The organism is Streptomyces sp. NPDC024687, from assembly GCF_055559055.1.
Genome location: NZ_JBVHLJ010000003.1, coordinates 57672 through 113297 on the forward strand (window position 1 = coordinate 57672; position 55626 = coordinate 113297).

Sequence of the window (55626 nt, forward strand, 5' to 3'; positions counted from 1 at the left end):
CGCCTGCACCGCGAGGAGGGCCGCACGATGGTCTTCATCACGCACGACCTCAGCGAGGCGCTGAAACTCGGCGACCGCATCGCCCTGATGCGGGACGGCAAGGTCGTCCAGCTGGGCACCCCGGAGGAGATCGTCGGCTCCCCGGCCGACGGCTACGTCCGCGAGTTCGTCCGGGACGTCCCGCGCGAACAGGTCATGACGGTCCGCCGGGCCATGAAGCCCGGCGACTGCGCGGGCCCGACCCACCCGGGCGCGCTGGCCCCGAACGCCGTGGTCGCCGACGCCATCAAGGTGGTCGCCGAGAGCGGCCGGCCGGCGTGCGTCGTGGAGAACGGACGCTGCCTGGGCGTCGTCGACCACGAGCGTCTCATCGACGTCGTGGCCGGAACGGAGCTCCGCAAGGAGGCCGTCTGATGGCGACCGTCACCGCGTCCACGCCCCGCGCGCTGCCCACCGGTCTGCTCAAGCACCGCGCCGTCCACAAGATCCTGCTCATCGCCCTCGCCGCCGCCGTCCTCGTCCCCCTCGCCAACGCCCGCTGGGCCAGCGGCAGTTGGCCGGCCGCCCTCACCGTCGACCTCACCAAGCCGCTCGGCAGCACCAGCGACTGGATCATCGACAACCGCGACAGCCACCCGCTGTTCCTCTACTTCTTCGGCTACATCAGCAACGCGGTCGTGATCTCCGTACGCGCCGTGTACCTCGTCCTGCTCGGCGCGGGCTGGGCCGGCGTCACCGCGCTCGGCGCCCTCGTGGCCTGGCGGGTCGCCGGCGTCCGGCTGGCCCTGGGCACGGCGGCGGCGTTCCTCGCCTGCGGTGTGCTCGGCATGTGGGTCCCCACCATGCAGACCCTCGCCCTGATGGTCGTCGCCGTGCTCGCCTCGGTCGTCGTCGGCGTCCTGCTGGGGCTCGCCGCCGGACTGTCCCCCCGCATGGACAAGATCCTGCGCCCGGTCCTGGACACCATGCAGGTCATGCCCGCCTACGCCTACCTCCTCCCGGTGGTCCTGGTCTTCGGCATGGGCGTGCCCGCCGCCGTCCTCGCCACCGTCGTCTACGCCGCCCCGCCCATGGCCCGCCTCACCGCGCTCGGCCTGCAGGGCGCGGACAAGGAGGTCCTGGAGGCGGTCGAGTCACTCGGCACCACCGCCCGCCAGCGGCTGCTGACCGCCCGTATCCCGCTGGCCCGCAAGGAACTCCTCCTCGGCCTCAACCAGACCATCATGATGGCGCTGTCCATGGCCGTCATCGCCTCCGTGATCGGCGCCGCCGGTCTCGGTGACCGCGTCTATCAGGCGCTGGCCTCGGTCGACGTGGGCGCCGCCCTCGCGGCCGGCATCCCGATCGTGCTGCTGGCCGTCGTCCTCGACCGGGTCACCGGTGCGGCGGGCGCGGCGGACGACACCGAACGACAGGGACGCGCGGGATGGGCGTACGCCCTCGCCGGGACCGTCGTCGTGGCCGTCGCCGGGCGGCTGCTGGGCCGTCTCGACTGGCCCGACGCCTGGACCCTGAACATCGCCGAGCCCGTCAACCGGGCCGTCGACTGGATGACGGACCACCTCTACTCCGGTGTCCCCGTCATCGGCGGCACCGCCGACTGGGCTGGCCACTTCACCACCTGGGTCCTCGACCCGGTCCGTAACGGCCTCCAGGGGCTGCCCTGGTGGTCCGTCCTGCTCATCGTCGCCACCCTGGCGTGGCTGATCGGCACCTGGCGCACCGCGCTCACCGCGGTCCTCGCCATGGCCGCGATCGGTGTCCTCGGCGTGTGGGCACCGGCGCTGGACACCCTCTCGCAGGTCCTCGCGGCCGTCGCCGTCACCCTCGTCCTGGGCTTCGCGACCGCCGTCGCGGCGGCCCGCAGCGACCGCGTCGAACGCCTGCTCCGGCCCGTCCTGGACGTCTTCCAGACCATGCCGCAGTTCGTGTACCTGATCCCGGTCGTCGCGCTGTTCGGCGTGGGCCGCGCGCCCGCCGCCGCGGCGGCCGTCGTCTACGCCCTGCCCGCCGTCGTCCGCATCACCACGCAGGGCCTGCGCCAGGTCGACCCGGCCGCGATGGAGTCCTCGCACTCGCTCGGCGCGACCAGCTGGCAGCAGCTGCGACAGGTCCAGCTCCCGCTCGCCCGGCCCGCGTTGCTGCTCGCCGTCAACCAGGGCGTGGTCCTCGTCCTCGCCGTCGTCGTCATCGGCGGTCTGGTCGGTGGCGGCGCGCTCGGCTACGACACCGTCTTCGGCCTGGCCCAGGGCGACCTGGCGACCGGCCTGGTCGCGGGAGCCGCCATCGTCTGCCTCGGCCTGATGCTCGACCGGGTCACCCAGCCGACCGAACGCCGCACGGGGAAGGGAGCCTGACATGCGACTTCGTACGATCGCCGCGATGAGCTCGCTGGTGCTGCTCACCGGCTGCGGTGCCGCCGACATGACCAAGCAGGCCTCGCCCTTCGCCAACGCCCAGGGCGCCAAGAGCCTGACCCTGTCCGTGCAGTCCTGGGTCGGCGCGCAGGCCAACGTGGCCGTCGCCCAGTACCTGTTGGAGCACAAGCTCGGCTACCGCGTCGACACCGTCCAGGTCGACGAGGTCCCCGCCTGGGACGCGCTCAGCCAGGGCCGGGTCGACGCCATCCTGGAGGACTGGGGCCACCCCGAGCAGGAACAGCGGTACGTCAAGGACAAGAAGACGATCACGCCGGGCGGCGGACTCGGCGTGACCGGGCACATCGGCTGGTACGTCCCGACGTACTTCGCCAAGCAGCACCCGGACGTCACCAACTGGAAGAACCTCAACAAGTACGCCTCGCAGCTGCGCACCGCGGAGAGCGGCGGCAAGGGCCAGCTGATGGACGGCTCCCCGTCCTACGTCACCAACGACAAGGCGCTGGTGAAGAACCTGGACCTGGACTACCAGGTGGTGTTCGCCGGTTCGGAGGCCGCGCAGATCACCCAGATGAAACAGTTCGCCAAGGAGAAGAAGCCCTTCCTCACCTACTGGTACGCCCCCCAGTGGCTGTTCGAGAAGGTCCCGATGACCGAGGTGAAGCTGCCCCCCTACAAGGAGGGCTGCGACGCGGACCCGGCGAAGATCACCTGCGCCTATCCGCACACCCCGCTCCAGAAGTACCTCAACACGGACTTCGCCAAGTCCGGCGGCAGGGCGGCGGCCTTCCTCAAGAAGTTCAAGTGGACGACCGAGGACCAGAACCAGGTCTCCCTGATGATCGCCGACCAGAAGCTGACACCGGAGGACGCGGCGAAGAAGTGGGTGGACAGCCACCCGTCCACGTGGAAGGCGTGGCTGTCCTGAACGCGGCTACTTCTGGAGACTGTCGGCGATCTCCCGCAACTGCCGGGCCGCCCTGCGCTGGAGCCCCGGCCCGAACGTGACGCGAGTGGCCCCGAGTTCACCGAGTTCGGTGGGCGAGGGGCCCTCGCCGTCCAGCCGCCCGAACACGTTGAGCGGCCCCTGGATCCCGGACCGCAGCAACGGCAGTACGTCGACCGGGGCGCCGATCGGATAGACGCAGTCGGCGCCCGCGGCGACATACAGTGCGGCCCGCTCGACGGCCCGCTCGGGATCGCCGTCGCCGTAGGCGAACGTGTCCACGCGGGCGTTGACGAACAGCTGGTCACCGGCCGCGTACCGCACTTCGGCGAGCCAGTCGGCGTGCCGGCGCGGGTCCTTGAGGGTTCCTTTCTCGGAGTCCTCCAGGTTGCAGCCCACGGCCCCCGCCTCCAGCAGCCGCCCCACCAGCTCCCCCGGGGCCAGCCCGTACCCGCCCTCGACGTCCGCCGACACGGGGATGTCCACGGCCCCGCAGACGCGCGCCACCGCGGCGAACATCTCGTCGGCCGGCGTCGACCCGTCCTCGTGGCCGAGCGCGGCCGCGATCCCCGCGCTGGGCGTGGCGAGCGCCGGGAACCCGGCCTCCTCGCACACCCGGGCGCTGACCGCGTCCCAGGGACCGGGCAGGACGAGGGGGTCGCCCGGGAGGCGGCTGCGGTGCAGCGTGCGAAAGACGTCCACCTTGCTCATGGCCGGTACCCCCCGGGCGGGATCCGGCGGGCGACCATCACCCGGTTCCAGTTGTTGATGGCGACGATCAGAGCGATGAGGTGGGCGAGTCGGCCGTCGTCGAAGTGCTTGGCGGCGTCGGCGTACACGCCGTCCGGCACGAAACCGTCCGTCAGGACCGTCACCGCCTCCGTCAGCGCGAGCGCGGCCCGCTCCCGCTCGTCGAAGACGCCCTCCGCCTCCTCCCACGCGGCGAGCAGTTCCAACTGGCGCTCACTCACTCCGAGTTCGCGGGCGATCGCCAGATGCATGTCCAGGCAGAACGCGCAGTGGTTGAGCTGCGAGGCCCGGATGACGACCAGTTCGGCGAGGGCCGGGTCGCCGAGTCCCTGTTTCGCGGTGGCGCTGAGCGCGGACAGGGCCCGGCCGACCTCGCGGTCGAGGACGTCCGTACGGCTCACTGGTGCTGCCCCGCCTCGTAGTGGCCCGGGACCATACGGCACGTCACACCGAACCGGTTCCACGCGTTGATCACCGTGATCGCGGCGATCAGCTGGGCCAGCTCCGCCTCCTCGAAGTGCTTGGCCGCGTGCTCGTACACCTCGTCCGGCACGTAGCCGTCGGTGAGGACGGTGACGGCGTCGGTCAGTTCGAGGGCCGCGATCTCCTTCTCCGTGTAGAAGTGCTTGGACTCCTCCCATGCCCCGAGCTGGATGATCCGCTCGACGCTCTCGCCGGCCGCGAGGGCGTCCTTGGAGTGCATGTCCAGGCAGAACGCGCAGTGGTTGAGCTGCGAGGCACGGATCTTCACCAGCTCGAGCAGCCGGGAGTCGAGGCCGCGCCGGGCGGCCGTGTCGAGGCGGAGCATCGCCTTGTAGACCTCGGGGGCGTGCTGGGCCCAGGACAGGCGGGGCGGGTGTTCGGGGCTGTACCGGACGGTTTCCTCTGTGGTCATGTCTCGACCCTAGGAGCCGGGCAGCCCAAGGGTATGGTCCACTTTCATGGCGAAACCCCGGGCCACTTTCGGCATCGACCTGCATCTGGAACCCACCGGAGGGGGCGTCCGGAGGGGCCTCACCGACGCCCTGCGCGAGGCCGTCCGCACCGGCCGCCTCGCCCCCGGCACCCGACTGCCGTCCTCCCGCGCCCTCGCCGCTGACCTGGGCATCGCCCGCAACACCGTCGCCGACGCCTATGCCGACCTGGTCGCCGAGGGCTGGCTCACCGCCCGCCAGGGCTCGGGCACCCACGTCTCGCAGCGAACGGTGGTCCCGCCCACCGGCCCCGCACCCCGCCCCCGCGAACCCGGGCGCCCCACCCACAACCTCGTCCCCGGCACCCCCGACCTCGCCTCCTTCCCGCGCGCCGAGTGGCTCAAGGCCGCCCGCCGCGCCCTCGCCACCGCCCCCTACCAGGCCCTCGACTACGGAAACCCGCGCGGCCGCATCGAATTGCGCACCGCCCTCGCCGAGTACCTCGCCCGCGCCCGCGGGGTACGCGCCGACCCCGAACACATCCTGGTCTGCGCCGGTATCTCGCACGGGCTGCGCCTCCTAGGCGCAGTGCTGCAGGCCCGGGGCGCCCGCACGGTCGCCGTCGAGTCGTACGGCCTCGACGTGCACTGGAACCTGCTCGCGGCCGCCGGACTGCGGACCGTGCCGCTGCCGTTCGACGAACGCGGCACTGACCCGGGGGAGTTGAGCGACCAGGACGCGGTGCTGCTCACCCCCGCCCACCAGTTCCCGATGGGCGGCACCCTGCACCGCGACCGCCGCTCGGCCGTCGTCGAGTGGGCGCGCCGCACCGGCGGCCTGGTCGTCGAGGACGACTACGACGGCGAGTTCCGCTACGACCGCCAGCCCGTCGGCGCCCTCCAGGGCCTGGACCCCGACCATGTCGTCCACGCGGGCACGGCCAGCAAGTCCCTCGCCCCCGGCCTCCGACTGGGCTGGCTGGTGCTGCCGCCCGGCCTCATGGAGGAGGTGCTGACCGCCAAGGGCGGCATCGACTCCTGCGGCTCCCTCGACCAGCTGACCCTCGCCGAGTTCCTGACCTCCGGCGCCTACGACCGTCATGTGCGCGCCGCCCGACTGCGCTACCGGCGCCGCCGAGACGCCCTCGTCGCCGAACTCGCGCGGCGCGCCCCGAAGGTCCACGCCACCGGGATCGCGGCCGGTCTGCACGTGGTGCTGCGGCTCCCACCGGGCACCGAGCAGGCGGCGCTGCGGGCAGCGGCCTGGCAGGGCCTCGCGGTCCACGGCCTGCACCGCTACCAGCACCCCGAGGCCGGCGTCGAGCGGCGCGACGCGCTCGTCGTGGGCTATGGAACACCGCCGGACCACGCCTGGTCGGGAGCGCTGGAGGCGCTGTGCGCGGTACTGCCCGAATAGCGCCGCCCATTTCAGCTGTTCCTCATTCCGGAATACGGTCGCATGGATATAGTCGCCCCATGAACAACAGTGCATCCATATCCCGTGTGGCCCTGAAGAAAATCACCCCCGACGTGTCGGCGGCGATGGGCTCCCTGCACGCCGCCGCCGTTTCCGCGGCCCATGACGCCAAGGTCGAACCGGAACTCCTGGAACTGATCCGGATCCGCGCCTCGCAGATCAACGGCTGTGCGTTCTGCCTCGACATGCACACGAAGGACGCCCGTGCGGCGGGCGAGACCGAGCAGCGCGTCTACGCCCTGAACGCCTGGCGGGAGACCCCCTTCTTCACCGCACGCGAGCGCGCCGCACTGGCATTGACCGAGGCCGTGACCCTGGTGCACGACGGTCGGGTGCCGGACGCGGTCTACGCCGAGGCCGCGGAGGTCTTCGACGAGACGCAGATCGCGGCGCTGATCTGGGCGGCGACCGTCATCAACGCGTACAACCGGATCGCCATTGCCACGCGCATGGTGCCGGGGGGTTACCAGCCGACGCCGAAGAATTGAATTCGGGCACCTTTGAATGCGCCGGACCGTTTATGGTCCGGCGCATTTTCCGGTAGGGAATTCACCTGCTCGGCAGCGGCTCCATGAGGCTGTCCAGCCACGCCCGCCATTCCGGGGCGCGCCGCGCCGGTGCCGCCTGCAACGGCCCTCCGATCCATTCCGTCACCGGCCGGATTCCGTGCAGGGCGTTCACCAGCCACACCTCACGGCCGTCCAGCCCGGCCACGGTCCGTTCGCGGTGGGCGACGGGGATGCCCTCGCGCCGGGCCCGCTCCTGGACGAGCGTGACGGTCACCCCGGGCAGGACCGGCAGCCGGGGTGGCGGCAGACACAGGATGTCGTCCTCCCACCACAGGACGCTGGCGGTGGCCGCCTCCAGCACGGAGCCGGAGGGCGCGACCAGCACCGCCTCGTCCGCCCCCTGGCCGGACGCCCGCTCGCGCACCCGGGCGAGGGCGCCGAGGTCCGGTCCCTTGCGGCGGGGCACGGTCCGTGGATCGTCCTGGCCCGTCGCCCAGACCCTGACGCCGGTCCCGAGCGGGGGAGCGTGTCGCAGCAGCAGCCGCAACTCCAGGGAACCTGCGGCGAGTTCGACGCGGGGGAACCACTCGCCCGTACGGGGCAGCGCGTCGGTCATGTCCCGCCAGAACTCCAGCATCCGGCGCAGCGGCGGCCCGCCCGCCTCGCCGCAGGTCCGCAGGAACCGCTCCCGATGGCGTTCGAGCCCGCGCACCCTGCCGTCCCGCACCAGCCACGAGTCCGCGACGAGCAGGGGTGTCGTCGGCTCCGCGGCAGGGGTCAGCCCGCGGGCCGGTGACCACGCCGACAGCCCCTCCACGACGACCGGTTGTGTCACAGCCGCTCCTTCCTCAGTACTTGCGGCCGGCGTTCACCGGCGCTCCGTGCCGTGGCCCGTACGGCGCGTGCTCCAGCCACGAGCCGCACCAGGGCAGCACCGGCGCGAGCGCGGCGGCCGCCCGCTGACGGGCCCGGACGATCCGGCGCCGGGGCCGCAGATGGTCCAGCGCGGCCCCGGCGGCGGCACTGTTGAACAGCGCCGCGGACCGCCGTACATCGGCGAAGGCCTCGATCGTCCCGCCCGCGATGGCCTCCGCCGCGGTCGCCGCGTCCGCGATGCCGCTGTTCATGCCCCGCGCCCCGAACGGCGGGAAGAGATGCGCGGCCTCCCCGACGAGCAGCACCCGCCGGTGCGGATCGGTGAACGAGGCGGCCACCTTGCGCAGGAAGCGGTACGTCGACACCCACAGGATCCGCTCGCCGTACCCCTCGCCCACCACTGCCGGAAGCCATCGCCGTACGGCCTCCTCGGTCCCGAACTCCGCCTCCAGGTCGTCGTCCCGGCACTGCAGGTCGACCTGGAAGCCCCCGGTGAACGGCACCCGCATCACACTGCGCCAGCCGGCACCCGGATGCTCGTAGTGGAAGATCCGCTCGGGCGGCGGCTCGGCACCGGGGATGTGGGCCACGTCGACGACCACATGGAAGCCCTCGCCCTGCTCGCCTTCCATGGCGATGCCCAGGGCGCCCCGCACGGCGGACCGGGCACCGTCGGCGGCGACGGCGTACGCGCAACTCCACTCCCGGCCGTCGGAGCAGCTCAGCCGGACCCCGGTCGCCGTCGTGCTCACGTCCAGCACCCGTGCGTCCCACACGAACTCCACCCCCGCCCGCTCACACGCGGCCCGCAGGAAGCGCTCGGTGTCCACCTGGCGCAGGCTGGTGAAGGGCGCCGGGCCCTCCTTCGGCGGATAGGTGCGGGAGTACACCTCGCGCCCCCGGTAGAGGGTCCTCCGGGTACGCCAGGTCTGCCCGTACGCGGTGATCTCACCGGCCAGTCCCGGAGACATCCCGTCGAGCAGCGCAAGCGTCTCGCGGTGGACGAACAGGGCCCGGCTGCCCGGGCGTTCACGGTCCTTCGGCTCCGCCTCCAGCAGTACGGCCTCCTGCCCGCGTGCCCGCAGCGCGAGTGCCGCCGACAGACCCACGGGTCCGGCTCCGACCACCACGACCGGGGTCACGCGCGTGCACCCTCCGCGAGCATCCGGGTGATCTCGACCCGCTTCACCTTCCAGGTCGCGGTCATCGGCAGCTCCTCGAACCGCCACTGCCGCGGCTCGGCCATCGCCGGCAGATCGGCCGTCGCCTCCCGCCAGCGCCCGAGGTCCAGCGGCCGCTCCCCGCGCACGCACACCACCGGCACCGGCTCCCGGTCCGCCCCCGGCACGATGACGACCTCCCGGAGCTCCTCCAGGCGCTCCATCAGGGTGTCCTCGACCTCCAGATTGCTGTGCACGGAGTCGATCCGGTCGATCTCCCGGTCGATCAGGTGCAGGGTGCCGAGGCGGGTGCGGTAGCCCAGGTCGCCCATCTCCCACCAGCCGTCGTTGAGTTGACGGTCGTAGCGGTCCTGCATGCCGAGGTAGGTGAGGATGCGGCCCCTGGTACGGGCCTCGATCCGGCCGCTGGTCCCGGCGGGGACGCGCTCGCCGCCGGGGCCCGTCACGCGCACGCGGGTGAAGCCGGGTATGCCGATCCCGACCCGCCGGCCGTCCGCGCGTGCGGCACTGCGCCGGGTGAAGCACTGGAAGGCGACCGGACCCGTCTCGCTCTGCCCGTACAGCTGGATCAGCCAGGGTGAACGGCGCTTCGAGGCGTCCAGCAGCTGCCGTACCGTGCGCGGGTGGATCGCGTCGAACGTCGAGCCGTAGGACCGCACGCGCGACAGCGGGGCACCGGGCGCGTCGGCCAACTCCTCCCACAGCACGAACGTGTTGGGGTGGGTCTCCACGATGCCGGGCCGGTGCCTGGTCAGGAGCGGTCCCACGGCGGCCGGGTCCGGGTCGGTGATCAGCACCAGCGGGCTGCCGAAGTGCAGCAGGACGCCGAGCAGATGGTAGAAGCGCGAGTGCACGAACGACATGTGCAGGGCCGCGGTCTCCCCGCGCGTCGGCCAGCCCATCGCCTTCTGCGGTACGAGCCGGTTCCACATGGTGTTCGCGCAGTGCACGGCGAGCTTGGGCAGGCCGGTGGTGCCGGAGCTGTGGGTGATCAGTGCCGGTTCGCGGGGATGGAGGCGTACGGGTGGCGGAGGCTCGGCGCCGGCGTACTTCTCCAGGGGCTCGGCGCCCGGCGCGTCGTCCACGGCGAGGACCTGCCGCACCCGGAGGCCGACCCCTTGCAGCGGCCCTTCCAGCTTGGCCCGGTCGGTGACCAGCCACGGCTGCCTGAGCCGCTCGATCAGCTCCCCGACCACCTCACCGGCCAGCCCGGGGGAGAGCAGCACCGGCACCGCGCCGATACGGGAGACCGCGCAGGTCAGCAGCACGATGTCGACGTTGTCCGTCTTGTGTACGACCACCTGCTCCGACGGCCGCACCCCCGCCTCCCACAGGCGCCCGGACAGCTCCTCGACGACCTCCGCCAACGCCGGGTAGGTCAGATCGACACCGAGTGCGGGATGGGTGTCCAGCGGCCGGTCCAGGGTCACGAAGACGGCGCCGTGCCGGTCGGCCGCCCGGCGGAACACCGGGCCCAGGTAGAAACCCCGGTCGGTGAAGGGGGGTTGCTGCTCTCGCATGGGGCCGTTCCTCTCTGCGGTGCGGCTGCGGTGCTCGTGCGGTGTTGGTGGGTCCTGCAGGGCGTCCTTGCCGTGGTCGGTCACCAGGCGCCCCGGCGGACCAGGTGGCGGCGGAGCTTGCCGGTCGGGGTGCGGGGGAGCGACGGGACGAGGCTCACGCTCCTGGGCACCTTGAAGGCGGCGAGCTGTGCGCGGGCCAGGCCGAGGAGGTCCTCCTGGAGACTCCCGTCGGGGACCGGGGCGACCGGGACGACGAACGCCCGCAGCCGGCCGACCCCCCTCCCGTCGACGACGGCGACGACCGCGACCTCCTTCACCGCCGGGTGGGTGCGCAGGACGGCCTCGACCTCCAGCGGGGAGACGGTGATGCCGCCGACCATCTCCATGTCGTCGGCGCGGCCCAGGTGCCGGTAGGTGCCGTCGACTTCGCGGACAGCCCGGTCACGGGTGGCCAGCCAGCCGCCGACCAGGGTGCGTTCGGTCTCCTCGGGCCGGTTGAGATAGCCGGGGGTCACCGTCGGGCCGCGCACCCACAGCTCGCCCTCCGCGCCGTCCGGGACCGCGTGGCCGTTGCGGTCGCGCAGCTCCACTTCGAAGCCGGGCACGGGGCGGCCGACGCTCCCCGGGCGGTGGTGGCCGAAGCTGTTGGCGCAGAAGGCGTGACCGGCCTCGGTGGAGCCGATCTGCTCCAGCACCGGCGCACCGAGCAGCTCGGTGACCTGTCGGCCGAGCCCCTCCGGCAGGCCCTCGCCGGCCGACACCGCGGCCCGCACCGACGCGAAGCAGGCCTCGTGCCCGCTGCCCCGGTCGGCCACCAGCGCGGCGTACGCGGACGGCACGGAGTACAGCAGGGTCACCCGGTGCCGGGCGACCAGCTCGTCCACGGCGGCCGGGGTCGGGCGCCCGTCCACGAGTACGGCGGAGGAGCCGGAGAAGAGCGGGAAGACGAAGGCGTTGCCGAAGCCGTAGGCGAAGTACAGCTTCGACACCGACAGGGTGACGTCGTCCTGCCCGACCCGCAGCAGCCGCCGGCCGATGAGGTCGTGGTACGCCTTCGGGTCGCCGTGCGTGTGCACGACCCCCTTGGGACGGCCCGTGGTGCCCGACGTGTACTGGACGTACAACGGCGTGTGCGCGTCGACCGGATGGGCGGGGGCCGACTCGGCGGAGGCGCTGAGCGCGAGCAGCTGGTCGGCACCGAGCCGGGTCCGCCCGGCGAACCGGTCCTCCAGGCCCGGCCCCGTCACACACAGCGCGGCGTCGGCGTCCGCGGCCATGAACGCGTGGTCGGCTCCGGGGAGCTCGGGGTTGACGAGGACGGCGACGGCCCCGAGGCGCGCGACCGCGAGGAAGGCCGTCACCCAGGCGATCCCGTCCGGCAACGCCAGCACCACCCGGTCACCCGGCCCGGTGCCGTGACCGGCGAGCACGGTGGCCGCCCGTGCCGCGAGCGCGTGCACCTCGCCGTGGGTCCAGGCCCGGTGGCCCTGATGGAAGGCGGGCCGGTCCAGCCAGCCGCGCCGCTCGGCGAGATCGGCGAGCTGGGCGGCGAGATTGCCGGGGGCTTCGAAGCCGGCCGAGGGCAGCACGAACTGCGCAGTCGTCATCGGACCGGCTCCTCGGTGGCCGTGTGCCCTCCGCGGGCGTCGGCACGGACGGCTGTGTGCCGCCGCTGCTCCGGCGTCCGCTCCGCGGTGTGCAGGTGCAGCGCCTTCATCTGCGCCGCCGTCTTCAGCAGCATCTCGTCGTACTCGGCGACCGGATCGGAGTCGAGGACGATCGCGCCTCCGGCACCCAGCTGCATCCGCCCGTCGGCGAACACGGCCGTACGGATGACGACGTTGAGATCCGCGCCCCCGCTGCACCCCAGATAGCCGAGGGCGCCGGAGTAGACCCCGCGGGCCTCGGTCTCCAGGGAGTCGATGATCTCCATCGTGCGCAGCTTCGGCGCCCCGGTCATCGAGCCACCGGGGAAACAGGCCCGCACGCACTCCACCGCGCCGGTCCCCGCCCGCAGCCGCCCCTCCACGGTGGACACGAGCTGATGCACGGTCGCGTACGTCTCCGTGGCCATCAGCCGGGTCACCCGCACCGACCCGGTCCGGCACACCCGCCCCAGGTCGTTGCGGAGCAGGTCGACGATCATCAGGTTCTCGGCGCGTGTCTTGGCGTCCGACGCCAGTGCGTCCCGCAGCCGGGCGTCCTCCTCCGGCCCCGTCCCGCGCGGTGCGGTGCCCTTGATGGGCCGGGCCTCGGCGATCCCGTCCCGGGTGATCCGCAGGAACCGCTCGGGAGACGAACTCGCCACGTCCACGTCCCCGAACCGCAGGAACGCCGCGTAGGGGGCCGGGTTGACCCGGCGAAGCACGCGGTAGAACGCGTACGCGTCCGCCGGAGCGGGTAACCGGGCCGCGTTCGTCAGACAGACCTCGTAGCTCGTGCCCGCCCGCAGCTCGCGTCCGCAGGACTCGATGTCGGCGAGATACGTCGCCCGGTCCCGCACCAGCCAGGGTTCGGCGGCGCCGAGACCGGGGTCGAGGTCTGGGTCGGCGGGGCCGGTGGGCGTCGGCAGGGCGGGTGCCTCCGTCGGGTCCGGCTCGGTGGCGACGAAGGTCAGCTGGGCCAGCGTGCTCTCCAGCCAGTCCTCGGCCTCCCGCGTGGCCTGTGGAGTGTCCTCGGCCAGGCAGACCGCGTAGGTGAACCTCTTGAGATGGTCCACGGCGATCAACCGGTCGGCGAACAGCCAGCACGCGTCCGGGACGTCGGAGGTGTGCCGGTTCGGTGAGCCGCAGTCGGCCTTCGTCTCGTAGCCGAAGTAGCCGACATAGCCGCCGGTGAAGTCGAAGGGCAGCCCGGCGCCGTCCACCCGGCGGCTCGTCAACTGCCGGCCGAGATAGTCGAAGACACTCGCCGCGACCTTCCTCGTCGGCCGCCCGGCCCGCTCGATCTCGCACTTTCCGCTCTCGACGTCGTACCGGACGAACTCCGCGAGCGGACCGCTGTCGTCACCGAAGAACGAGAACCGCGACCGCCCGTCCTCGACCAGCGCACTGTCCAGCCAGAAGGCCCGCTTCGACGCCGCGTACATCCGGGTGAAGGCGGCATCGGTGTCGACCGCGCCGGCGATGCGCCGCGTGTGCAGACGGTAGGCGGGCGCGGTCTGCCGGGGGCGCGGGACGATCCGCGAAGGCCGGGGGATCACCGCATCGGGGGGAGGCACCGCGGTGTTCTTCGTGCGCGGTCTGCGTGCCCGTTCCGCCGTGAGATTACGGAAGTTGACGAGCATGCGGTGGCCGTAGTCGGTGAGTACGGACTCCGGATGGAACTGCACGCCCCACACCGGTCGGCTGCGGTGCCTGAGCCCCATCAGCACGCCGTCCTCGGCCCACGCGGTGGCCTCCAGTGCCTGCGGGAGCGGCTCGGACACGGCCAGCGAGTGGTAGCGGACCGCGGTGAAGTCCTGCGGCAGCCCCCGGAACAGGTCCCGTCCGTCGTGCCGGACCGTCGACAGATGACCGTGCCGCGGCTCCGGGGCGGGTCCCACCAGGCCCCCCTCGCCGAGCGCGATGCCCTGGTGTCCCAGACAGACGCCCAGTACGGGGATCGACGCCTCGGCGAGCACGGCGGCGCTCAGTCCGAAGTCGCGCGGCTCGGCCGGGTGCCCGGGCCCTGGCGAGACCACGACATTGTCGAATCCCGCGAGACAGGCCCCCAGATCGGGAAGCGCGCCGACCGCGTCATTGAGGACGACGACCGGTTCCTCGCCGTTGACCTCGGCGACCAGCTGGAACAGGTTGTACGTGTACGAGTCGTAATTGTCGATGAGCAGGGTCTTCACCCGCCCACCTCCCTCGGTTCGTGCCGGACCTATGCGGTCCGTCTTTTGTGCCGTCCGCGAAGGGCCTGGAGCGGCGGATACAGCCATTTCCTGAGGAAACGCTGAAGCCGGGGCATGAGAATCCAGGTGACGAGAGCCGTCACACACAGGCACAACAGCAGAGTGCGGACAAGCGGATTGAGTCCGCCGAGATAAGGAAGAACGATCAGATTGAACAGGAGCACCGGCGGGAAAACCGCGCTCATGTTCACGAACCACAGTTTCCATTTCGCCGGCGGGGTGGGCGCCTTCGGGGTGGTGGTCTGTGATTCGAACCACATCTTGGAGCCCCGCACGCTCCTGCGCTCCGTCTGCCGGGCAATGCCCGCCGCCCGGTGGTCCCACTGGGTCCGGACGGGGGAGTCCTCCCAGGCCCGGGCCGTTCCCTCGCTGGCGAAGCGATAGACCACATGCCACTCCGCCTCTTGGTCGACAAGGACGCCACCTCCAAGAAAGCCCGGCTGCTGCGCACTCGCGGCCAGCATGGCCCACCCCCAGGAATGGAAGTCGGCCTCACGGCCCGGCACCACGTGATAGGCCACGGTGACGGTGACGGGATTACTGCTCACACCGTCGTATACGCAGGGCCTTCACAGCACGTTCAAATCTTCAACGAAGCTTTTTCGGCTGTCCGGATCGTGACTCTTTATCGGGCTTGGTGACCCTTTACGGAATTCGGGAAGGGGAATGCGGGACGGAATGCTCCGGGGCCTCTCCGAACCTGGCCAGCGCCAACGCCCCCGCGACGGCCACCGCGAAACCCAGCACCGCCACCCACGTCAGCCCCTCCCGCGTACGGTCCCCGAGCCACACCACCCCCACCAGCGCCGGCCCGATCGTCTCCCCGATCACTATCCCGGCGGTCGCCGTGGTCACCGACCCCCGCTGCAGCGCCGAGGTCAGCGACAGAAAGGCCGCACCACCACCGACGAGGAGCGCGTACGTCGCCGGGTTGGCCAGCAGCGCCGACGGCGCGAGCGAGTCGATCAGGCGTACCGCCACCTCGACCACCCCGAACCCGAACCCGGCACCCAGCCCGAGCGCCAACGCCCGCCCCCGGTCCGGCAGGCGCCCACCCAGCAGTGCCAGGGCCAGCACCGCCAGGGCCGTCCCGAGCAGCGCGTACTTCAAGGCCGCAGGGCCGCCCCGGTCGCCCTCCGTCCCGGACGCGATCCCCAGCAGCGCCATCCCCGCGCACACCACCCCGACCGCCCCCCACTCGGCCCCGCTCAGCCGAACCCGCAGCAGCCGCGCCGACACCACCGCGGTCACCGCGAGACTCGACGCGAGCGCCGCGCCGACCGCGTAGATCGGGACCGACCGCAACGCGGCGATCTGCAACAGGAAGCCCACCCCGTCCAGGGCCAGCCCCGCCAGATACCGCCACTGCCGCACCGCCCGCAGGAACAGCGTGACCGCGAACGCCGTCCCCTCGCCGTCACCGCCGCCCGCGTCCGCCGCACGCGCCGCCATCGCCTGCAGCACGGTGGCCGTGCCGAAGCAGACCGCGGCACCCAGAGCACACACCATTCCGAAGAGCACAAAGGGACCTTAGGGGAGGTGAGGAGAGGCGGGCTGCCTCGGGGCAGGCTCCTGCCGATCTCTAAGCTGTACGCCGGACACGCACACACCAGGCCCACGGCCTGACCGAGGGGGAGACACGGACATGGCGGACGCACGCCGGCAACTTCGCTCGGGCACGGTCGCACTCGGCGGTGTGGGACTGCTCGCCATGGCCCTGACCGCCTGCTCCTCCGACCCAGACAAGCGCTGCGTCGACCGGGACAGCTACACCCTCGGCAAGGGCTACCGGGTCGTCGCCGACAAGAACTGCAAGTCCACCACCTCGGTCAACGGCTCCTACTACTACGGCGGCAAGAAGAAGGGCAGCTGGGTCTCGGACGGCTCCTTCACCAAGAAGTCCGGCAAGGGCTCCGGAAGTTCGACAGGCAGCGGCGGCAGTGGGAGCGGGGGCAGCGGGGTCGACCGCGGCGGCTTCGGCAGCGGAGGCAGTGGCGACAGCGGCGGCGACGGCGGCACCGGCAAGGGCAGCTCCGGCGGCTGACGGCCGAACACCATGCGCCGACACACCATCGCCCCCCGCCCCGGCTGGCAGCAGACCGTCGAGGCCCAGGGTCTCGTCTACCCGCTCACCCGGTACCCCGACGACTCCCTGCGCCCCTACTGGGACGAGAGCGCCTACTACTCCTTCACGCTCCCCGAGGTGGAGGCTCTGGAGGAGACCGTCGAGGACCTCCACCGCATGTGCCTGGCGGCCGCCGACCACATCGTCACCGCGAACCGCTTCGCCGACCTCGGCATCACCGACCCGCGCGTGGCCGAGGCGGTTGCCGAGTCCTGGCACCGGCGCGCCGAACTCCCCTCCCTCTACGGCCGGTTCGACCTCCGCCACGACGGCACGGGCCCGGCGAAGCTCCTGGAGTACAACGCCGACACCCCCACCTCCCTCGTCGAGGCCGCCTCCCCTCAGTGGTTCTGGATGGAGGAGCGCTTCCCCGGCGCCGACCAGTGGAACTCCCTCCACGAACGCCTCGTCGCCGCCTGGAAGAAGCAGGCCGCCCTCCTCCCGCCCGGCAGCCCGCTCTACTTCGCGCACTCGTCCGCCGACGAACTCGGCGAGGACCTCATGACGGTCGCCTACCTCAAGGAGACCGCCGAACAGGCCGGCCTGGACACCGACTGGATCTCCATGGAGGAGATCGGCTGGGACCCCCTGTCCGGCCGCTTCGTCGACAACCAGCTCCGCTTCATCCGCAGTTGCTTCAAGCTCTACCCCTGGGAGTGGCTCACCAGCGACCGATTCGCCACCTACGTCCTCGACACCCTCGACAACGGCGGCGGCACCGGCAGCACCCTGTGGATCGAACCCGCCTGGAAGATGCTCCTCAGCAACAAGGCCCTCCTCGCCGTCCTCTGGGAGCTGTACCCGGGCCACCCGAACCTCCTCCCCGCCTACCTCGACGGCCCCCGACACCTGGCCACGACGACCGGCTACGTCGCCAAGCCGCTGCTCGGCCGAGAGGGCGCCGGGGTGACGGTCCACCAGCCCGGCGAGCCAGGCACCGATGCGGAGATCCGCGAGGAGGCGTGCTGCTACCAGGAACTGGCCCCCCTGCCCGACTTCGACGGCAACCACGTCGTCCTCGGCGCCTGGATCGTGGAGAACGAGTCGGCGGGCCTGGGCATCCGGGAGTCCTCCGGCCTGGTCACCGACGAGTACGCACGCTTTCTGCCGCATGTGATCCTCTGAGGCCGGTGGGGGCCCTCGGGCAGGGGTGCCGACGAGGCGGGCTGCGAGGCCCGGAGCCCGCCGCCCGACCCTGGAGCCCGACCCCGGAACCCGCCGCCCGGCCTCGAAGCCGTCGCTCGCATGGTGGACGTCGCGCAGGTGCCCTTCGGCGTGCCCGGTAGGCTGGCCGACAGGCCGTGACTGGCGCGCTGGGATGGGACGGACCATCGGGGAGCGGCCTGTGAGTGACCAAGTGCCGTGCGCCTGGGCCGAACCGTGATCCGTGACCGCTTCAAGCCACGCAGCCCGGAGGCCGCCATGTCAGAGCAGCAGCCCCTGTCCACCGAGTCCACGGCCTTCCGCGCCGCCCTCGACGTGATCCGCGCCGTCGAGCCGCGCGTCGCCGACGCCATCGGCCAGGAGGTCCACGACCAGCGCGAGATGCTCAAGCTGATCGCCTCCGAGAACTACGCCTCCCCGGCCACCCTCCTCGCGATGGGCAACTGGTTCAGCGACAAGTACGCCGAGGGCACCATCGGCCGCCGCTTCTACGCCGGCTGCCGCAACGTCGACACCGTCGAGTCCCTGGCCGCCGAGCACGCCAGGGAGCTCTTCGGCGCCCGCCACGCCTACGTCCAGCCGCACTCCGGCATCGACGCCAACCTCGTCGCCTTCTGGTCCGTCCTCGCCCAGCGCGTCGAGGTCCCCGCCCTGGAGAAGGCCGGCGTCCGCCAGGTCAACGACCTCTCCGACGCCGACTGGGCCGAGCTCCGCCAGGCCTTCGGCAACCAGCGCATGCTCGGCATGTCCCTGGACGCCGGCGGCCACCTCACCCACGGCTTCCGCCCCAACATCTCCGGCAAGATGTTCGACCAGCGCTCCTACGGCACCGACCCCGCCACCGGCCTCGTCGACTACGACGCGCTGCGCGCCTCGGCCCGCGAGTTCAAGCCGCTGATCATCGTCGCCGGCTACTCGGCCTACCCCCGTCTGGTGAACTTCCGGATCATGCGGGAGATCGCCGACGAGGTCGGCGCCACGCTCATGGTCGACATGGCGCACTTCGCCGGTCTCGTCGCCGGCAAGGTCCTCACCGGCGACTTCGACCCGGTCCCGCACGCCCAGATCGTCACCACCACCACCCACAAGTCCCTGCGCGGCCCGCGCGGCGGCATGGTGCTGTGCGACGACTCCCTCAAGGACCAGGTCGACCGCGGCTGCCCGATGGTCCTCGGCGGCCCGCTCCCGCACGTCATGGCCGCCAAGGCCGTCGCCCTCGCCGAGGCCCGGCAGCCCTCCTTCCAGGACTACGCCCAGCGGATCGTCGACAACTCCCGCGCCCTGGCCGAGGGCCTGATGCGCCGCGGCGCCACCCTGGTCACCGGCGGCACCGACAACCACCTCAACCTGATCGACGTGACCTCCTCCTACGGCCTCACCGGCCGTCAGGCCGAGGCCGCCCTGCTCGACTCGGGCATCGTCACCAACCGCAACGCCATCCCGGCCGACCCCAACGGCGCCTGGTACACCTCCGGCATCCGCATCGGCACCCCCGCACTGACCACCCGTGGTCTCGGCACCGCCGAGATGGACGAGGTCGCCGGTCTCATCGACCGCGTCCTCACCACCACGGAGCCCGGCACCACCAAGTCGGGGGCGCCCTCCAAGGCCCAGCACGTCCTGGACCCGAAGGTCGCCGACGAGATCTCCCACCGGGCCACCGACCTCGTCGCCGGTTTCCCGCTGTACCCGGAGATCGACCTCGGCTGACACCTGTCCTGTGGTGAGTCCTCTCTTGAGTTGTCAAAGACCGGCGACTCCTAGAGATCGATGAGTTCCTGACGTGGTTCGTCCCGCGGCGGTCCGGCTCCTGGCCCGGCCGCCGCGCGGCGTATCAGCCGCGTGCCGCCGGCCCCCGCGGCGAATCCCACGACGAGCCCCGGTACCGCCCACCACACGCCACGCTCCGGACCGGACGAACCCTTGGCACCCTCGCCCGGCCCCTGACCGGCACCGCCCGCGAGGCCCGCCCGGTCCAGCCGGTCGAACACGGCCCGGGGCGCCCGGTGCCAGCGAATGTCGTCGTCCTCCTGCTCCGGCGCCGGATCCGAGCGCACCCACGGCGTGCCGTCCCCGGCCAGGAAGAGCTGGTCCTGCCGCGCCACCGCCACATCACCACCCGGCGGCGCATCCGTCTGGGGCCAGCCGCCCACCCCCGTCAGCCCCCAGACCACGGTGAACCGCACCGGCGGATACTGGCCCTCCCCCCATTCGTCCGAGACCCGCTCCGTGCCCGTGTACGTGGGCTGCAGCAACTCCCACAGGCGCGTGAAGTAGGGCTCGTCGGCACGCACGGCCTTCGTCCGCCCCGAGCCTCCGGTGACGACCATCGCCAGGTCGGGCCTGTCCAGGCCCGCCTCCCGCGCCGGCGGTGGCGCCGCGTCGGCCGCGGGCGCCGCGAGCACGGTCACCGCCGCCACCGCCGGTGCGAGCACCGCGATTGCCCTGCGCGGCCCGAGCCGCAGTTTTGCCAGTGTGTTCCGCACTGTCGTCCCCTCGATCGACGCACCCACGCTTCCCCAAGCTCGCCAGCGCCTCCTTTCGTCACCCATCACTCATGTCCTGCCGCGACCCCGGCTTCCGCGCAGCGAGCCGCGTGTCACTTCTGGTACACCGCCCGGCCCGGAGGGGTTCCCACCTCGCCCGCACTAATCCGAGGGCTTCCCGGCGCCCTCGCTCCCGGGCCCGCCGAGGGACCGCGCGATCTCCACGGCCCGCGCCTTCGACGCGACCCCCTCCAGCCGCAGCGTCACCTCCGGCACGTCCAGGACGTCCGACCCGTGCGTCCACAGCAGCGTCGGCCCGGCGGTGCGCTGCTCGCGGGTGTAGTGGGAGCCCGCCGCGTCCACCAGCCAGAAACTCAGCAGGTGCGGTCGCGGAAACCACAGAGCCGTGTCCTTGACCGCTTCGAGGTCCGAGGGGTCCGAGGAGTTCCCGCGCAGCGAGAGCCACTCCGGCTGCTCCCGCACACTCTTGGTGAAGCCGATGTCCAGACGGGCCGGGTACTCGTCCAGCCGGACGGTGTGCCCCCGCTCACGCCAGCACAGGCTCACCAGGGACCGCCCCCGCGGCTCGGCCGTCACCGTGACCACGTCCGGAGCGCCGAGCGTGGCCGGCACCAGTGGCTCGAACCCCGCCCGCCGCTCGGCCTGTCCCAGCGACACCGAGCGCCCACAACCGGGCACCTCGGCCCCCGGTGAGGGCACCGCCGAGGGGTCGTACCGCACCTCGACCCCGCCGAAGTCGAACCAGTCCAGGACGGCCGCCCGCACCGGAGGTGTGAGCGCGAGGACCGCCAGCAGCCCGCACAGGCTCGCGGCCAGCGAACGCCACCGCGCCCGCGTCCACCGCCGCACCGCCCGCAGCCGCTCACCGGGGCCCGGCGCCTGGGCCACCGGCACCGGCAGCCGCTCGGCGAGTATCTGCTCCAGCACCCGCTCCACCATCGACTCGGACCTACCCACACCCGGCGCGTCCAGCGAACGCCCGAGCGCCCGCAGCTCCTCGGGCAGCCGGGACGCGCGCTCCCGCGCGCTCCCGTCGGCGCCCTCACCGTCGTAGGGCTCACCGTCGTAGGGCTCACCCACGCTCATCACCCCCTTCCCGGGGCTCGACATCGGGCAGCAGCTTGCCGAGCTTGCGCAGCGCGCGGTTCAGACGGGACTTCACCGTCCCCCGGGGCCAGCCCAGGGCCTGGGCCGTCTCGGACTCGTCCATCTCCAGCAGATAGCGGTAGGTGACGACCAGCCGGTGTTCCTCGCTCAGCCTCTCCAGCGCGGACTCCAGTGCGGCGCGGCGCTCTATCTCCACGGCCGCGACCGCCGGGTCCGCTGATTCCGGTATCAGCGGCTCGGCCTCCGCGAAGGCCGCCTCGCGACCGACGAGGGTGCGCTGGCGTGCCGCCGTGCGCACTGTGTTCCTCGTCTCATTGGCCACGATGGACATGAACCACGGCTTGAAAGCCGAGCCCTCCCTGAAGCGGCCCAGCGAGCAGTACGCCTTGACGAAGGCCTGCTGCACCACGTCCTCCGCGTCCGCACCCGCCCCGAGCGCGGTGGCCGCTCGCATCGCCAGGCCGGTATGGGCCCGCACCAGCTCCGCGTACGCCTCCGGATCCCCGGCGCGTACGCGTGCGATCACCGCGGCCTCATCGACGATGCGGCCCCCCTCCCGCGTCCTCACACGATGGATACACCGCCCGGACGGAATCGGTTCCCACCCGTGGCACATCTGTTTCCGGTTGGTTCCGGATCGCCCCCCGGCACCTGAGAGAATGGTGAGCATGGCTTCAGACCGACCCCGCGTGCTCTCCGGAATCCAGCCCACCGCAGGCTCGTTCCACCTCGGCAACTACCTCGGCGCCGTCCGCCAGTGGGTGGCCCTGCAGGAGACCCACGACGCGTTCTACATGGTCGTCGACCTGCACGCGATCACGGTTCCGCAGGACCCGAAGGAGCTCACGGCCAACACCCGCCTGGCCGCGGCCCAGCTCCTCGCCGCGGGCCTCGACCCGGAGCGCTGCACGCTCTTCGTCCAGAGCCACGTCCCCGAGCACGCCCAGCTCGCCTGGGTCATGAACTGCCTCACCGGCTTCGGCGAGGCCTCCCGCATGACCCAGTTCAAGGACAAGTCCGCCCGGCAGGGCGCCGACAGCGCGAGCGTCGGGCTGTTCACCTACCCGATCCTCCAGGTCGCGGACATCCTGCTCTACCAGGCCAACGAGGTCCCGGTCGGCGAGGACCAGCGTCAGCACGTCGAGCTGACCCGCGACCTCGCCGCCCGCTTCAACGGCCGCTTCGGCGAGACCTTCACGATCCCGAAGCCGTACATCCTCAAGGAGACGGCGAAGATCTACGACCTCCAGGACCCGTCGATCAAGATGAGCAAGTCGGCGTCCACGCCGAAGGGCCTCATCAACCTCCTCGACGAGCCGAAGGCCACCGCCAAGAAGGTCAAGAGCGCGGTCACGGACACCGACACCGTCATCCGCTACGACGCCGAGAACAAGCCGGGCGTCAGCAACCTGCTCACCATCTATTCGACCCTGACCGGCACCGGCGTCCCGGAGCTGGAGCAGCAGTACGAGGGCAAGCTCTACGGCGCGCTCAAGACGGACCTCGCCGAGATCGTCGTCGACTTCGTGACGCCGTTCCGGGAGCGGACCCAGCAGTACCTGGACGACCCGGAGACGCTGGACTCGATCCTGGCCAAGGGCGCGGAGAAGGCGCGCGCGGTCGCCGCGGAGACCCTCTCCCAGACGTACGAGAAGGTCGGCTTCCTGCCCGCCAAGCACTGATCGCCGCCCGGCCCGTCGGCACCGGCCGCGGGCACCGGGCGTACCACCGCACACCCGCACCACCGGACAGAGCGCTGCACATCACTATGCCTGCGCCTGCCCACAGCACAGCCGTGGCCGTACAGTCGATAGGCGGACGGCCGGGAACGAATCCGACAGGGCGACAGGGACGAACAGGAGACGACGTGGGGACCGTAACGATCGGTGTGTCGATCGCGGTCCCGGAGCCTCACGGCAGCCTGCTCCAGGAGCGGCGCGCGGGCTTCGGCGACGCCGCGGCTCACGGCATCCCCACCCATGTCACGCTGCTGCCGCCCACAGAGGTCCAGGACACCGCGCTGACCGCCATCGAGGCGCACCTCACCGAGGTCGCCGCGGCGGGCCGGCCGTTCCCGATGAAGCTGTCCGGCACCGGCACCTTCCGGCCGCTGTCACCCGTCGTCTTCGTCCAGATCGCCCAAGGGGCCGAGGCCTGCACCTGGCTCCAGAAGCAGGTCCGTGACGCCTCGGGGCCGGTCGCGCGGGAACTCCAGTTCCCGTACCACCCGCACGTCACCGTGGCCCACGGCATCGACGAGGCGGCCATGGACCGCGCCTTCGAGGAGCTCGCCGACTTCGAGGCCGAGTGGCCCTGCACCGGCTTCGCGCTCTACGAGCAGGGCGCCGACGGGGTGTGGCGCAAGCTGCGCGAGTTCGCCTTCGGTAGATCGGTCGTACCGCCGCAGGCGGGGCACGTGGAGCGCGGCTCCCTGCCCACGAGCCAGCTGTAACTCCTGGTAAAGCCGCTGTAACCGCAGTTACAGCGGCAGCCGCCGGAACACCGCCCGCGGGACATGCCGCACCGCCACCATCACCACCCGCAGCACTCCGGGCACCCACACCGTCTCCGAGCGGCGCCGCAGACCCAGCTCGATCGCCGTCGCGACGGCCTCCGGAGTGGTCGCGAAAGGCGCCTCCTCCAGACCGGCCGTCATCCTCGACCGCACGAACCCCGGCCGTACGACCATCACGTGCACGCCCGTGCCGTGCAGGGCGTCGCCGAGCCCCTGGGCGAAGACGTCGAGGCCGGCCTTGCTGGAGCCGTAGATGAAGTCGGCGCGGCGGGCGCGCTCGCCGGCGACCGAGGAGAGCACGACGAGCGAACCGTGCCCCTGGGTCTGCAACGCGCGCGCGGACACCAGACCGGCCGAGACGGCGCCCGTGTAGTTGGTCTGCGCCACCCGCACCGCGGCGACCGGCTCCCGTTCGTCGTGGGCCTGGTCGCCGAGGATCCCGAAGGCGAGCAGCACCATGTCGACGTCGCCCTCGGCGAACACCTTCCCGAGCACCGCCTCGTGGGACTCGGGGTCCAGCGCGTCGAAGGCGACGGTGTGGACCTCGGCCCCCAGAGAGCGCAATTGCGTGGCGGCCGACTCCAGGGCGGGGGACGGACGTCCCGCCAGCCACACCGTGCGGGTGCGACGGACGACGAGACGGCGGACGGTGGCCAGCGCGATCTCGGACGTACCGCCGAGGACGAGCAGGGACTGAGGGATGCCGAAGGCGTCCTTCACGAGCAGCTCCTTGGGAGGGCCGGGGATCTTCAGAGGACTCAGAGGACTCAGAGGGTGAGACGGCGGGACAGGTCGGAGGTGAACACCCCGCGCGGATCCAGCTGCGCGCGCAGCGCGCGGAAGTCGTCGAGGCGCGGGTACATCGCGGCGAGCAGCTCCGGCCGCAGGCGGGAGTCCTCGGCCAGGCAGACCCGCCCGCCGGCCGCGGCCACCACCTCGTCCAGCTCGTCGAGGAGTGCGCCGAGGCCCGGCAGGCCGGCCGGGACGTCCAGGGCCAGGGTCCAGCCGGGCACCGGGAAGGAGAGCCATCCGGGATCGGCGTCCCCGAACCGCTTGAGGACGGCGAGGAAGGACGGGCACCGCTGTCCGCCGACCCGCCGCACGATCCGGCGCAGCGCCTCCTCCTGGCCGTGCCCGACGGCGAACTGGTACCGCACGAAGCCGCCGCGGCCGTAGACCCGGTTCCAGTGGGGCACGCCGTCCAGCGGGTGGAAGAAGGCGGAGATCCTCTGCAGCCGGCCGGTACGCGCGCGGGGCGCCTTCCGGTACCGGAGCTCGTTGAACAGCCCCACGGTCATGCGGTTGACCAGGCCCTCGGGAAGGAAGGCGGGCGGGCCCGGGAAGCGTGGGGGACGAAAGGCCGGCGCGTCTCTACGCGCGCGTGAGCCCCCGGCGAGCGGCCCCGCCGCCTCCAGCTGCCCCGCCGTCTCCAGCGCCTCCAGCGAGGCGTGGTCGCCCCGGGTCAGCACCGCCCGCCCCGTCGCCGCCCCGCGGGCCAGCAGGTCGATCCAGGCGACCGAGTAGCGGTAACCGCGATCCCCGGTGGTCAGACGGACCATCAGGTCGTCGAGGTCCCGCGCGCGTTCGGTGTCGACCGCCATCAGCGAGGTCTCGACCGGCTGGAGCTGGACCGTCGCGGTGAGGATCATCCCGGTCAGACCCATGCCGCCGGTGGTCGCGTCGAACAGGGGCGTGCCGCGGCGTACGGTGCGGATCGCGCCGTCGGCGGTGAGGAGTTCGAAGGACAGCACATGGCGGGAGAAGGAGCCGGACACATGGTGATTCCTGCCGTGGACGTCCGCGCCGATCGCGCCGCCGACCGTGACGTAGCCCGTGCCGGGCGTCACCGGCACGAACCAGCCCAGGGGCAGCAGCACCTCCATGAGCCGGTGCAGGGAGACGCCCGCGTCGCACAGCACGGTGCCGCCCTCGGCGTCGATCGCGTGGACGCGGTTCAGAGCGGTCATGTCGAACACCACGCCGCCGGCGTTCTGCGCCGCGTCCCCGCAGGCCCGCCCCAGGCCCCTCGGGATGCCGCCGCGGGCCTCGCGGTCCCGGACGGCGGCCACGGCCTCCTCGTAGCTCCGCAGGCGGATCGGACGGGTCGCGGTGGGGGCGGTGCGGCCCCATCCCGTGACGGGAACGGTGTCGGCAGACATGCCGGTGACCGTATCGCCGCTATAGGGGCAATCAGCTCATAAACCTCATCTCCCTACTCGGAATGGGTGATTAATGGGATGTCGCTCAATATGGCCGGAGTTCAGTACGGGGGAGGTTCGAAGGGGTACTCACACATCGGTCTTCCGCACGGAGGGCAAGATCCGCTCATGGACTGGCTGAAGAGACTCCCCGTCGTCGGGCCGCTCTGGGTGCGCCTGACGGCCACGCACGCGTGGCGGTCGTACGAGCGGCTGGACCGGGTGAAGTGGACCCGGCTGGCCGCGGCGATGACGTTCTCCAGCTTCGTCGCGCTGTTCCCGCTGCTCACCGTGGCCGCCGCGATCGCCGCCGCCACGCTCAGCACGGAGCAGCAGAACGACCTCCAGGACAAGATCGCCGACCAGGTCCCCGGCATCTCCGACCAGCTGAACATCGGCGACCTGGTGCAGAACGCCGGCACCGTCGGCCTCATCGCCGCGGCCGCCCTGCTGTTCACCGGCATCGGCTGGGCCGGGTGGATGCGCGAGTGTCTGCGCGCGGTGTGGGAGCTGCCCGACGAGGAGGAGAACCCGGTCCTGCGCAAGGGCAAGGACCTGGGCATCCTGGTCGGACTCGGCGGCGCCGTCCTGGTCACGCTCGCCATCTCGACCGTCGCCTCCGCGCTGGTCGACTGGATCGGCGGCGAGCTCGGCCTCCAGGAGGGCGGCGCGGGCCGGGCCCTGCTGCGCGTCGCCGCGTTCGTCATCGCCGTACTCGCCGACTTCCTGCTCCTGCTGTACGTGCTGACCCTGCTGCCCGGGGTGGAGCCGACGCGCCGCCGGCTGTTCGTCGCCGCGCTGACCGGCGCGGTCGGCTTCGAACTGCTGAAGCTGCTGCTGAGCGGCTATATGCAGGGCGTGGCGACGAAGAGCATGTACGGCGCGTTCGGCGTCCCCGTCGCCCTGCTGCTGTGGATCAACTTCACGGCGAAACTGGTGCTGTTCTGCGCCGCGTGGACGGCGACGGGGAGCAAGGAGCAGGAGCTCACGGACGGGGCGAGCGACGACGTACCAGATCCGGCAGCGGCCAGCGGCGGTTGACGAGGAACGCGGCGCCCGCGAGCAGCACGACGAGTCCGCCGGCGATCGCGAAGGCGGTCCCCATGCCGCGGGAGCCGCCGTCGGCCGTGGCCGACGCGACCGGCTTCGCCGAAGCTCCCTGACCCGCGGACTCCCCGGAGCCGCCGGAACCGCCCCCGGCCTCACCGGAGGTCCCCGGCTGCGCGGCGCCCTTGGGCGGCACCAGCTCACCCACCGGCTGCACCTTGCCGGCCGCCTTGAAGCCCCAGTCGAAGAGCTTCGCAGTCTCCTTGTAGACCTCGTTGTGGTCTTCCTTCGACGGGTTCATGACGGTGACGAGCAGCACCCGGCCACTGCGCTCGGCGACGCCCGTGAAGGTGGCGCCGGCATTGGTGGTGTTGCCGTTCTTCACACCTGCGATGCCCTGGTACTGCGCGATGTCGTAGTCGCCGCTCAGCAGCCGGTTGGTGTTCTGGATCTCGAAGGGCTTGCGGACGAGCTTGCCCTTCTTGTCCTTCTTCGACTCGCCGGGGAACTTCGCGGTGACCGTCGAGCAGTACTCGCGGAAGTCCTTCTTCTGCAGCCCGGAGCGGGCGAACAGGGTCAGGTCGTAGGCCGAGGAGACCTGGCCGGGGGCGTCGTAGCCGTCGGGGCTGACCACATGCGTGTCGAGGGCCTGGAGCTCCTCGGCGTGCTCGTTCATCTCCTGGACGGTCTTGGCGACGCCGTTGTTCATCGCCGACAGGACACGCACCGCGTCGTTGCCGGAGCGAAGGAAAACACCGAGCCACAGATCGTGGACCGTGTACGTCTCGCCCTCCTTTATCCCGACCAGGCTGGAGCCGGCGCCCATGCCCGCCAGGTCGGAGGGGACGACCTTGTGCTTCCCGGTCTTGGGGAACTTCGGCAGCACGGTGTCCGCGAAGAGCATCTTCATGGTGCTCGCGGGGGGCAGCCGCCAGTGCGCGTTGTGCGAGGCCAGCACATCGCCGGACTCGGCGTCGGTGACGATCCAGGAGCGCGCGGTGATGTCCTTGGGCAGCACCGGGACCCCGCTCGCGAGATTGACCTGTGTGCCCGCCTGCCCGAGCCGCGCGCCGCCCACGGTCGACATGCGCGCCGGGGGAGTGGCGCTCGGGGACGCGCTCGGTGACGGATGGGGAGCCGCGAGGGCGACGGGCGCGGTCAGCGCGAGGGACGACAGGGCGGCGGAGGTGACCAGCAGGGATCGCCCGGCGGTCTTCTTGTGGGGTGCGGACACGCTCAGGAACGTACATGCCGCGGACGGTGAAGTCCCGGCGCCCTCCTCACCCCGGCCACCGAACCGGCCAACGGACCGCGATACTGGACCCATGAAGCTCAGCCGCCCCGTCTCCTGGTTCCTGCTCGCCTTCGGGGTGTGGAGCTGGATCATCTGGATCACTTTCGTCAAGAACCTCGTCAAGGACGCCAGCGGGCTCGCGTTCGACGACGCGGGCGACCCGACGGGCTACTTCTGGGTGCACCTGCTGCTGGCTGTCGTCTCCTTCGTACTGGGGACGGTCGTCGGGCTCATCGGGTTGCGTTCGGTGCGCGTACTGCGCCGGAACTCACAGCCGACCCCCGAGAGTTAGCAGACCGTGGTCATCGTCTTCGCACTGCTCGCCCTCACCGTCCTCGTGACGGCCAACTGGTACCTGTGGCGTCGCCTGTTCCGCGACACCACCGAAGGCCCCGGCCGGGTCCGCCGCGCGGGCGCGGTGCTCATCGGGGGTGGCTGGGTGCTGGCGGTCGCCGCTCTGGTCGCGGAGCGCACCGGCGCCCCCTTCTGGCTCCAGCGCGTGCTCGCGTGGCCCGGCTTCCTGTGGCTGGCCCTGTCGATCTACCTGCTGCTCGCGGTCGTGGCGGGAGAGGTCGTACGGCCCCTGCTGCGCCGTCTCCTCGAACGCCGGGACGGGCGCGGGGAGCCGGCCGTGGCCGCCGTACCGCAGCCGGAGCGGGTGCCGGCGGGAGCGCCGGGCGAGAAGCCGCGGGAGCCGGGCGAGGGCGGGCCGGCGTCCGAGGAGCCGCGGGAACCCGGTGGCTCCACCCTCGTCACCGCCCCCTCCCGCCGCCTGTTCGTCTCCCGGGTCGTCGCCGGAGCCGCCGCCGCGGCCGCCGTGGGGACCGTCGGCCAGGGCACCTACGGCGTCCTGCGCGGCCCCAGGGTCAAGCGGGTCACCGTGCCGCTGGCGAAGCTCCCGCGCGCGGCGCACGGCTACCGGATCGCGGTGGTCAGCGACATCCATCTGAGCCCGGTGCTCGGCCGCGGGTTCGCCCAGAAGGTCGTCGACACCATCAACTCCACCCGGCCCGACCTGATCACGGTCGTCGGCGACCTGGTCGACGGCAGCGTGAAGGACCTCGGCCCGGCCGCCGCCCCGCTGGCCCGGCTCGAGGCACGGCACGGCTCGTTCTTCGTCACCGGCAACCACGAGTACTTCTCCGGCGCCGAGCAGTGGGTCGAGGAGGTACGGCGGCTCGGTCTGCGCCCGCTGGAGAACGACCGCACCGAACTGGCCTGGTTCGACCTCGCCGGCGTCAACGACATCGCGGGCGAGAGCGAGGGCCAGGGCCCCGACTTCGCCAAGGCCCTCGGTGACCGGGACACGGCACGCGCGTGCGTGCTCCTCGCCCACCAGCCGGTCCAGATCCACGACGCGGTCGAGCACGGCGTCGACCTCCAGCTCTCCGGCCACACCCACGGCGGCCAGCTCTGGCCCGGCAACCTCGTCGCGGAGCTCGCGAACCCGACCGTCGCCGGTCTGGAGCGCTACGGCGACACCCAGCTCTACGTCAGCCGCGGCGCCGGCGCCTGGGGCCCGCCCACCCGCGTGGGCGCCCCGTCGGACATCACGGTGATCGAACTGGCGTCGAAGCAGGCCTGAACAACGCCTGAAGGATCTTCCTCGGGAGACTCTGTGGGAGGCCTGTGAAACATGGCCGAAATGCCTTGCGGTAACGTCTTGCCCAACTCCACAAATCCCTCTTCCCCCAGGTGAAACACCTGTGATTAGGTGATCCGCGCCACTAGGGGTGGCATGTGCACTGGGACCCGCAGGGGTCCGGGGAGGGCAAACCGATGCGGTCGGTTCGCACGCGGATTCTCGCGACGCTGCTCGTTCTGGGGGTCGTGGGAGTAGGGGGCTGGCAGCTGCTCCCCGCAGAGGGGAGCGCCGGCAAGGCGATCAAGGTGGGGACGACCGACGAGGTCACCTCGCTCGATCCGGCCGGCGCCTATGACGCCGGTTCCTGGGCGCTGTTCAACAATGTCTTCCAGTCACTGCTCGCCTTCGAGCCGGGCAGTGTCACGCCCGTGCCCGACGCGGCCGAGAGCTGTGGCTTCGAGGGCAGTGATCTGCGTACGTACCGCTGTGTGCTGCGCGAGGGGCTCACGTTCCCGAGCGGTCGCGAGATGACCGCGGAGGACGTCAAGTACTCCTTCGACCGGGTCAAGAAGATCAACTCCGACGTCGGTCCGGCCGCCCTGCTGGACACCCTGGAGTCGGTCGGTGCCAGCGGCCGGACGGTCACCTTCCGGCTGTCCTCGCCCGACGCCACCTTCCCGTTCAAGGTGGCCACGGGAGCCGGCGCCATCGTCGACAGCACCAAGTACCCCGCGAACTCCCTGCGCAAGGACAACGGCGTCGACGGCACCGGGCCGTACGAGCTGACGTCGTACACCAAGGGCAAGAAGGCGGTCCTCGCGCCCAACGGCGACTACAAGGGCGAGATCAGCAGCACCGGGCGCCCCGTCGAACTCGACTACTACGGCGACTCGGCCAAGCTGAACAGTGCCTGGAAGGCGAAGCGGATCGACGTCGCCTACCGCCAGCTGCCGCCCGGCGTGCTCGCCGCGCTGAACCCGAGCGACCCCGGCCAGCGCGTCTCGGAGGCCGACAGCTCCGAGGTCCGCAACCTCTACCTCAACACCCGTGCGGGCAGGCCGCTGCACGCCGTCAAGGTGCGTCAGGCCATGGCCTGGCTGATCAACCGCGAGCAGCTGGCCGCCTCGGTGTACGAGGGGACCGTCGACCCGCTCTACTCGCTGATCCCGGCCGGCATCACCGGCCACACCACGTCGTTCTTCGACGCCTACCCGGAGCCGAGCGTCGAGAAGGCACGCGCCCTGCTCACCGAGGCCGGCGTGAGCACCCCGGTCAGCTTCACCTACGGCTACGGCCTGAACAGCGGTTCCGCCGTCGCGGAGGCCAAGGAGCTGAAGAAGCAGCTGGAGGCGAGCGGCCTGTTCAAGGTGACCCTCAAGGGTTACGAGTGGACCGACTTCCAAAAGCGCTGGGCGACCGGGAAGCTGGACGCCTACGCGGTCGGCTGGGTGGCCGACTACCCCGACCCGGACACCTACGGCTCCCCGCTGGTCGGCACCGACGGCACCATGAACACCGGCTACAGCAGCAACGAGGTCGACCACCTGATCCAGGACAGTCAGCGCTACGCCGACCGCGGCGAGGCCGAGCAGGACTTCCGCGAGGTCCAGGCGTCGATCGCCCACGACATCCCGGTGATCCCGCTGTGGCAGGCCAAGGACTACGTCGTGACCACCGAGGACGTCGGTGGCGGCCAGTACCTCTCGGACGGCACCGGGGTCTTCCGGCTCTGGCGCCTCAGCTGGATCTGACCCCGCCGTCATCGCGCCGTATCCGACGCGTCCGTGTGAAACCGGCATTGGCCCCCGTGACGCCGGGCAACCACTCGACGCAGCACCATGTGACGGAGGTGTGCGCGGGATGAGGAGCAGACGTGCTGAGACGCAACTCCTTCCGGCTGCCCCGGCATCCGGCTTCCGTCGGTCTCGCCCGGCGCCGGGTCCGTGATCATCTGGCCGACTGGGGACACGGAACGGATGATCCGGCGCTGGCCGACGCGGTCCTGCTGGTGTCCGAGCTGGCCACCAACGTGGTACGCCACGGGCCGCTCCTGGAGCGGGAGTTCGAGGTCGCGGTGACCGCCCTCGCGGACGGCTCCTGCCTCATAGAGGTCTCCGACGAGGGCCGGCTGGAGCCCCGGCTGCGGGTGGTCGGCCAGTCCGAGGAGGCCGGCCGGGGCCTGCACCTGGTGGAGAACGTCGCCACCGCCTGGGGGGTGTGGAGCCGGGGCCGGTACGGCAAGACCGTGTGGGCTCTGGTGATGGCCGACTGAGCGGACGGCAGGACGTACGGCGTCGAGTCACTGCCCCGTCGGCGCCCGCACCGGCAGGGTGACCGTCACCGCCAGCCCCTCGCCCGGGGCCGTGCACACCGCCACCTCGCCGCGATCGCGAGGCCCAGGCCGCTGCCCGCGCCGCCGACGCGGAAGAACCGGTCGGAGACACGGGGCCGCGGTCTGAGCGGACGGCGGACGTGCGTTTCGAGTCACTGCCTCGTGGATGTCCGCACCGGCAGGGTGACCGTCACCGCCAGCCCCTCGCCCGGGGCCGTGCACACCGCCACCTCGCCGCCGTGGGCCCGCACCACCCCCTGCACGATCGCCAGGCCCAGGCCGCTGCCCGCGCCGCTGCCGACCCGGAAGAACCGGTCGAAGACACGGGCCGCGTCCTGCGCCGACAGCCCCGGACCGTCGTCGGCGACACACAGCCGTACGACCCCGTCCTCGCGCTCCACTCCCAGTCGCACCGGCACGTCGGCGGGCGTGTGCGTGCGCACGTTGCCCACCAGGTTGCCCAGGACCTGCCTGAGCCCCGACTCGTCGGCCCGCACCAGCACGGAGCCCTCGGCGGCGACCTCGACGGGCCGGTCGGGCTGCTGCACCCGCAGATCCTCGGCCACGTCCCGCACCAGCCGGCTCACGTCGACGTTCCTGAACCGCAGTTCGGGCTGCTGGTCGAGGCGGGCGAGGGTGAGCAGCTCGTCGACGAGCCGCCCCATCCGGTCGGTCTCCGCCAGGACCCGCGCCCAGGCCCGCTTGCGCTCGTCCGGCTCGGAGAGCATGCCCTTGTCGTACAGCTGGAGGTAGCCGCGGATCGCGGACAGCGGGGTGCGCAGCTCGTGCGAGGCGTCGGCGACGAAGCTGCGCAGCTGGGCCGCGCTGCGCTCGCGCGTGCGGTACGCCGACTCGACCTGGTGGAGCATGGAGTTGAGGGCGACCCGCAGCTGCTCGACCTCCAGGGTGGTCTCGCAGCTGGAGGGGATGCGCCGGGTCAGATCGCCCTCGGCGATCGCCGACGAGGTCTCCACCATGTCCTCCAGCGGCCGCATCCGGCGCCGGACGCTGAACATCGTCAGACAGGCCAGCAGGGCGAGCAGCAGGCTGCCGATCGCGAGATCGAGCTTGACGGCCTTGGCGACGCCCTGGTGCAGGACGTCGGTGGGCGCGGCGAGCAGCGCGTAACTGCCGTCGCCGAGCCGGGCCGCCGTGGCGCGGTAGGTGGAGCCGTCCATGGCGACGTCGTGCGGCTCGGAGTCGGCGGCGAGCGCGCGCGGATCGCCAGCCGCCTTCGCGAGGCCCCGCTGGGACTCGGTCGGAGCGAAGCCGAGGATCCCGATCGGCTCGCCCCGGACGTCGACGGCCGCGAAGACGGTCTCGGCCGTGTGGTCGTCGTCCTGCTGGGCGGGTATGAGCCGGTCGCGGACGAAGCTCAGCATGGTCAGCGAGTCGATCTCCCGCAGGGTGAGCTGCGAACCGGCCAGGGAGTCGCGGGTCTTGAGGAGCTGGCTGTCGATCTGGTCGAGCAGGTAGTACCGCATGCCCATCACGCTCACGGCGGTCGCCGCGACGATGCCGATCGCGAGCAGCACCACGTTGGCCAGCGTCAGCTTGCCGCGCAGCGAGTGGATGCCGTGCCGGCGACGGGGCAGGCGGAACCTCATGCCAGCCCGTACCCGACACCCCGCCGGGTGGTGATCACCGGCGGGCCCAGGGCGTCCAGCTTGCGCCGCAGATAGCTGATGTAGGTCTCCACGACGGTCGACTCGGGCGGGGTGTGCTCGTACTGCCAGACGTGGCGCAGGAGTTGCTCCTTGGGGACGATCCGGCCGCCGTTGCGCACCAGGAAGCGCAGCAGCGCGTACTCGGTGGGGGTGAGCTCGACAGTGCGGCCGTCGCGGTGCACCGAGTACGTCGTCTCGTCCAGCTCCAGGTCGCCGTAGCGCAGCGGCGGGCGCTGCGGGAGGACGTCGGCGGGGCGGGTGCGGCGCAGGACCGCGGTGATCCGGGCGACGACCTCGTCGATGTTGAACGGCTTGGTGATGTAGTCGTCGCCGAAGCCGAGGGCGCCGACGATCTCGGCGGGGGAGTCCCGCGCGGTGAGGAAGACCAGCGCCAGGTCGGGCCGCCGCTCGCGCAGTTCACGGCCGAGGGCGCGGCCGTCGCCGTCGGGCAGCATGACGTCGAGCAGGGCCGCGTCCGGACGGGTGCGGTCGGTGAGCGCGAGCGCCTCGCGGACGGACCCCGCGACCATCACCTCGAACCGGTGGTAGCGCAGGGCGATGGCGAGGACGTCGGCGATGCTCTCCTCGTCCTCCACCACCAGCACGGTCCCCGGACTCTTCGTCTCTCCCCCAGCCATGTCCCCAGCCATGCCCCCAGTATCGACGGGCCCACTGACAACCGCTCGGCTTCTGCTTTGGAGTTCCTTGTGAGTCATGGTGTGCGGCCCCCACGCGCGCGCGGCGCCGTCGAATCTGTTGCGCAGGACCTGGGGGACCAACCGACCGAGTGAGGAGCTGTTGAGCGTGGCGGCATTGGCACGGTGGTGTTACCGGCACCGGCTGGTGGTCCTGTTGCTGTGGGTGGGGGCGTTGTTCGGCCTGGGCTTTTCGGCCTCGACGGCGGGCACGGACTACGCGAACGTCTTCTCCCTCCCGAACACGGACTCCAAGCGCGCGTACGACCTGATGGAGAAGGCGTTCCCGCAGAGCGCGGGCGACACCGACACGGTGGTGTGGAAGGTCGACGAGGGATCGGTACGGGACCAGGCCGTGCGGTCCCGCGTCCAGCCCGCACTCGACAAGATCGCCGGCATGGAGGGCGTCGGCGGCGTGACCAGCCCCTACAAGGCGGGCGCGGCCCAGATCAGCGGTGACGGACGGATCGCCTACGCCCAGATCACCTTCACCGACCAGGCGAACGCCGTACCCAAGGAACTGGTCCAGGACGTCGTCGACACCGCACAGGGCGCCGAACGCGCCGGACTGCAGGTCGAGTTGGGCGGGCAGGCGATCCAGCGGGTGCAGGAGCCGCCCACCGGTCTCGCGGAGATGGTCGGCATCGTGGCGGCGGCCGTCGTACTGTTCCTGGCCTTCGGCTCGCTCTACGCGATGCTGCTGCCCCTCGCTGTCGCCGTCTTCGGTGTCGGTATGGGCCTGTTCTCGACGCAGCTGCTCAGCCACGGCACCGACATCCCCGACCTGGCCCCCCTGCTGGCCACCCTGATAGGCCTCGGCGTCGGCATCGATTACGCCCTGTTCATCGTCACCCGGCACCGCAAGGGCATCCTGCGCGGCATGGACCCGGAGGAGTCGGCGGTCACCGCCCTCAACACCTCGGGCCGCGCCGTGCTGTTCGCGGGCGGCACGGTGTGCATCGCGCTCGCCGGGATGCTGGTGACGAACCTGCGCTTCCTGGACGGCGTGGTCATCGGCACCTCGCTGACCGTGGTGCTCAGCGTTCTCGCGGCCACCACCCTGCTGCCGGCGCTCCTCGGCCTCCTGGGCAAGCGGGTGCTCAGCCGCCGGCAGCGGCGCAGGCTCGCCGCCACCGGGCCCGAGCCGGAGCGGACGAGCGGACTGGCCGCCCGCTGGTCGGCGGGCGTGCAGAAGCGCCCGCGCCGGACCGCCGTGCTCGCCCTCGCCGTCATGGCCGTCCTCGCGCTGCCGGTGCTGTCGCTGCGCCTGGGCGCGACCGACCAGGGCAACGACGACACCACGACGACCACCAGGAAGGCGTACGACCTGCTCGCCGAGGGCTTCGGCCCCGGCTTCAACGGACCGCTCCAGGTGGTCGCCGACGGCGGCGACGCCACCGCTCTCGTCAAGGGCATCCAGGGCACGGAGGGGGTCGCCCGGGTCGCCGCGCTGCCGCCCGCGCGGGGCGTGACGGTGATCCAGGTCGTCCCGACCACGTCACCGCAGTCCGAGGAGACCGACCGGCTCATCGACACCCTGCGGGACGAGGTGATCCCACAGGCCGGGGCGCAGGCCCACGTGGGCGGCGTCACGGCGGTCTCCAAGGACTTCGCGACGGTCACCGGCGACCGCCTCCCGTTCTTCATCGCGACCATCATCGGCCTCGGCTTCCTGCTCCTCCTGGTCGCCTTCCGGTCCCTGGTGGTGCCGCTGACCGCCGCCGTGATGAACCTGATCGCGGCGGCTGCCTCCTTCGGCGTCCTCGTGGCCATCTTCCAGTGGGGCTGGGGACTCGACCTGCTGAGCCTCGGCAAGGAGGGCCCCATCAACGCCTTCCTGCCGGTCATCATGCTGTCCCTGCTGTTCGGCCTCTCGATGGACTACCAGGTGTTCCTGGTGAGCCGGATGCACGAGGAATGGGTCCACACCAAGGACAACGCCCGCGCGGTCCGTGTCGGCCTGGCCGAGACCAGCCGCGTGATCAACTCCGCCGCCCTGATCATGGTCTGCGTGTTCCTGGCCTTCGTCCTGAGCGGCGACTCCGGGGCGGCGATGGCGGGCGTGGGCCTCGCGGCCGCCGTGGCCCTGGACGCCTTCATCCTGCGCACGGCCCTGGTGCCGGCGGCGATGCATCTGCTCGGCGACTCCAACTGGTGGCTGCCCAAGGGGCTGGAGAAGCGGCTGCCGCACCTGGCGGTGGAGCCGAAGGAGGAGGCGGCCGCGTCGACCGAGGCCCCCGTGAGCGGCGGCCCGGCATCGGCCGTCCACGGCTTCGTCCGTACGACGGAGGGGGAGCCGCTGGAGGGCGCCGCGGTGACGCTGCTGTCGGCCGGGGGCCGGCAACTGGACCGGGTGGAGTCACTGGCCGACGGCTCGTACATCGTCTCGGTGCCGGAGCCGGGAACGTATCTGCTGGCGGCCACGGCCGCGTCGTACGGCTCGCGCGCGCGGCACGTCGTCGTGGGCGAGGGGCCGCTGGTGTACGACGTGGAGCTGGCCGATGGTGAGGTGGACGCCGTCAACTGACGTGACTACGGCTTCCTGCCGGGGTCCGGCATCACCTTCGTCATCCCCGGCAGGAAGTCCGTGAACAGCTCGTGCACCTCCCGTACGAGCGGCCTGAGCACCCGGAAGCGGGCCAGCGACACGCCCCTCGCGGTGAGCCGGGCACCGCGCTCCGCGAGCCGGTAGCTGCGCTCACGGCCCTCCGTGCGGTCGAAGATCCAGTACAGGACGAGCCCCATCTGGGACAACCACATCAACTCGGGCAGGATGTCCTCGAGTTCCTCGGGCACCTTCGTCCGCGTCGCGCCCCGGAGCACCTCGCGGTGTACGGCGATGGCCTCCACGCGCGCGTGCTCCGACTCCGGCGAGAAGGGACTGAGCGGGCTGTCGGGGTCGGCGGCGTTCTTGAAGAACTGCACCGCGAACTCGTGGTACGGCCGCGCGATGTCCAGCCAGATCTTCAGGACCCCCGCGAGCCGGGCCTCCAGGTCGCTCTCCCGGGCCAGGAGCTCCCGGACCGCCACCCGGTGATCGGCGGCGATCCGGTCGTAGAAGCCCTGGATCAGGTGTTCCTTGCCCGCGAAGTAGTAGTACGCGTTGCCGACGGAGACGCCGGCCTCCTGGGCGATGGCCCGCATGGTGGTTTTGTCGTACCCCCGCTCCCGGAACAGCCGCATGGCCGTCTCCAGGATCAGCGCGCGAGTCTGTTCGGACTTGCTCGTCGGCTCGGACTTGCCGGTGGTACCGCCCTCGTCGGGCCCTTCGTTGTTCGCAGGCACGGGAAGAGAGCCTAACCAGTGGCGCAGCCGCCACCGTCGCACCCCGGTGCGGTGTGGGCCCAGCCCCGGCCAGCCTCGTACGTCCAGCCGTCCGCCCGGCGGTACACCTTGCCGTCCCACCGGCCCTCCTGCCGCGGGGCGCCCCGCCACTGGGCGCCCCGCCACTTGGCGGCGGCGAGCACCGCGCCCTTCGCGAGCCGCGCCCCGGAGGGGGTGCTGAGCCAGTGGGCGAGCGGCCGGTGCTCGCGCAGCGCCCACAGGGTCACGATCCAGGCCGCGGTGTCGCGGTAGACCTGCCCGGCGTCGCCGACGACGGTGATCTCCTCCAGGGTGGCGCGGTGATCGAGCCCGGGATACCTCCGCCTGGCCTCCTCCGACCCGGCCGGCACCATCTCCAGTGGCACCAGTTGCGGCTGCCGTACGAGCCAGTCGCGCAGGAAGGCGCACAGCGAGCAGCCGGCGTCGTACAGGACGGTGAGCCGGCGGACCGGGGTGCGGTCCGCCGTGCCGCCCGGGGCTGCCGGGCCCGTCACGCCCGGACCCAGTCCTGCGGCGCAACCGGCGGCACCTGCTCCCGCTCCATGGCGCCCCGCCTGCGGATCCGGTTGAGGACGTACACGTTGGCCAGGTGCATCACGCCGAGCACCAGCAGCACCACGCCCACCTTGGTGGACAGGGCCTCGAAGACACCGCGCGTGTCCTCGATCGTGCCGTCGCCGCTGAGGTACAGCGCGACGAACCCGAGGTTCACGAGATAGAAGCCGACCACCAGGAGGTGGTTGACGGCCTCGGCGAGCTTCTCGTTGCCGCGCAGCACGTCGGCGAGGAAGATCCGTCCGTTCCTGCTGAGCGTGCGGGCCACCCAGACGGTCAGGGCGATGCTGACGACGAGGTAGATGACGTAGGCGACGACCGTGCGGTCCATGCGCCTCCCCCTTCTTGAACGCGTTCAAAACGCTGACAGGGGAGACAGTAGACCTGATTTTGAACGTGTTCAACTCGCTGGCGAAGCGGTCTGCGTCACGTGTGCGCGTGCCGCGCCTCAGGCGCGTCGGGCGAGCTCCGGACGCTTGGTGTAGTCGGTGAGCCCGAGGACGTTCCCCCACGGGTCGGCGACCTCGACGGTCCAGCCGGTGGCCACGGAGAAGGGCTCGTCGAGCAGTTCGACGCCGGCCGTGCGCAACTCCCGGGCGGCGGCCCTGGCGTCCGGTACCTCCAGCCACACGCGTGTGGCGGGCCACGGCGGCGGCCGGTGCCCCAGCCCCTCCTCCTGCCGGAGCAGGATCCCGGGCGTCTCGCCGCCCACCTTCAGCAGCGCGATCCCGGCCTCGTCGAGCCGGAAACCCACCGTGAAGCCCGCGCGCTCGTAGAAGGAGAGCGCCTCGTCGAGGTCCCCGACGGGCAGCAGTACGTTGTCGAATCCGAGCAGTTCGTACGACTGGTCATCTGACATACCGTCAGGTTAAGCCGGGGGTGCGGAAACGGGCTTCTGCGACGCGGTGTCGTCGGGCATGATGACCGGGCGCATTGTCGTCTTTTCGCGGGTCCTCCCGCTTCGGTCCCCAGGAGCAGTCTCCCTTGAGCGAACAGCAGGGTCAGGAACAGCCGGACCCCCAGTCGGGCCCACAGCAGCCGGGGTATCCGCCACCGGGCCCCCAGCCGGGCTACCCGCCGCCGGGCTATCAGCAGCCGGGGTACCCGCCTCCCGGGTTCCCCCCGCCGGGCTACTACCCGCCGCCCCCGGGGACGTACACCGGAGACCCCGACGCCCCCTACGGCTATGACCCGTACGGGCGGCCGTACTCCGACAAGTCGAAGGTCATCGCGGGCATCCTCCAGCTCACCCTCGGCGGCTTCGGCGTGGGACGCTTCTACCTGGGCAACGTCGGCATGGGGCTCGCACAGCTCTTCACCTGCGGAGGGCTCGGCGTCTGGTCGCTGATCGACGGCATCCTCCTGCTCACCGGGAACGACCACACCGATGAACAAGGCCGGATCCTCCGCAGCTAGGGCGCGGGGGACCGATCCCCCGGTGCCCGTACGGCGTTCCCCCCTCCGCCACCCCGCGACGGCACCCTCGGCGGTGCTCGCCGCGGGAGCCGCCGGTGCCGTGTACCTCTACCGCACCGACCCGCACGAGCCCGGTCACGTCCTGCCGCAGTGCCCGTTCCGCATGCTCACCGGCCTGCTGTGCCCGGCCTGCGGTGGCACCCGCATGGTGTACGACCTGATGCACGGCCACCTCGCCGAGGCATGGCTGGACAACCGGGCCCTGCTGCTCGCCTCGCCGTACGCCCTCGTCCTGCTGGGCCGCTGGGCGTGGGCGGGCCTGCACGGCCGCCGCTGGCGCCCCACGCTGAGTCCGCGGGCGCAGGTGGCCGTCCTCGCGGTGGCCGTGGCCTGGACGGTGGCTCGCAACCTCGTCTAGCCCACTGTCGTCCGGGCCCGTTGTCAGTGCTGCCTCGTACTGTCTTCGGCATGGGAATCGTGACGTTCGTCGACGAGACGACAAGCGGGAGCCGTAGCGACGGCTGGGGTCTGGAGATCGCCGAGGAGCGGCTCGCCGTGCGCGAGTTGATCCGCCGCCGGGTCTTCCAGGAGGTCGCCGAGTACAACGCGCGCACGCCCGCCGTCTTTCAGGGCCTGGTCCAGCCCGACGACACCGAACGCGTGCTGAACGGCTCCGCGTTGCGCACGCCCCGCCGCATGGACCCCGAGACCCAGACCGAGCTCGCCCTCAAGGCATTCTCGGGCAACGGCTTCCTGGTTCTGGTCGGCGACCGTCAGGTGACCGAGCTCGACGAGGAGATCGACCTCGTGGTCGGCACCGAGGTGACGTTCCTGAAGCTCGTCCCACTGGTGGGTGGCTGACCATGGGCGAGATCCAGAAGTACAAGGACCTGATCGGCCGCCGCGTCGCCGACGACGAGTTGGAGGAGCTCGCCGTCGACCTGCTCAAGGCCGCGATCGCCAACAGGGGCAACTGGAGCGGCCTGTGGGACGGCGTCCTGGCCCGCGTGCGCGAGCTGCCTCCGGAGGCGCGGTCGCGAGTCGCCGACGGCCTCGTCACGCAGTACCACTCGGAACAGGCGGGCGAGAGCGCCCGGCAGAACGCGCTGATCCTGCTGGGCATCGTCTCCCGCGACCTGCCGCCCCACGACCGCCTGGCCGCCGAGCGCCTGTCCCTGCTCGACGAGATCTCCCGGCAGCACTCCTTCTGGTACGGCACCGGCTACGAGAACCTCATCGAGGCCGAGTTGGCCGCCGGCCGCCCGATCGCGCCCGCCGTCGTCGCCACCGTCCGGCGTTCCGCCCTGCACGCCTACCACAACGCCGACCTGCCCCGGACGGCGAAGAAGTTGACCGAGCCGCCCCTCAATGTCGGCGAGGAGTGGGCCGAACAGGCCCTGCGGGATGCCGGTACCGACGCCGGCCCCGCCTGGAGGGAACTGCTCGCACACATGGCGACCGCCACCGCGGCCAAGCCCTCCGCCAAATGGGACAAGCAGGCGACCGCCCTGGTCGTCACACTCGGCCCCGACCGCGTCCGCGAGGCGGTGGTCCGCTGGCTCGCCCTCGTCGGCCGCCCCCGCACCTTCGAGCTGGACCGCGGGCGCTACGAACCGGACGTCAACAGCGCCTACGACCCCTACAACGCGAACACGCTGCGTGGCCTGGCCTGGCTGCTCTCCCTTCTCTCGCCGCACCCCGACACCGCCCGCGCCCTCGGCGTCCTGGTCGAGACGTCCCTCAAGAAGGTCGCCGGACTCGGCCCGCGCAACCCGAAGGTCGCCAACGCCGGGGTCAACGCCCTCGCCCGCGTCGACAGCGAGGCGGCCCTCGCCGAACTGGCCCGGTTGGCCACCAGGGTGACGTACAAGAACACCGCCAAACTGCTCGACGCGGCATTGGAGGCCCGCGCCGTCGCCCTGGGCCTCAGCCGCGAGGAGATCGAGGAACTGGCCGTACCGGCATACGGCCTGACCGGGGTCGGACACGCGGAGCACCGGCTCGGCGAGGCGACCGCGGTCCTCCAAGTCCAGGGCACCAAAGCCGTGTTGACCTGGCACAACGCGAGCGGCAAGCCGGTGAGGACCGTGCCCGCCGCCGTACGACGGGATCACGCGGAGGAGTTGAAGGAGCTCAAGGCGACCGTCAAGGACATCGACAGGATGCTCTCGGCGCAGAGCGAGCGACTGGACCGCCAGTTCCTGGCCGACCGCACCTGGTCCTACGCGACCTGGCGCGAGCGCTACCTGGACCATCCCCTGGTCGGCACCCTGGCCCGCCGCCTCCTGTGGACGGTGGACGGCACGACGGTCGGCTATGCCGAAGGCGCCCTGCGCACGGTCACGGACGCCGCGGTCACCGACGGGACGGACATCCGCCTCTGGCACCCGGTGGACCACACCCCCGCGGAGATCGTCGCCTGGCGCGACTGGCTGGAACGCCACGGAGTGACACAACCCTTCAAGCAGGCCCACCGAGAGGTCTACCTGCTGACGGACGCCGAGCGCGCCACCGGCACCTACTCCAATCGCTTCGCGGCCCACGTCCTGCGCCAGCACCAGTTCCACTCCCTGGCGGCGGCGCGGGGCTGGCGCAACAAACTCCGCCTGGCCGTCGACGACGAGGCCCCGCCGCCCGTCCGCGACCTCCCGCGCTGGGGCCTGCGTGCCGAGTACTGGATCGAGGGCGAGGGCGGCGAGGACTACACGGACATCACCGACTCCGGCACCTTTCTGCGCCTGCGCACCGACCAGGTCCGCTTCTACCCGATCGACGCCCCGGGGAACTCGGCTCACTGCGCGGGCGGCGAGTACCGCATGTGGCTGCGCGACGGCGAGGACCCGGTGGATCCCCTGCCACTGACGCGGATCCCGCCCCTGGTCCTCTCCGAAGTCCTGCGCGACGTGGACCTGTTCGTCGGCGTGGCCAGCATCGGCAACGACCCCACCTGGCAGGACGGCGGCCCCGGCGGCCGCTTCCAGGAGTACTGGACGTCGTACGGCTTCGGAGAGCTCAGTCAGAGCGCCGAGACGCGCCGCCTCCTCCTGGACCGCCTGATCCCGAGGCTCGCGATAGCCGACCGCTGCACCCTGGAGGGCCGCTTCCTCCACGTCAAAGGCGACCGCCACACGTACAAGATCCACCTCGGCTCGGGCAACATCCTGCGCACCCCGAACGACCAGTACCTCTGCATCGTCCCGAAGGCCAACCCCTCCGCCCCGCAGGCCGGTTACCTCCCCTACGAGGGCGACCGCCTGCTCGCGGTCATCCTGAGCAAGGCGATGATGCTGGCGGACGACACGCGGATCACAGATCCGACGATCCTGAGCCAGCTGTGAGCGGCCGGCTCAAGAGGCCGTCACAGGTTCCCGTAACCGTCCCTGACGACCTCACGGGCCAGCGTCCCGCGTAGTTCCGCCAGTTCACCGGCGATGCGCTCGGAGCGGCCGGTGTCCGCCGTCACCAGGGCGGGCACCGGCGTACCGTCCCGCAGGAGCCGGCGGCGCAGATGGGTCGGCGGGTGGCTCGCGTCGACGCTGTGGCCCCGGAGCGCACCGACCCGGCGCTGCCGCTCGTACTCGGACTCCGGGACGGAGTCCAGATGGGCGGTGAGTGCTTCCCACAAGTCGTCGGAGTCCTGCTCGCCGCTCCGGGCCGACCCGCGCAGCCGGCGAGTGTTGATCTCGCGGTGCAGGGTGGTGACGATCGAGTCGGTGACCATCAGGCGGTCCATCAGGCCGACCGCGCCCTCGGTGGAACCGGCACGGGCCGCCGCCGCGTCGGCCAGGTACTCACCGCGTTGGGAGACCCGCGCGGTCAGCAGGTCGAGCAGCGCCATGACGGCGGTGATCAGCAGGCGCAGCGGAACGCAGGCCAGGTTGGCGATGGCCTGGATCACGTTCGGGTTCGGCGTGGGCCGGACGTAGTAGAGCCAGGTACTCAGCGATCTCAGGGCGGTGCCCACGACCATGCCGTGCCGGGTGTCGCCCTGTGTGAAGTGACCGAGCTCGTGGCCCAGGAGCGCGATCCGCTGCTGGGGGCTCAGCACCTCCCACAGCGGCAGCCCCAGCGTCAGGAGTCTGTGCCGCAGCCCGAGATGGGTCACGCTCGCGTTGGCCTCCACGTCGACGACGACGGCGTCCACGGTCCGGGTGCCCATGGCGGCGGCGACCTCGTCGACGAGTGCGTACAGTTCCGGCGCGTCGTCTCGCAGCAGCACGCGGTCGTCCTCGGACAGCCGGTTCAGGCGCGGCCGCAGTGACCAGGCCAGCGCCAGGAAGAACACCCCGAACGCCATGCCGAGCCCACCCCAGCCACGGACCAGGCCCCACACGCCGACCGCGGCGAGGACGAGGGTCAGGCCGTGCACGGTGAGAGCGATCGCGTCGGCGAGCGGACCCGACGCGGTCCGCCGGGTCCGCCGGCCCGCGTCCTCGGCGCTCAGCTCGTCGAACAGCCGGGCGCCGTACCGTTGCGCCAGCCTGTGACGCACGCCGTCCAGCCCGCGCTTCCCCTCACCGGGCCCCTGCGGATCGACGTTCCATTCGCAGGCGGCACACCACGTGCTGAACCGCCTGTCCGTACGGATTTCCACCTCGCACTGCGGGCACGACGACACGATCTCTTCTGCAGCGGTACGCACCGCTGCCTCCCCGCCCTCGGCCCCCTCCCCCGGGGGCCCCGACTCATGACCGCCGCAGTGGATCACGCCCCGCTCACCGACGCAATCCGGAATTCAGCCGCCGGTTTTTCCGCACCCACCCACTCGCCGAGCGCCGAGCGCGATGTCGTCCATGCGGATGTCGTACGACGAAGGCGTCGGGTTCGCCTGGTAGAGCTGCCAGCCCAGCTTCAGCCTGTCGAAGGTGGGGAAGACGAAGTCGTCCGCGGTGCCTCCGTGCTCCTTGGTGGACACGGTCAGGTCGGAGTGCTCCACGCCGTCGAGGTACACGGTGACCCGGTTGTCGGTGGCGTCGAGATGGAACTCGACGCACTGCCACGCCCCGGCGGCGGCCGGCGAGGAGGTCTTCCAGGAGGTCCAGTCCCCGGTGGGCCCGAGGTCGGACCCGACGCCCCAGAAATTGCCGCCGTCGGTCGGCGCGAACTGCCCGCCGAGCGGCCGTACCAGCGTCGACGAACCGGTCCCCGACGCCTCGGCGATGGTCCAGTGGGCCCAGTCGGGCGCCGTGGGAAAGCCCGCGACCCGCAGCCGCACGCGCCCCCAGAAACTGTTGCCGGGCGCGGAGAGCCCATCGAACACGAGGAAGGCCCGACCGTTGCCCTCGGTACGGATCCGCAGCTCACGCCCGTGCCCGGGGGCGCCCCGGACGACGGTCAGTGTGCCGTCGGCCGTGTCGGTGGACCAGCCGCGTCCCCCGGTGACGGGACCGAGGGGCAGCCGGTCGAAGTTCTCCCGGACGGGCGTTCCGTAGGGGGCGGCGGAGGCAGTGGGGGGTGTCACGAGCAGTACCGCTGCGGCGGCGCAGAGCGCGGCGGCGGCTTTCCTCAGGAGTGCCATGAGACCAGTTTGCAACTCTGGCCCCTCAAGTAACAGCGGGCATAGGGGAGTTGGCTGGTTGGGCAGCGCCGGACGCCCGGGAAATGAGCGAGGGCCCCGCCCCGGTGCGAACCGGGGGGCGGGGCCCAACTCACCGTAGGAGAACGGAGATCAGAAGCGGCGCGTGATCAGCGCTCGCTTCACCTCCTGGATCGCCTTCGTGACCTCGATGCCGCGCGGGCAGGCGTCCGTGCAGTTGAAGGTCGTGCGGCAGCGCCACACGCCGTCGCGGTCGTTGAGGATCTCCAGGCGCTGCTCGCCCGCCTCGTCACGCGAGTCGAAGATGAAGCGGTGCGCGTTGACGATGGCCGCAGGGCCGAAGTACTGGCCGTCGTTCCAGAAGACCGGGCAGGACGAGGTGCAGGCCGCGCACAGGATGCACTTCGTGGTGTCGTCGAAGCGCTCGCGGTCCTCGGCCGTCTGGAGGCGCTCACGCGTCGGCTCGTTGGTGTCCTTCGTGATGAGGAAGGGCATCACGTCGCGGTACGCCTGGAAGAACGGGTCCATGTCGACCACGAGGTCCTTCAGGACCGTCAGGCCCTTGATGGCCTCGACCGTGATCGGCTTCTCGGGGTTGAGGTCCTTGATCAGGGTCTTGCAGGCGAGGCGGTTCTTGCCGTTGATCCGCATGGCGTCCGAGCCGCAGATGCCGTGCGCGCAGGAACGGCGGAAGGTCAGCGTGCCGTCCAGCTCCCACTTGATCTTGTGGAGGGCGTCGAGGACGCGTTCCTTCGGGTCGATCTCCACCTGGAAGTCTTCCCAGGTCGCTTCCGCCGAGACCTCGGAGTTGAAGCGGCGGATGCGGAAGGTGGCCGTGATGTACGGGGAGTCGGCGAAGCCGGGCTCGGGCGTGCCGGCCGCGTCCGCCTTGTCCAGGGTCGGGGTTGCCATCAGTACTTACGCTCCATCGGCTGGTAGCGGGTCTGGACGACCGGCTTGTAGTCGAGACGGATGGACTCGGTGCCGTCGTCGCCCACCTCGCGGTACGCCATGGTGTGGCGCATGAAGTTGACGTCGTCGCGGTTCGGGTAGTCCTCGCGGTAGTGACCGCCGCGGGACTCCTTGCGGGCCAGCGCCGACACCGCCATGACCTCGGCCAGGTCGAGCAGGTTGCCCAGCTCGATGGCTTCCAGCAGGTCGGTGTTGAACCGCTTGCCCTTGTCCTGGATCGAGACGTTCAGGTAGCGCTCGCGCAGCTCCGCGATCTTCTCGACCGCCGTCTTGATCGTCTGCTCGGTGCGGAACACCATGACGTTCGCGTCCATGGTCTCCTGCAGCTCGCGGCGCAGGACGGACACCCGCTCGGTGCCGGTGGCGTCGCGCAGGCGCTCGACCTGGGCGACCACGAGCTCCGCCGGGTTTTCCGGCAGCTCGACGAAGTCGGCCTTCTGGGAGTACTCGGCGGCGGCGATGCCCGCCCGCTTGCCGAACACGTTGATGTCCAGCAGCGAGTTGGTGCCGAGGCGGTTGGCGCCGTGCACGGAGACGCAGGCGACCTCGCCGGCCGCGTACAGGCCCGGGACGACCGTCGTGTTGTCCGCCAGGACCTCACCCTCGACGTTGGTCGGGATGCCGCCCATGGCGTAGTGCGCGGTGGGCTGGATCGGGATCGGGTCCGTGTACGGCTCGATACCGAGGTAGGTGCGGGCGAACTCGGTGATGTCCGGGAGCTTCGCGTCCAGCTGCTCCGGCGGCAGGTGGGTCAGGTCGAGGTAGACGTGGTCGCCCTCGGGACCGCAGCCGCGGCCCTCACGGATCTCCGTGTAGATGGAGCGGGACACGACGTCACGGGACGCGAGGTCCTTCATGACCGGCGCGTACTTCTCCATGAAGCGCTCGCCGTCCTTGTTGCGCAGGATGCCGCCCTCACCGCGGGCGCCCTCCGTCAGCAGGATGCCCATGCGCCAGATGCCGGTCGGGTGGAACTGGAAGAACTCCATGTCCTCCAGCGGGATGCCCCGGCGGTAGACGGCCGCCTGGCCGTCACCGGTCAGGGTGTGCGCGTTCGACGTCACCTTGAAGAACTTGCCGCAGCCGCCGGACGCGTAGATCACGGCCTTCGCCTGGAAGACGTGGATCTCACCGGTCGCCAGCTCGTACGCCACCACACCGGCCGAACGCTTGACGCCGTCGACCTCGGTGATCAGCTGGTCCAGGACGTAGAACTCGTTGAAGAACTCCACGCCCTCCTTGACGCAGTTCTGGTACAGCGTCTGGAGGATCATGTGGCCGGTGCGGTCGGCCGCGTAGCAGGAGCGGCGGACCGGGGCCTCGCCGTGGTTCCTGGAGTGACCGCCGAAGCGGCGCTGGTCGATCGTGCCGTTCGGGGTGCGGTTGAACGGCAGGCCCATCTTCTCCAGGTCGAGGACCGAGTCGATGGCCTCCTTCGCCAGGATCTCGGCGGCGTCCTGGTCGACCAGGTAGTCACCGCCCTTGACCGTGTCGAAGGTGTGCCACTCCCAGTTGTCCTCCTCCACGTTGGCCAGCGCGGCGGCCATGCCGCCCTGCGCGGCGCCCGTGTGGGAGCGGGTGGGGTACAGCTTGGTCAGGACCGCGGTGCGGCTGCGCTTCGTCGACTCGATGGCCGCGCGCATGCCCGCGCCACCGGCGCCGACGATGACGGTGTCGTACTTGTGGATCTTCATGATTCTCGCAGCCCCGTGCCTAGCGGATGTTCGGGTCGAAGGTGAAGATCACCAGCGTGCCCAGCAGGATGGTGAACACCGTGGCGGTGTAGAGCAGGCCCTTGAGCCACAGCCGGGTGCCCGGCCGCTCCGCGTAGTCGTTGATGATCGTGCGCAGGCCGTTGGCACCGTGCAGCATCGCGAGCCAGAGCATCAGCAGGTCCCAGACCTGCCAGAACGGGGACGCCCAGCGGCCCGCCACGAAGGCGAAGCCGATCTTGGAGACGCCGCCGTCGAGCACCAGCTGGATCAGCAGGTGGCCGATGACCAGGACGACCAGCACGATGCCGGACAGGCGCATGAACAGCCAGGCGGCCATCTCGAAGTTGCCCCGCGTGGACTTCGGGGACTTCTTGGTGCGCTTGCGCGGGGCCTCGATGAGGGGCGCCGGGTTGTCGACGCCGTAGCCGGAGGTGCCCTCGACGGGGCCGATACCGGACGGGGTGGTTTCAGTGGTCGCCATCGGTATCAGCTCCCGAACAGTTCACGAGCGGCGTGGCCGAGGACGGGGTAGATCGCCCCGAGCATCAGCACGATCCAGACGCCGGCCACCACCCAGAACATCTGCTTCTGGTAGCGCGGGCCCTTCGACCAGAAGTCGACGGCGATGACGCGCAGGCCGTTGAGCGCGTGGAAGAGGATGGCGGCCACGAGGCCGTACTCCAGACACGCGACGAGCGGGGTCTTGTACGTGGCTACGACCTTGTCGTAGTCCTCGGGTGAGACACGGACGAGAGCGGTGTCCAGCACGTGAACGAACAGGAAGAAGAAGATGAGGACGCCGGTGACTCGATGAGCCACCCAGGACCACATTCCTTCCCGGCCGCGGTACAGCGTTCCAGCCGGCACGGAAGTCCCTCCGGGAGCGGGGTATCGGGGCCAGCCGGCTTGTGCTGTCGGTCGGGCCCGGCCGGGTACGGTCCACCGGCCCCCAGCATCGTAGCGATGCGCTGCCGCTGGGCTTACCCGGGGCCTACCTGTGTGATCAAAGTGGCACGCAGATGGGGGAACTCGATGGCGAATGGGATGGTCTGTGCTGTTATGGGCCGTCTACGGCCTCGCACCCCGCAGGGCGGACACCAGGCGGCCCCGTGCGATGCGGCGGAGTTCCTCGGCCGCGACCATCCGCTCCTCCTCCGGATCGTTTGTCAATCGTGACCGGATGCCCGCCAGGACGTGGTCGAGGGCCTCTGCCGGGGGCAGGCCGTCCAGGCAGATGACGAAGGCGTGGCCGAAGCGGGCCTCGTAGGCCGCGTGGGCCGCGTCCATCGCCATGTGGGCGGCCGAGTGGGCGTCCTCCGGCAGCACGGGGAGCGTCTCGGCCGCCAGGGCCTCGAAGAGATCCGACACCGTCAGGTCGTACGCCGCCTCGTCCGCGGCCGCGAGCAGCGCGTCCACCGTTGGATAGGGGCGGTGCGCCACGACCCGATCCGCCCAGCGCAGGCTGCGCAGACAGTCCAGGAGCAGGGGCCGTGCCTCGTCGGCGGACGCGCTGTTGAGGGCGTCCAGGACGGTGGGCAGGGACGGCATGGCCAATCGGCCGGGAGAATGTGTGGGCGTCACGTGTGTTTCGGCAGGGGAAGCTGTGAGCGATGAGACCTCACGCTATCGAGAATGGACATGACCTGTCCGACGGATGCCCGAATTTCACCCGCACGGGAGAGTTTCGGAACGTGTGGTGGACACGGTCCTCTCCCTCAGGCCCTAGGTTGGCGATGTGAGCCAGCACAGGAAGCGACCGGAGAAGCAGGCACGGGGGCTGATCGAGAAGCAGGCACGGGGGCTGATCGTGGGGGCGGTGGCCGTCACCGTCGCGGCCGGGGTGAGCCTCGGGCTGTGGGCGGGTGGCGACAGCGGCCCGGCTGGATCGACCACGTCCCAGGCCCAGTCCCCCTCGGGCGGCGCAGCGGAAGGCGCCCCGACCCCGGCGAGATCACCGAGCCCGGCCCCCAGCCCCACGCGGTCCTACCCCCTGTCCACCACCCCCCGCACCATCCCCGCCGTCCGCGCCCACACCCCGGCGCGCGGCCCCGGCTGGCGGCCCGCCCGCGGGCTGCGCGTGGTCGTGAACGACGCCGACCTCGCCGACGAGGGGCGCCTTCTCGCCGGTGAGCTGGGGCTGACGTACGCCGGGCAGAAGGACGACGTGCGCGCCGGGGACGTACGCCTCACGCTCGACGACGACGAAGGCGCGGACCCGGAGTCGTACCGCATGACTGTGCGCGGCGGGCGGGTCGCCATCAGCGCGCCGGACGACGCCGGCGTCTTCTACGGCACCCGCACGCTCAAGCAGGAGGTGCGCGGCGGCGCCACGGCACCGGAGGGCGTCGTGCGCGACGAGCCCGCCAAGCCGGTGCGCGGGTTCTCCCTGGACATCGCGCGCAAGAACTTCACGGCCGGCTGGATCGAGGACCGGGTCCGGGAGCTGGGCGACCTGAAGTTCAACCGGCTCCAGCTGCACTTCTCCGACGACCAGGCGTTCCGGATCGAGTCCGTCTCGCACCCGGAGATCGTGTCGAAGCAGCACCTGACCAAGGCGCAGGTGAAGAGGATCGTCGCGCTCGCGGCCCAGCGGCACATCACCGTCGTACCGGAGATCGACTCGCCCGGGCACCTGGGCGCCGTCCTCGCCGCCCACCCCGAGCTTCAGCTGCGCAGTGCGGCGGGGAACGCGGCGCGCGGGGCCGTCGACATCTCCAACCCGGCATCCGCCAAGCTCGTCGACGACCTGCTCAAGGAGTACGTGGGCCTGTTCCCCGGCGCCGACTGGCACCTCGGCGGCGACGAGTACCGCGCGCTGATGGTCTCCGACCCGGAGGCGACCTACCCGCAGCTCGCCACCGCCGCCAGGAAGGCCTACGGCGCCGGCGCCGACGTGGAGGACCTGACCACGGGCTGGCTCAACGACCGCGCCGCCACCGTCCGGAAGCACGGCAAGGCCCCGCTCGCGTGGAACGACGGATTCTTCCGTGGGACGTCCGTCCGGGCCGCCGGCGACATCCGGGTCGGGTACTGGACGGGCAAGGAGATCGGCGCCCGGCCGCCGGTGGAGTACCTGAGCGCGGGACGCAAGGTCGTCAACTACAACGACGAATTCCTCTACTACGTCCTCGGACAGCCCAACCAGTTCTACTACCCGACAGGACAGCGGATCTACGAGGCGTGGACCCCGCGAGTCCTCCGCGGCACGACAGCCGTCCCCTCGAAGTACGACAGCCAGATCCTCGGCGGCTACTTCGCGGTGTGGTGCGACTTCTCGAACGCGCAGACGCAGGACCAGGTGGCGGCGGGCATCCGGATGCCGCTGCGGGCCACCACGCAGAAACTGTGGGACCCGGGGAAGCCCGCCCTGACCTGGTCCCGGTTCAAGGCGCTGGGGGACCGGCTGGGCTGAGGAACCGGGGATTCCTGGTGGACGTACGGGGCCGGCGGACCGTATGTTCCGCATGCCGCGCGTGAGGCTCTGGGGAGAACCCGCGCGGTCGGCTGATCATCCGGACCTCGGGGGGACCTCACCATGCTCTGCACGCGCTGCCATCACTTCGAAGCGGCACCGGACGGCGTCCTGTGCTCCGCATGCGCCACGCCCGCCGGATTCGCGGCCCCGCCGGCCGGTGTCGCACCGACGATCCGGCTGCGCTCGCCGGTCGGGCTCGGGCGGGCCACCGCGGCGCTGCTCGCGCTGGCGGCGGCGGTCGACGCGTTCGCCCTCGGCGCGGACCTCCTCATGTACGACGTCACCGGGGATCTCGCCGGCGGCGCCACCGGGGCCGACGTATGGGACCGCTCCGACTTGGCGGACAAGCTCACCGGCGTGGCCGGTGTCGCACAGGCGCTCCTGATGGTGGCCTGCGCCGTCGTCTTCGTCGTCTGGCTGTGGCGCGTCCGGCTCAACGCCGAGGTGTTCGCCCCCGACGGACACCGCAAGGCGCGCGCCTGGGTGATCGCCGGCTGGGTCGTGCCGATCGTGAGCCTGTGGTACCCGCGCCGGGTCGTGGTCGACATCTGGGACGCGAGCAGCACGGGGGACAAGCCCGACGGGCATGCCCTGATCAACGCCTGGTGGACGCTGTGGCTCCTCTCGCTGACCCTCGGCCAGGTCCTGTACACCGCGTTCGACGAGGCCGACACCTCCCAGAAGATCCACGACTCCATGACACAGGCGATGGCCGCCGACGGTCTCGACCTCGTGGCTGCCCTGCTCGCCGCCGCCGTCGTGCTGCGGCTGACCCGGATGCAGAACGAGAAGGCCCACCGGGGACCCGAGGCACCCGTCGCCGTGTGACGGATTTGGTCCATCCTGCTGCGAACTGCCGTACGAATGTGGTGTATTCGGGCCCGAACCGTACCGAGCAGCCAGGGGGGCCGCGGATGGGCTACTGGGGTTACTTCGTCGTGGGCCGCGGGGAGCGGCCGCTCGCCGAGCTGGACGCGCTGGCCGGTGCCGAGGGCATGGTCCTGCGCGAGTCGGCGCCCGGCGGATGGCAGGTCTGGGAGTACGCGAGCGGCGAGGGCGAGGTCGGGAACATGAACGCCCTCGCCCTGGAGACCGGTTCGCCCGCGCTCTTCGGATACGTCATGGACAGCGCCTCGGTGGTCCTGGAGGCGGCGGGGCCCGAGAGCGGGGCCTGGACGACCTGTCTGGCCCGGGCCGCCATGGCGAGACACCTCGGGGCCGGTGCCTCCGACGAGGAGGGGCCGGTCCTGGAGGACTACTTCCTCGAACCCCGGGACGCGGCCGCGCGGGCCGTCGCCTGGGCCGCGGAGGCGGGGCACGAGGTGGCCGAGGAACCCCTGCTGGACGTACTGAGCGCCGAACCGGACCCGTTGGCCGAAAACCTCTTCTTCCGTATGCTCGACCGGCTCGGTGTGGTGCCCCTGTGACACTCCTGGGTGATCGCACGCAGTAAGGGGAAGTGCGGGTTCCGTGAGGGGATGCCGCTCGGCGAGGGAGGCGTGGATGAGTCTGGTGGAGCTGATCGGCCAGGCCGACGAACGCGGCCTGGCCGCCAGCGGGTTGGCTTGTTTGGATCGGTGCGTACCGCTGCTCGGCGGCGACGACGAGGTCCTGCGGCCCCTGTGGGCCGGGCTCGCGGACGACGCCGGGGCCGAGGAGTGGGGCGAACGGCTGGAGCAGGTGCGGGGGAAGCTGGGCGGGGACGCGGAGTTCGGGGCGGTCGAGGGGGCCACCGGTGCAGCTCCCGGCTCCGGTGACGACGAGGCCGTGCTGCTGGCCCGTCGGATGCTCGCCGCCGCGCCGGCCGAGCGGTCCGCCGCCGGAGTACGGGCGTGGGCCGACGCCTGCTCGGTCGCCGCGCTGCAGATCCACCGGCTGCTCGACCCCCTGAAGGACGCCGGCGACTCCGTCGACGCCCGCCGCGAGGGCCGTACGGAGGGCATGTCCCCCCTCGTCGCCGCCGAGCTGCGCCGCCAGATCACCGTCCTGGAACTCCTCGCCGGCCACGGCCCGGCAGGACTGCGCCCCGCTCTGGAGGTCTCCACGGAGGGCCGCCGGGTGCTGCGCGCGGTGGTGTCCCGCAGGAGCCGACGGCGGGGCTGAGGACCGGCGGCTCACCGGGTGAGTGGCTGACTGGGCGCGTGACTTACCGGACCAGCCACTTGACCACCGCGTCCCCGTACTGCGCGGTCTGCGCGTAGAACGCCGTCAGGTCCCGGTGCGCCGCCGCGAACAGCCCTCGCGCCTCCCGTTCCGCGGTCGACCCGCCGTGTCTCGGCAGCAGTTCCTCGCGGGCGACCCGCCACAGGGCCTCGAAGTCGGCCGCACCCAGGTACGCGGAGACACGGTTCGCCCGGGCCGCGGTCAGGAGCAGGAACGGGGGTTTGCCGTGGTCGCCCGGCTGGACAGGGAGGCCGCCGAGGACCACCTCGGCGCCGGCGTACAGGAGTTCGTGGTCCAGGTAGGACTTGTCCAGCACCTCCTCCCGATGTCGTCCGATGCGTTCGCGTACGGCGTCCCAGTCGTCCTCGAACAGCCGTTGCATCCAGTTCGCACTGTTGCGCAGGGCCGAGGGCGGCACCGCGCGGAGATGGAAGTAGTCGCTCATCGAAGACAGGAGCGCGCGGGAGGGACGAATCGTCACTCCGGCGTCAACCTCGCTACCGGGAGGGTCCTGTGACCGTCCGGGGAGGGATGCGGTGAAGGTGCGCCGGTCCTGCACCGGTCCGGCGGAAGTCCCCTGATCCGGGTGACGAAACACCCCGCCGAAACGCTTTTTCCCCTGTGATGGCTGATGTGACGACTGACGTGACGACTGATGTGACGACCCACCGGGCAGCCGCGCCCGCCCCCCGGCCCTCCGCCGCGGCCAAGCCCGTGCGGTGGGCCGCCGACGCGGTGTCGGCCCTGCGCGAGGGCGCCCGCGTCCGGCTCGACTACTCGGCGCAGAGCCTGTGGCGCGTGGACCGGCTGATCGAGGAGATACGGCGGGACGGGGCGCCGTACGCCGCCGTGGAGACGGTGTTGCGCGGGCTCGGCGCCTACGCCGGTGAGGTCGTCGTCCGCCAGACCGGTGCCGAGTGGTGGACGAGCGGCGGCGAGCACTGGGTCCGTACGCCGGACGGACGGCTGTGGGACCCGGTGAACGAGGCCCGCCGCTGCTTCGCCGGGGACGGCTCGCTGCGGCTGCTGTGCCGCGATGCGACGGGCGGTGTGCGGCGCTGACCGCGCGGACGAAGACGGGCGAGGCAAAAACACCGTACCTGCAGGGCGTCCTCGGATGATCGCCGCTGAAGACCGGGCTCGCGTATCTGCCGATGACGGCCTCGATGATCGTCGGCTCGACGCAGATCGCCGCACGACTGCTGAGCAAGGTGCCGCCGAGGCTCCTGATCGTGCCCGGACTGCTCGTGGCCGCGGGAGGGCTGGCCATCATCGCTCAGGTCGGCGTCGAGCCGGCGTATGTCTCGCACGTCCTGCCCGGGATGCAGGTGGGCGGTTCGATCGGTACGGCCCGGCTGAACACGATCGCCGCGAGCGTGGCCGCGACCTACCTGACCGCGCACGCCGGACCCGGCGTCGACAAGCAACTGCTGCAGGCCGAGACGACCGTGCACGGCTTCAACGTGGCCACCTGGTGGGCGTTCGGCGCGCTGCTGCCGGCCGCGCTGATCGCGGGAGTCGTGGCGAACGCGGAACGGGCGCCCACTCCCCAGGGTGCGGGGGAGCGGACGCCCGAGCCGGTGGATTCGGCGCTCTGGCGGGCTACTTGATGTAGACCAGGCCGTCCGTCGTGACCGTCGGGCGGCCGCTGGTGCCGACCACCACGATCTTCACGGTGTGCTTGGCGCTGCTCGACCAGGACTTGGTCCAGATCGCGTCGCGGTACTTCGTGGTCGAGGACTTCAGGTCCACGGTCGCGACCTTGGTGCCGTCCACGTAGACGTAC

General features: G+C 71.4%; 57 protein-coding genes and 1 riboswitch (2 of these 58 running past the window's edge). Of the genes, 26 read left to right on the forward strand and 31 right to left on the reverse strand.

Features of this window, described 5'->3' with window-relative positions:
• The 3 genes in view from ACZ39I_RS12060 to ACZ39I_RS12070 are tightly spaced (at most 1 nt apart) and all read left to right on the forward strand, a layout consistent with a single transcriptional unit that may run on beyond the window.
• A protein-coding gene (locus ACZ39I_RS12060) for a quaternary amine ABC transporter ATP-binding protein (RefSeq protein ID WP_393600406.1) crosses the window boundary here: on the forward strand, positions 1-414 show its end. 666 nt of this gene lie to the left of the window's left edge; 414 of the gene's 1080 nt are visible here — the last part of the coding sequence; the start codon falls outside the window, past its left edge; the stop codon is at positions 412-414.
• Positions 414-2357 carry an ABC transporter permease gene (locus ACZ39I_RS12065; protein WP_467244419.1) on the forward strand — a complete coding sequence of 648 codons (1944 nt, stop codon included), beginning with the start codon at positions 414-416 and terminating at the stop codon, positions 2355-2357. Before ACZ39I_RS12060 ends, ACZ39I_RS12065 begins: the two co-directional genes overlap by 1 nt.
• A gap of 1 nt (position 2358) precedes the next feature.
• On the forward strand, positions 2359-3306 hold the full coding sequence (locus tag ACZ39I_RS12070) for an ABC transporter substrate-binding protein (RefSeq protein WP_467244420.1): 948 nt from the start codon (positions 2359-2361) through the stop codon (positions 3304-3306).
• A gap of 6 nt (positions 3307-3312) precedes the next feature.
• On the opposite strand, the gene ACZ39I_RS12075 is transcribed toward ACZ39I_RS12070, so the two are convergent.
• From ACZ39I_RS12075 to ACZ39I_RS12085, 3 genes are read right to left on the reverse strand one after another with little or no spacing between them, the layout of a single operon-like run.
• Entirely contained in the window at positions 3313-4035 is a 723-nt protein-coding gene (locus ACZ39I_RS12075) for an isocitrate lyase/PEP mutase family protein (RefSeq protein ID WP_467244421.1), read from the reverse strand.
• Positions 4032-4475 carry a carboxymuconolactone decarboxylase family protein gene (locus tag ACZ39I_RS12080; protein WP_467244422.1) on the reverse strand — a complete coding sequence of 148 codons (444 nt, stop codon included), beginning with the start codon at positions 4473-4475 and terminating at the stop codon, positions 4032-4034. Before ACZ39I_RS12080 ends, ACZ39I_RS12075 begins: the two co-directional genes overlap by 4 nt.
• Positions 4472-4969 (reverse strand): carboxymuconolactone decarboxylase family protein, encoded by a 498-nt coding sequence (locus ACZ39I_RS12085; RefSeq protein ID WP_467244423.1) that lies wholly within the window; start codon positions 4967-4969, stop codon positions 4472-4474. The genes ACZ39I_RS12080 and ACZ39I_RS12085 overlap by 4 nt, the downstream gene beginning before the upstream one ends.
• A 46-nt stretch (positions 4970-5015) precedes the next feature.
• Between ACZ39I_RS12085 and pdxR the strand changes: the two genes are divergently transcribed.
• Positions 5016-6404: a MocR-like pyridoxine biosynthesis transcription factor PdxR gene (pdxR, locus tag ACZ39I_RS12090; protein ID WP_467244424.1), complete on the forward strand. Its 1389-nt coding sequence runs from the start codon at positions 5016-5018 to the stop codon at positions 6402-6404.
• Between the two features lie 59 nt (positions 6405-6463).
• The gene (locus tag ACZ39I_RS12095) at positions 6464-6952 is read left to right on the forward strand and encodes a carboxymuconolactone decarboxylase family protein (RefSeq protein WP_467244425.1); all 489 of its coding nucleotides are present in this window, start codon (positions 6464-6466) and stop codon (positions 6950-6952) included.
• A gap of 61 nt (positions 6953-7013) precedes the next feature.
• On the opposite strand, the gene ACZ39I_RS12100 is transcribed toward ACZ39I_RS12095, so the two are convergent.
• From ACZ39I_RS12100 to ACZ39I_RS12130, 7 genes are all read right to left on the reverse strand, one after another.
• On the reverse strand, positions 7014-7808 hold the full coding sequence (locus tag ACZ39I_RS12100) for an aminotransferase class IV (RefSeq protein WP_467244426.1): 795 nt from the start codon (positions 7806-7808) through the stop codon (positions 7014-7016).
• A gap of 13 nt (positions 7809-7821) precedes the next feature.
• Positions 7822-8991 carry an FAD-dependent monooxygenase gene (locus tag ACZ39I_RS12105; protein ID WP_467244427.1) on the reverse strand — a complete coding sequence of 390 codons (1170 nt, stop codon included), beginning with the start codon at positions 8989-8991 and terminating at the stop codon, positions 7822-7824.
• Positions 8988-10550 carry a class I adenylate-forming enzyme family protein gene (locus ACZ39I_RS12110; RefSeq protein ID WP_467244428.1) on the reverse strand — a complete coding sequence of 521 codons (1563 nt, stop codon included), beginning with the start codon at positions 10548-10550 and terminating at the stop codon, positions 8988-8990. Before ACZ39I_RS12110 ends, ACZ39I_RS12105 begins: the two co-directional genes overlap by 4 nt.
• An 80-nt stretch (positions 10551-10630) precedes the next feature.
• Positions 10631-12157 carry an AMP-binding protein gene (locus ACZ39I_RS12115; RefSeq protein ID WP_467244429.1) on the reverse strand — a complete coding sequence of 509 codons (1527 nt, stop codon included), beginning with the start codon at positions 12155-12157 and terminating at the stop codon, positions 10631-10633.
• A complete protein-coding gene (gene pabB / locus ACZ39I_RS12120) occupies positions 12154-14388 on the reverse strand; it encodes an aminodeoxychorismate synthase component I (protein WP_467244430.1) in 2235 nt (744 codons plus the stop codon). Before pabB ends, ACZ39I_RS12115 begins: the two co-directional genes overlap by 4 nt.
• A gap of 29 nt (positions 14389-14417) precedes the next feature.
• Complete coding sequence (locus tag ACZ39I_RS12125; protein WP_467244431.1) at positions 14418-14996, reverse strand: antibiotic biosynthesis monooxygenase; 579 nt, start codon at positions 14994-14996, stop codon at positions 14418-14420.
• A 97-nt stretch (positions 14997-15093) separates the two neighbouring features.
• Complete coding sequence (locus ACZ39I_RS12130; protein WP_467245093.1) at positions 15094-15957, reverse strand: hypothetical protein; 864 nt, start codon at positions 15955-15957, stop codon at positions 15094-15096.
• 136 nt (positions 15958-16093) lie between these two features.
• On the opposite strand from ACZ39I_RS12130, the gene ACZ39I_RS12135 reads away from it, so the two are divergent.
• From ACZ39I_RS12135 to ACZ39I_RS12145, 3 genes are all read left to right on the forward strand, one after another.
• Positions 16094-16492 (forward strand): hypothetical protein, encoded by a 399-nt coding sequence (locus ACZ39I_RS12135; RefSeq protein WP_467244432.1) that lies wholly within the window; start codon positions 16094-16096, stop codon positions 16490-16492.
• A 12-nt stretch (positions 16493-16504) separates the two neighbouring features.
• Entirely contained in the window at positions 16505-17698 is a 1194-nt protein-coding gene (locus ACZ39I_RS12140) for a glutathionylspermidine synthase family protein (protein ID WP_467244433.1), read from the forward strand.
• Between the two features lie 166 nt (positions 17699-17864).
• Positions 17865-17954, forward strand: a riboswitch (ZMP/ZTP riboswitch).
• A 41-nt stretch (positions 17955-17995) separates the two neighbouring features.
• Positions 17996-19447 carry a glycine hydroxymethyltransferase gene (locus tag ACZ39I_RS12145; protein ID WP_393600412.1) on the forward strand — a complete coding sequence of 484 codons (1452 nt, stop codon included), beginning with the start codon at positions 17996-17998 and terminating at the stop codon, positions 19445-19447.
• A gap of 50 nt (positions 19448-19497) precedes the next feature.
• On the opposite strand, the gene ACZ39I_RS12150 is transcribed toward ACZ39I_RS12145, so the two are convergent.
• From ACZ39I_RS12150 to ACZ39I_RS12160, 3 genes are all read right to left on the reverse strand, one after another.
• A complete protein-coding gene (locus ACZ39I_RS12150; protein WP_467245094.1) occupies positions 19498-20142 on the reverse strand; it encodes a hypothetical protein in 645 nt (214 codons plus the stop codon).
• A 243-nt stretch (positions 20143-20385) separates the two neighbouring features.
• Positions 20386-21330 (reverse strand): hypothetical protein, encoded by a 945-nt coding sequence (locus ACZ39I_RS12155; protein ID WP_467244434.1) that lies wholly within the window; start codon positions 21328-21330, stop codon positions 20386-20388.
• Positions 21317-21877: an RNA polymerase sigma factor gene (locus ACZ39I_RS12160; RefSeq protein ID WP_352389114.1), complete on the reverse strand. Its 561-nt coding sequence runs from the start codon at positions 21875-21877 to the stop codon at positions 21317-21319. The genes ACZ39I_RS12155 and ACZ39I_RS12160 overlap by 14 nt, the downstream gene beginning before the upstream one ends.
• Positions 21878-22019: 142 nt before the next feature.
• On the opposite strand from ACZ39I_RS12160, the gene trpS reads away from it, so the two are divergent.
• Both trpS and ACZ39I_RS12170 read left to right on the forward strand, forming a co-directional pair.
• The gene (gene trpS, locus ACZ39I_RS12165; protein ID WP_352389113.1) at positions 22020-23033 is read left to right on the forward strand and encodes a tryptophan--tRNA ligase; all 1014 of its coding nucleotides are present in this window, start codon (positions 22020-22022) and stop codon (positions 23031-23033) included.
• A 185-nt stretch (positions 23034-23218) separates the two neighbouring features.
• Positions 23219-23803 carry a 2'-5' RNA ligase family protein gene (locus ACZ39I_RS12170; protein WP_467244435.1) on the forward strand — a complete coding sequence of 195 codons (585 nt, stop codon included), beginning with the start codon at positions 23219-23221 and terminating at the stop codon, positions 23801-23803.
• Positions 23804-23830: 27 nt separating this feature from the next.
• On the opposite strand, the gene ACZ39I_RS12175 is transcribed toward ACZ39I_RS12170, so the two are convergent.
• Both ACZ39I_RS12175 and ACZ39I_RS12180 read right to left on the reverse strand, forming a co-directional pair.
• Positions 23831-24586, reverse strand: coding sequence for a decaprenylphospho-beta-D-erythro-pentofuranosid-2-ulose 2-reductase (locus ACZ39I_RS12175; RefSeq protein WP_467244436.1), 756 nt, complete (start codon positions 24584-24586; stop codon positions 23831-23833).
• A 47-nt stretch (positions 24587-24633) separates the two neighbouring features.
• Positions 24634-26025, reverse strand: a complete 1392-nt coding sequence (locus ACZ39I_RS12180; protein WP_467244437.1) for an FAD-binding oxidoreductase — start codon at positions 26023-26025, stop codon at positions 24634-24636.
• Between the two features lie 168 nt (positions 26026-26193).
• On the opposite strand from ACZ39I_RS12180, the gene ACZ39I_RS12185 reads away from it, so the two are divergent.
• Entirely contained in the window at positions 26194-27105 is a 912-nt protein-coding gene (locus tag ACZ39I_RS12185; protein ID WP_467244438.1) for a YihY/virulence factor BrkB family protein, read from the forward strand.
• Here ACZ39I_RS12185 and ACZ39I_RS12190 read toward each other — a convergent pair.
• Positions 27050-28345 (reverse strand): D-alanyl-D-alanine carboxypeptidase family protein, encoded by a 1296-nt coding sequence (locus ACZ39I_RS12190; protein ID WP_467244439.1) that lies wholly within the window; start codon positions 28343-28345, stop codon positions 27050-27052. The two genes, ACZ39I_RS12185 and ACZ39I_RS12190, sit on opposite strands and share 56 nt — an antisense overlap.
• A gap of 91 nt (positions 28346-28436) precedes the next feature.
• Between ACZ39I_RS12190 and ACZ39I_RS12195 the strand changes: the two genes are divergently transcribed.
• The 4 genes from ACZ39I_RS12195 to ACZ39I_RS12210 all read left to right on the forward strand — a co-directional run bounded on the left by ACZ39I_RS12195 (position 28437) and on the right by ACZ39I_RS12210 (position 32262).
• The gene (locus ACZ39I_RS12195; RefSeq protein WP_352389107.1) at positions 28437-28697 is read left to right on the forward strand and encodes an SCO4848 family membrane protein; all 261 of its coding nucleotides are present in this window, start codon (positions 28437-28439) and stop codon (positions 28695-28697) included.
• A 6-nt stretch (positions 28698-28703) separates the two neighbouring features.
• Positions 28704-29990, forward strand: a complete 1287-nt coding sequence (locus ACZ39I_RS12200) for a metallophosphoesterase (protein WP_467244440.1) — start codon at positions 28704-28706, stop codon at positions 29988-29990.
• A 194-nt stretch (positions 29991-30184) separates the two neighbouring features.
• Complete coding sequence (locus tag ACZ39I_RS12205; RefSeq protein ID WP_467244441.1) at positions 30185-31741, forward strand: ABC transporter substrate-binding protein; 1557 nt, start codon at positions 30185-30187, stop codon at positions 31739-31741.
• Between the two features lie 122 nt (positions 31742-31863).
• Positions 31864-32262 carry an ATP-binding protein gene (locus ACZ39I_RS12210; RefSeq protein ID WP_467244442.1) on the forward strand — a complete coding sequence of 133 codons (399 nt, stop codon included), beginning with the start codon at positions 31864-31866 and terminating at the stop codon, positions 32260-32262.
• A 212-nt stretch (positions 32263-32474) separates the two neighbouring features.
• On the opposite strand, the gene ACZ39I_RS12215 is transcribed toward ACZ39I_RS12210, so the two are convergent.
• Complete coding sequence (locus ACZ39I_RS12215; RefSeq protein ID WP_467244443.1) at positions 32475-33929, reverse strand: sensor histidine kinase; 1455 nt, start codon at positions 33927-33929, stop codon at positions 32475-32477.
• Positions 33926-34639: a response regulator transcription factor gene (locus ACZ39I_RS12220; protein ID WP_467244444.1), complete on the reverse strand. Its 714-nt coding sequence runs from the start codon at positions 34637-34639 to the stop codon at positions 33926-33928. Before ACZ39I_RS12220 ends, ACZ39I_RS12215 begins: the two co-directional genes overlap by 4 nt.
• A 163-nt stretch (positions 34640-34802) precedes the next feature.
• On the opposite strand from ACZ39I_RS12220, the gene ACZ39I_RS12225 reads away from it, so the two are divergent.
• The gene (locus tag ACZ39I_RS12225) at positions 34803-37211 is read left to right on the forward strand and encodes an MMPL family transporter (protein ID WP_467245095.1); all 2409 of its coding nucleotides are present in this window, start codon (positions 34803-34805) and stop codon (positions 37209-37211) included.
• Positions 37212-37216: 5 nt separating this feature from the next.
• Here ACZ39I_RS12225 and ACZ39I_RS12230 read toward each other — a convergent pair whose 3' ends face one another.
• The 4 genes from ACZ39I_RS12230 to ACZ39I_RS12245 all read right to left on the reverse strand — a co-directional run bounded on the left by ACZ39I_RS12230 (position 37217) and on the right by ACZ39I_RS12245 (position 39422).
• Positions 37217-37969, reverse strand: coding sequence for a TetR/AcrR family transcriptional regulator (locus ACZ39I_RS12230; protein WP_467244445.1), 753 nt, complete (start codon positions 37967-37969; stop codon positions 37217-37219).
• 11 nt (positions 37970-37980) lie between these two features.
• The gene (locus tag ACZ39I_RS12235; protein ID WP_467244446.1) at positions 37981-38502 is read right to left on the reverse strand and encodes a thiol-disulfide oxidoreductase DCC family protein; all 522 of its coding nucleotides are present in this window, start codon (positions 38500-38502) and stop codon (positions 37981-37983) included.
• A complete protein-coding gene (locus ACZ39I_RS12240; RefSeq protein WP_393600419.1) occupies positions 38499-38894 on the reverse strand; it encodes a hypothetical protein in 396 nt (131 codons plus the stop codon). Before ACZ39I_RS12240 ends, ACZ39I_RS12235 begins: the two co-directional genes overlap by 4 nt.
• Before the next feature lie 117 nt (positions 38895-39011).
• On the reverse strand, positions 39012-39422 hold the full coding sequence (locus tag ACZ39I_RS12245) for a VOC family protein (protein WP_467244447.1): 411 nt from the start codon (positions 39420-39422) through the stop codon (positions 39012-39014).
• A 125-nt stretch (positions 39423-39547) separates the two neighbouring features.
• On the opposite strand from ACZ39I_RS12245, the gene ACZ39I_RS12250 reads away from it, so the two are divergent.
• From ACZ39I_RS12250 to ACZ39I_RS12265, 4 genes are read left to right on the forward strand one after another with little or no spacing between them, the layout of a single operon-like run.
• Positions 39548-39979: a TM2 domain-containing protein gene (locus tag ACZ39I_RS12250; RefSeq protein ID WP_467244448.1), complete on the forward strand. Its 432-nt coding sequence runs from the start codon at positions 39548-39550 to the stop codon at positions 39977-39979.
• Entirely contained in the window at positions 39951-40397 is a 447-nt protein-coding gene (locus ACZ39I_RS12255; RefSeq protein WP_467244449.1) for a DUF2752 domain-containing protein, read from the forward strand. Before ACZ39I_RS12250 ends, ACZ39I_RS12255 begins: the two co-directional genes overlap by 29 nt.
• A gap of 50 nt (positions 40398-40447) precedes the next feature.
• Positions 40448-40840 carry a hypothetical protein gene (locus ACZ39I_RS12260; RefSeq protein WP_467244450.1) on the forward strand — a complete coding sequence of 131 codons (393 nt, stop codon included), beginning with the start codon at positions 40448-40450 and terminating at the stop codon, positions 40838-40840.
• Positions 40841-40842: 2 nt separating this feature from the next.
• Entirely contained in the window at positions 40843-43317 is a 2475-nt protein-coding gene (locus ACZ39I_RS12265; RefSeq protein WP_467244451.1) for a DUF4132 domain-containing protein, read from the forward strand.
• A gap of 20 nt (positions 43318-43337) precedes the next feature.
• On the opposite strand, the gene ACZ39I_RS12270 is transcribed toward ACZ39I_RS12265, so the two are convergent.
• The 7 genes from ACZ39I_RS12270 to ACZ39I_RS12300 all read right to left on the reverse strand — a co-directional run bounded on the left by ACZ39I_RS12270 (position 43338) and on the right by ACZ39I_RS12300 (position 49783).
• Positions 43338-44621, reverse strand: a complete 1284-nt coding sequence (locus ACZ39I_RS12270) for a M48 family metallopeptidase (protein WP_467244452.1) — start codon at positions 44619-44621, stop codon at positions 43338-43340.
• Positions 44622-44714: 93 nt separating this feature from the next.
• On the reverse strand, positions 44715-45497 hold the full coding sequence (locus tag ACZ39I_RS12275) for a hypothetical protein (RefSeq protein WP_467244453.1): 783 nt from the start codon (positions 45495-45497) through the stop codon (positions 44715-44717).
• A 150-nt stretch (positions 45498-45647) separates the two neighbouring features.
• Positions 45648-46427, reverse strand: a complete 780-nt coding sequence (locus ACZ39I_RS12280; protein WP_403655277.1) for a succinate dehydrogenase iron-sulfur subunit — start codon at positions 46425-46427, stop codon at positions 45648-45650.
• The gene (sdhA, locus tag ACZ39I_RS12285; RefSeq protein WP_389811101.1) at positions 46427-48181 is read right to left on the reverse strand and encodes a succinate dehydrogenase flavoprotein subunit; all 1755 of its coding nucleotides are present in this window, start codon (positions 48179-48181) and stop codon (positions 46427-46429) included. The genes ACZ39I_RS12280 and sdhA overlap by 1 nt, the downstream gene beginning before the upstream one ends.
• A 19-nt stretch (positions 48182-48200) precedes the next feature.
• Entirely contained in the window at positions 48201-48683 is a 483-nt protein-coding gene (locus tag ACZ39I_RS12290) for a succinate dehydrogenase hydrophobic membrane anchor subunit (RefSeq protein WP_451473252.1), read from the reverse strand.
• 5 nt (positions 48684-48688) lie between these two features.
• Complete coding sequence (gene sdhC / locus ACZ39I_RS12295) at positions 48689-49069, reverse strand: succinate dehydrogenase, cytochrome b556 subunit (protein WP_467244454.1); 381 nt, start codon at positions 49067-49069, stop codon at positions 48689-48691.
• A gap of 201 nt (positions 49070-49270) precedes the next feature.
• Complete coding sequence (locus tag ACZ39I_RS12300) at positions 49271-49783, reverse strand: 2-oxo-4-hydroxy-4-carboxy-5-ureidoimidazoline decarboxylase (RefSeq protein WP_467244455.1); 513 nt, start codon at positions 49781-49783, stop codon at positions 49271-49273.
• A 154-nt stretch (positions 49784-49937) separates the two neighbouring features.
• Between ACZ39I_RS12300 and ACZ39I_RS12305 the strand changes: the two genes are divergently transcribed.
• The 4 genes from ACZ39I_RS12305 (at position 49938) to ACZ39I_RS12320 (ending at position 53780) form a co-directional block, all read left to right on the forward strand.
• Positions 49938-51614 (forward strand): beta-N-acetylhexosaminidase, encoded by a 1677-nt coding sequence (locus ACZ39I_RS12305; protein WP_467244456.1) that lies wholly within the window; start codon positions 49938-49940, stop codon positions 51612-51614.
• Between the two features lie 123 nt (positions 51615-51737).
• Positions 51738-52505 (forward strand): DUF4328 domain-containing protein, encoded by a 768-nt coding sequence (locus ACZ39I_RS12310; protein WP_467244457.1) that lies wholly within the window; start codon positions 51738-51740, stop codon positions 52503-52505.
• 86 nt (positions 52506-52591) lie between these two features.
• Entirely contained in the window at positions 52592-53104 is a 513-nt protein-coding gene (locus ACZ39I_RS12315) for a hypothetical protein (RefSeq protein ID WP_467244458.1), read from the forward strand.
• 76 nt (positions 53105-53180) lie between these two features.
• Positions 53181-53780, forward strand: coding sequence for a hypothetical protein (locus ACZ39I_RS12320; protein ID WP_467244459.1), 600 nt, complete (start codon positions 53181-53183; stop codon positions 53778-53780).
• Between the two features lie 43 nt (positions 53781-53823).
• On the opposite strand, the gene ACZ39I_RS12325 is transcribed toward ACZ39I_RS12320, so the two are convergent.
• Positions 53824-54285 (reverse strand): DUF1877 domain-containing protein, encoded by a 462-nt coding sequence (locus ACZ39I_RS12325; protein ID WP_467244460.1) that lies wholly within the window; start codon positions 54283-54285, stop codon positions 53824-53826.
• Positions 54286-54473: 188 nt separating this feature from the next.
• Here ACZ39I_RS12325 and ACZ39I_RS12330 point away from each other — a divergent pair, with 188 nt between their 5' ends.
• Both ACZ39I_RS12330 and ACZ39I_RS12335 read left to right on the forward strand, forming a co-directional pair.
• Positions 54474-54902 (forward strand): DUF6278 family protein, encoded by a 429-nt coding sequence (locus ACZ39I_RS12330; protein WP_467244461.1) that lies wholly within the window; start codon positions 54474-54476, stop codon positions 54900-54902.
• Positions 54903-54994: 92 nt separating this feature from the next.
• Positions 54995-55450, forward strand: a complete 456-nt coding sequence (locus ACZ39I_RS12335; protein WP_467244462.1) for a hypothetical protein — start codon at positions 54995-54997, stop codon at positions 55448-55450.
• Here the strand turns inward: ACZ39I_RS12335 and ACZ39I_RS12340 are convergent.
• Positions 55443-55626 carry the 3' portion of a peptidoglycan recognition protein family protein gene (locus tag ACZ39I_RS12340; RefSeq protein WP_467244463.1) on the reverse strand. Its footprint extends 2000 nt past the window's final position, so the window shows 184 of its 2184 coding nt (coding positions 2001-2184); its start codon lies beyond the right edge, outside the window; it ends in the stop codon at positions 55443-55445. The two genes, ACZ39I_RS12335 and ACZ39I_RS12340, sit on opposite strands and share 8 nt — an antisense overlap.

Excerpts from the sequence above, each read along its gene's own strand:
- ACZ39I_RS12065 (WP_467244419.1), top strand. The coding sequence starts at position 414 with ATGGCGACCGTCACCGCGTCCACGCCCCGCGCGCTGCCCACCGGTCTG.
- ACZ39I_RS12070 (WP_467244420.1), top strand. The coding sequence starts at position 2,359 with ATGCGACTTCGTACGATCGCCGCGATGAGCTCGCTGGTGCTGCTCACC.
- ACZ39I_RS12075 (WP_467244421.1), bottom strand. The coding sequence starts at position 4,035 with ATGAGCAAGGTGGACGTCTTTCGCACGCTGCACCGCAGCCGCCTCCCG.
- ACZ39I_RS12085 (WP_467244423.1), bottom strand. The coding sequence starts at position 4,969 with ATGACCACAGAGGAAACCGTCCGGTACAGCCCCGAACACCCGCCCCGC.
- pdxR (WP_467244424.1), top strand. The coding sequence starts at position 5,016 with ATGGCGAAACCCCGGGCCACTTTCGGCATCGACCTGCATCTGGAACCC.
- ACZ39I_RS12095 (WP_467244425.1), top strand. The coding sequence starts at position 6,464 with ATGAACAACAGTGCATCCATATCCCGTGTGGCCCTGAAGAAAATCACC.
- ACZ39I_RS12110 (WP_467244428.1), bottom strand. The coding sequence starts at position 10,550 with ATGCGAGAGCAGCAACCCCCCTTCACCGACCGGGGTTTCTACCTGGGC.
- ACZ39I_RS12115 (WP_467244429.1), bottom strand. The coding sequence starts at position 12,157 with ATGACGACTGCGCAGTTCGTGCTGCCCTCGGCCGGCTTCGAAGCCCCC.
- ACZ39I_RS12130 (WP_467245093.1), bottom strand. The coding sequence starts at position 15,957 with ATGGTGTGTGCTCTGGGTGCCGCGGTCTGCTTCGGCACGGCCACCGTG.
- ACZ39I_RS12135 (WP_467244432.1), top strand. The coding sequence starts at position 16,094 with ATGGCGGACGCACGCCGGCAACTTCGCTCGGGCACGGTCGCACTCGGC.
- ACZ39I_RS12140 (WP_467244433.1), top strand. The coding sequence starts at position 16,505 with ATGCGCCGACACACCATCGCCCCCCGCCCCGGCTGGCAGCAGACCGTC.
- ACZ39I_RS12145 (WP_393600412.1), top strand. The coding sequence starts at position 17,996 with ATGTCAGAGCAGCAGCCCCTGTCCACCGAGTCCACGGCCTTCCGCGCC.
- ACZ39I_RS12155 (WP_467244434.1), bottom strand. The coding sequence starts at position 21,330 with ATGAGCGTGGGTGAGCCCTACGACGGTGAGCCCTACGACGGTGAGGGC.
- trpS (WP_352389113.1), top strand. The coding sequence starts at position 22,020 with ATGGCTTCAGACCGACCCCGCGTGCTCTCCGGAATCCAGCCCACCGCA.
- ACZ39I_RS12180 (WP_467244437.1), bottom strand. The coding sequence starts at position 26,025 with ATGTCTGCCGACACCGTTCCCGTCACGGGATGGGGCCGCACCGCCCCC.
- ACZ39I_RS12185 (WP_467244438.1), top strand. The coding sequence starts at position 26,194 with ATGGACTGGCTGAAGAGACTCCCCGTCGTCGGGCCGCTCTGGGTGCGC.
- ACZ39I_RS12195 (WP_352389107.1), top strand. The coding sequence starts at position 28,437 with ATGAAGCTCAGCCGCCCCGTCTCCTGGTTCCTGCTCGCCTTCGGGGTG.
- ACZ39I_RS12205 (WP_467244441.1), top strand. The coding sequence starts at position 30,185 with ATGCGGTCGGTTCGCACGCGGATTCTCGCGACGCTGCTCGTTCTGGGG.
- ACZ39I_RS12215 (WP_467244443.1), bottom strand. The coding sequence starts at position 33,929 with ATGAGGTTCCGCCTGCCCCGTCGCCGGCACGGCATCCACTCGCTGCGC.
- ACZ39I_RS12220 (WP_467244444.1), bottom strand. The coding sequence starts at position 34,639 with ATGGCTGGGGACATGGCTGGGGGAGAGACGAAGAGTCCGGGGACCGTG.
- ACZ39I_RS12240 (WP_393600419.1), bottom strand. The coding sequence starts at position 38,894 with ATGGACCGCACGGTCGTCGCCTACGTCATCTACCTCGTCGTCAGCATC.
- ACZ39I_RS12245 (WP_467244447.1), bottom strand. The coding sequence starts at position 39,422 with ATGTCAGATGACCAGTCGTACGAACTGCTCGGATTCGACAACGTACTG.
- ACZ39I_RS12255 (WP_467244449.1), top strand. The coding sequence starts at position 39,951 with ATGAACAAGGCCGGATCCTCCGCAGCTAGGGCGCGGGGGACCGATCCC.
- ACZ39I_RS12260 (WP_467244450.1), top strand. The coding sequence starts at position 40,448 with ATGGGAATCGTGACGTTCGTCGACGAGACGACAAGCGGGAGCCGTAGC.
- ACZ39I_RS12265 (WP_467244451.1), top strand. The coding sequence starts at position 40,843 with ATGGGCGAGATCCAGAAGTACAAGGACCTGATCGGCCGCCGCGTCGCC.
- ACZ39I_RS12275 (WP_467244453.1), bottom strand. The coding sequence starts at position 45,497 with ATGGCACTCCTGAGGAAAGCCGCCGCCGCGCTCTGCGCCGCCGCAGCG.
- ACZ39I_RS12280 (WP_403655277.1), bottom strand. The coding sequence starts at position 46,427 with ATGGCAACCCCGACCCTGGACAAGGCGGACGCGGCCGGCACGCCCGAG.
- sdhA (WP_389811101.1), bottom strand. The coding sequence starts at position 48,181 with ATGAAGATCCACAAGTACGACACCGTCATCGTCGGCGCCGGTGGCGCG.
- ACZ39I_RS12290 (WP_451473252.1), bottom strand. The coding sequence starts at position 48,683 with ATGGCGACCACTGAAACCACCCCGTCCGGTATCGGCCCCGTCGAGGGC.
- ACZ39I_RS12310 (WP_467244457.1), top strand. The coding sequence starts at position 51,738 with ATGCTCTGCACGCGCTGCCATCACTTCGAAGCGGCACCGGACGGCGTC.
- ACZ39I_RS12315 (WP_467244458.1), top strand. The coding sequence starts at position 52,592 with ATGGGCTACTGGGGTTACTTCGTCGTGGGCCGCGGGGAGCGGCCGCTC.
- ACZ39I_RS12320 (WP_467244459.1), top strand. The coding sequence starts at position 53,181 with ATGAGTCTGGTGGAGCTGATCGGCCAGGCCGACGAACGCGGCCTGGCC.
- ACZ39I_RS12325 (WP_467244460.1), bottom strand. The coding sequence starts at position 54,285 with ATGAGCGACTACTTCCATCTCCGCGCGGTGCCGCCCTCGGCCCTGCGC.
- ACZ39I_RS12335 (WP_467244462.1), top strand. The coding sequence starts at position 54,995 with ATGACGGCCTCGATGATCGTCGGCTCGACGCAGATCGCCGCACGACTG.